Below are 57671 nucleotides of genomic sequence, written 5' to 3'. Positions count from 1 at the left end.
AACATTTCGTGATGATTTATATCCTGACTACAAAGGGCACCGACCTCCCATGCCTGACGATCTGGCTTTGCAAATAGAACCTATTCACAAGGCCATTAGTGCCATGGGATGGCCTGTGATTGCAAAACCCGGGGTCGAGGCAGATGACATTATTGCCACTTTAGCAGAAATTGCCACACAAAATGATGTCAATACCATTATTTCAACGGGGGATAAGGATATCGCCCAACTGGTCAATGGACATGTCAGTATCGTTAATACCATGACCAATGAAACGCTGGACGTGGAAGGGGTAAAAAGCAAGTTTGGCGTGTTGCCTGAGCAGATTATTGATTATCTGATGCTGATTGGCGATTCGGTGGATAACGTGCCTGGTGTGCCTAAAGTGGGGCCGAAAACCGCTGTCAAGTGGTTGAACGAATATGGCTCTCTTGATAACCTGGTTGAAAATGCCGATAAAATCAAAGGAGTTGTTGGCAATAACCTGCGTGAAAATATCCCCAATTTTGCGCTTACCCGTCAGCTGATTACCATCAAGCGCGACTGCGAAATTGATGATTTCTTTTCAGACATGTCTGATCTGGCGCGCAAGCCACAGGATCCGGAAACACTCAGGGAAATTTTCGATCATTTCGGTTTCCGGACCTGGTTGCGCGAGTTGACCGGTGATGCCCAGGCAGTGCCACAACAGGATGCCAGGGTGGCCCATGATATTCCCGAGACACCTGAAACCGTTGATTACGTGACGGTGGATACCCCCGAATTGCTGGAAGACTGCCTGAAGCAGATCCAGGCCGCTTCGTTGGTGGCACTGGATACCGAAACCACCTCGCTGGACCCGATGATGGCATCGCTGGTGGGAACTTCCATGTCAATTCACCCCGGGCAAGGTTGGTATATTCCTCTGGCCCATAAAGGGAATATGTTGGCCCAACAACTGGATAAAACCATGGTGCTTGAAAAGCTAAGGCCATGGCTTGAGGATGACAGTGCGGCCAAGGTGCTGCAAAATGCCAAATATGACACGCATGTATTTGCCAATGAAGGTATTAAGCTGAAAGGTATACAGGATGACACCATGCTGATGGCATACGTGCTTGAATCACACCGCAGTGTTGGCATGCAAGATCTGGCGCAGCGTTATCTGGGCAGAAAAGGGGTGGACTACACCGATTTATGTGGCAAGGGAGCCCGCCAGATCGGTTTTGATGAAGTCGACATTGAAAAAGCTTCTTTCTATGCCTGCGAAGATACCGACTTCACCTTGCAGCTGGCTGGCCTGATGCACCCGTTGGTGGTGGCCGAAGAAGGGTTGGACCGGATTTACAGGCTTGAAATGTGGGTGTCCGAAGTGCTGGCCAAGATTGAGCGCAATGGCGTTAAAATTAACGAAAAAGCCTTGCAGCAGCAAAGCCACGAAATTGGCCAGAAGCTGGTGGAGCTGGAAAACAAGGCCTATGAACTGGCAGGCCAGCCGTTTAACCTGAACTCGCCCAAACAGCTGGCCGAGATTTTGTTTGAGCGCATGCAGTTGCCGGTTATCCGCAAAACGCCCAAGGGTGCGCCTTCAACCGATGAAGAAGTATTAACCAAACTGGCCCAGGATTACCCGCTGCCAGCTACCTTGCTTGAGTACCGTGGGCTGGCCAAGCTTAAATCCACTTATACCGACAAACTGCCCAAAATGATCAACCCCAGAACGGGACGGGTGCATACCAATTATGCGCAGGCTGCCGTCATTACAGGGCGCCTGGCTTCTTCCGACCCCAACTTGCAGAATATTCCGGTGCGCACCGAAGAGGGGCGCAAGGTAAGGACCGCTTTTGTGCCCGAAAAAGGGGGCGTCATCATGTCGGCTGACTACTCACAAATTGAGTTGCGGGTGATGGCGCATGTGTCAGATGATGCCAGCCTGCAATTGGCTTTTGCCCAAGGCAAGGATATTCACCGGGCAACCGCCTCTGAGGTATTTGGTGTGCCGCTGGAAGAAGTGAGCGCCGAGCAGCGCCGTGCCGCCAAGGCCATTAACTTTGGCCTGATTTACGGAATGGGTGCATTTGGATTGGCCAGCAATCTGGGTATTACCCGTGATGCGGCGCAATCTTACATTGACCGTTATTTTGAACGCTATCCGGGTGTGGCCACTTATATGAACCTTACCCGGGCCAAGGCCAATGAACAGGGGTATGTGGAAACCGTTTTTGGCCGCCGTTTATGGTTGCCTGAAATCAAGGGCGCCAAAGGTCCGCGTAAAGCTGCTGCGGAAAGGGCGGCGATTAATGCACCCATGCAGGGCACGGCGGCAGACCTGATTAAAATGGCCATGGTGGCCGTGCAGGAATGGATTGAAAAGGAAGGCCTGAAAACCATGATTATCATGCAGGTGCATGACGAATTGGTCTTGGAGGTACCCCAGGATGAGGTTGACTTGGTTAAATCCAGGTTGCCTGAACTTATGTGCGGTGTGGCGGAATTGAAGGTGCCCCTGGTGGCTGAGGTAGGGATGGGCCCGAATTGGGAGCAGGCCCATTGAATAGACAGTAGCAAACGCTTTGGGTACGGTTGCACCCAAAGCGTGATAGGGCGGGTGATTATTGGACAACCCTGGCACGCAAGGCATTGATGCGGTGCTCGATAGGCGGATGGGTAGAGAACAGGGCAGCCACATTCACTTTGCCGCTGATGCCCGAGGCGTTCAATTGCTGGGGCAGTTCGCCGGGAGTAAGGCCTCCCAGACGGGCCAGGGCATGAATCATGGGATCGGCCGAGCCCATGAGTTGTGCGGCGCCGGCATCGGCGCGGTATTCACGCTGGCGGGAGAACCAGGCAACAATGATGGAAGCCAGTATGCCAAAGACAATCTCACAGACGATCACGGAAATGTAATAGCCAATACCCACATCACGCTCGTTTTTGAGGATGACCCGGTCAACGACATAACCCACAACACGTGACAGGAAGACCACAAAGGTGTTGACGACACCCTGAATAAGGGTAAGGGTAACCATGTCACCGTTGGCCACGTGTGCCACTTCGTGCCCCAGAACGGCGGCGACTTCTTCTTCTGTCATGCTGTTGAGCAAACCGGTGGAAACGGCTACCAGTGCATCATTCTTGAAGGCGCCGGTGGCAAAAGCATTGGGCTCGCCTTCATAAATGGCAACTTCAGGATGGCCAATGCCGGCGCGGTCGGCCAATTGGTGAACGGTATCAACCAGCCAGGCTTCGGTGCTGTTGGCGGGGGAGGCCGGGTTAATGACACGGGCACCGGTGCTCCATTTTGCCATGGGTTTGCTAATAAGTAGCGAGATGATGGAGCCGGTGAAACCGACAACCGCTGAAAATGCGAGCAATTGCGTCATATCCAGACCGTTGGCAGTGATGAAGCGGTTAATGCCCAGGATATTTAACGTGACACTTAGCACAACCATTACGGCCAGGTTGGTCATAAGAAATAAAAAAATGCGTTTCATAAGGGGTTAAGCCTTTAAATCTAACTGTTTTCGGAAATGGGCTGCATCATAATATAGTTTAAATAAAATGATTAATACAGCAATATTGATTTGTTTAATAATTATATAAGGTGAATTCCCGTTATTTAAAGTGGCCTTGGGTATAGAATGATGATTTTCTTATTTCAGAATGTTCCTTTAAGGTCAGAAAGGCTATGCAATCGTTATGGATGCTTCTGGCGGCATTTATGTTCGCCATCATGGGGGCTTGTATCAAGCTGTCTTATGAGACGGGTTCAACCCTGGCCCTTATCGTGATAGCCCGTGGTTTGCCCTCCATTGTCGCGATTGTGTTGTGGGCGTTGCTAAGTCACCAGTCCCTGAAGCCGAAAAGCGTTAAATTGCATGTTTTACGTAACTTGTTTGGCGTAACGGCCATGTGGATGGGTTTCTATGGCTATTCCGTCTTGCCGTTATCAACCAGTACCAGCCTCAACTATACGTCTCCACTGTTTATTGCCTGTTTTTTGTTTTTTACCCATAAGGGTCCGAAAGATTCCATGCGCCTGCTGGCTGTGATTCTTGGTTTTATGGGGGTGTTGCTGGTGTTGCGTCCCACCATTACCGAAGACCAGTGGTTTGCTGCTTCGCTGGGTTTGATGTCGGGTGCCTTTGCCGGCATTGCCATGTTGCAAATCAAAGAGCTCGGAGCGATTGGTGAGCCTATCTGGAGAACCGTTTTCTATTTTTCCCTGATTGTGGTGTTAACCGGCTTCCTGGGGCTGAAAGCGCACGGCTATGGTGCTCCAACCCTGACAACCTGGCTGGCGCTGTTTGGCGTGGGCGTTAGCGGATTGATTGGCCAGCTTGCCCTTACCCGGGCTTTTGGTCAGGGTTCTCCAATCCTGACAGCGGCTTTGCAATACAGCACGATTATATTTGCGGCTATACTTGGTATTGTTTTCTGGGGCGATATCCCCGATTTATTGGCCTGGATAGGCATGGGGCTGATTATTCTGGCCGGATTGCTGTCTGCCTGGAGAACCATGCAATTGGCAGAAGCCGCCAGATCTGGAAAAAACAGGGCTGGTGCCTGAATCTGATCATTTTTTGAATTATCTGGAGCAAGAAAGTGGAACCCTTAATTTCAGCACTCGAGCTGCAAGACTTACTAAGCGATGATGATGCCCTGATCCTGCTGGATGCAAGGCATGATCTGGGTAATCATCAACTGGGCAGGGAACAATATCTCGAGGGGCATATTCCGGGCGCTATTTTTCTTGATCATGAGATTGATCTATGCGGCCCCAAAACAGGAAAGAATGGGCGGCACCCCTTGCCCGATCGTGAGGATTTTATCCGGCTATTAGGCAACCTGGGGATTGGCCCCCAGGCAAATATTGTGGTCTATGATGCCAGGGACAGTATGTTTGCCGCTCATTTATGGTGGATGTTACGGTGGGCGGGTTGCACCAAGGTAAGAGTGCTTAATGGAGGCTGGAGTGCCTGGGGCCAGATTAGCGGTGATATTGAACGTGAAAAACCGGCGCCGCGTTCGCCCGTCGTGTGGGGGGCGGGAAGCACTTCCATGGCTGTGGTCGATGCCAATGCCGTGTTGGCTAATATCAGGCAGCCTGTTTTTACAGTCATTGATGCGCGTGCTGAAAATCGTTTTCGAGGGGAAAATGAAACCATTGATCCTGTTGCCGGACATATTCCCGGGGCAATCAATTGGCCATTTTCCCGCAATCTGGATAGCGATGGTTTCTTTCGTCCTGTTCAGGAGCTTGAATCCGATTTTGCAGAACTGCTTGGCAAGCAAACGCCTGAAAAGATCATTCATCAATGCGGTTCGGGTATTAGCGCCTGCCATAACCTGCTGGCCATGGAGGTGGCGGGCCTGACGGGTTCTGCGCTTTACCCTGGATCTTGGAGCGAGTGGTGTAGTGACAGTTCCCGGCCTGTTGCGGTTGGCTAGCCATTAAATGCGCCAATATTAAACACGCCCTTGAAAGCGTTTTCCTTTCAAGGGCGTGTTTATTGTAGGTTTGACGTAATAGGGCTGCGGCCGGCAAATTAATTATTCATGATGCGGTTGTACCATTCATGAAAATGCCGCATGCCATCTTCCATCGGAGACTGGTAAGGGCCTGTTTCACTGGTGTTACGTTTGTGCAGGGCCAGTCTGCCCGCATCCATGCGTTCGGCAATTTCATCATCTTCAATGGCAGTTTCCATATAGGCAGCCCTCTGGGCTTCAATAAAATCACGCTCAAACATGGCAATTTCTTCAGGATAGTAAAATTCGACGATATTGACGGTTTTTTGTGGACTGACCGGGTATAGCGTGGATAAAACCAGTACATGGGGGTAAAGTTCTATCATATGTGTGGGATAGTAAGTGACCCAGATGGCACCAAAGTCTGGTTTCTGGCCCTGGCGGAACTTGAGCAGTTCATCGTGCCACTTTTTATAGACCCCGGAGCCGGGATTGGCCAGCGCCTGATGGATGCCTACATGCTGTGCGCTGAACCAGTCTCCAAACTCCCAGTCGAGATCATCACAGGTAACGAATTTGCCCAGTCCGGGATGGAAAGGCGCAACATGGTAATCTTCAAGGTAGACTTCAATGAAGGTTTTCCAGTTATAGTTGCATTCATGCACTTCCACATGGTCAAGGACGTAATCAGAGAAATCGAATTCGGGCTTGGCAAAAAGCCTGGCAAGGTCTGTCGCGGGGTCGCGCGGGCCTTCAAAAAGCAAGCCATGACAGTTTGAAAGTGGAAATTTTTGCAGATTCTTGCAGGGTTTTTGGTTAAATTGCGGGGCGCCCAGCAAAGTTCCCTGGTTGTCATAAGTCCAGCGGTGCAGGGGGCAGACAATATTGCCACCGTTTGCTTGCAAGTTGCCATGATTTTTGACGGCGCCGGTTACATTGCCGGCTTCGCCACCCAGCATAATGGCCTGGCGGTGGCGGCAAACGTTGGATAACAGTTCAGGGCCATTTTTGTTGCGAACCAGAATTCGCCCGGCCTGTTCCTGAGCCAGGGTTCTCCAGTCTCCTGAATCGGGTACCATTTTTTCGTTACCAACGTAACAGGCAGATTGTTTGAAGATTTGCTCTTGTTCCCTGGCAAAGACATTCTCGTCAAAATAGACATGTACCGGTAATTGGGTTTGTGCCGGTTCAACATGCTGCATGGATGCAATGGCTGACATTTTGTGGATCCCCCGCATAAAAAAAATAAAGCCGCCTCACCAAGGGTCATGAGCCGGCAAATTGTTGAAATAAAATGTATTATTAAATTGTACCGAAAATTCAATGCCTTAATATTAAAAAGGTGATGGCGATTATTATTTTTTACGGTTTGTAAAAGCGGTGCGGATTGAAAAATACGTAAAACTATTAAAATATGGCCCTTGCCAGGCGATGATTTCGTACAATACCGGATTATTTGAATTTTTCTGGAGTGCCCCTTGTCAGAATCAACCGAAAAACTGGATGTCCTTGATTTGCCAAAGGATTTTGAGTCTGCCCTGAAAGAGCTTGAAGAAATTGTGCAGTCAATGGAAAGCGATGTGCTTTCCCTGGAGGCATCTTTACAGGCCTACGAAAGAGGGGTGGCACTGGCGCGGGTCTGCCAGGAACGTCTGGATGCCGCTGAACAACAGGTTCAGGTGCTTCAGAATAATTTGTTGCGTCCTGTACAAATCGAGGTTGAATAAGCAATGAGTACAGGTTCAATGCATTTTCAGGATTGGCTTGCAGCCTGTGTCAACAATGTGGAGGCGGCACTTGAAAAGGCGCTTCCTGGCGCTAACGAGGTGCCTGTTGAATTGCACGAGGCCATGCGCTATGCCACGCTGGGTGGTGGCAAAAGAATTCGTGCCACACTGGTATATGCTGCAGGCAGGGCTGCCCTGCAACAGGGCGTTGCGATAGATTCTTACAGCCATGCGCTTGACAAGGCTGCCGCGGCAGTAGAGCTGATTCATGCTTACTCACTGATTCATGATGATTTGCCTTGCATGGATGATGATGTCTTGCGCAGGGGGCAGCCTACCGTGCATGTGCGGTTTGGTGAGGCTACCGCGATGCTGGCAGGTGATGCCCTGCAACCGCTGGCTTTTTCCGAGCTTGCGCAAATGCCGGTGGCACCCGCTTTGGTGGTGCAGGCCGTACAGGTGCTTGGGCGAGTGGCCGGGAGTCTGGGTATGGTGGGTGGCCAGGCGATAGATCTGGCCAGTGTCAACCAGACGCTGACCCTTGAGCAGCTGCAGTTCATGCATCGCCTGAAAACGGGCGCGCTTATCGAAGGCAGTGTTTTGCTGGGTGCTATTGTTACCGGTGCCACCTCTGAAACCAGACGTGCACTGGAAACCTACGGTTCTGCCATTGGTTTGGCCTTTCAGATTGTTGATGATATTCTTGATGTCACGGTTGATACCGAAGGCCTGGGTAAAACGGCGGGCAAGGATGCTGATGAAAACAAGCCCACCTATGTCTCAATCATGGGTCTTGAAGAGTCCCGGGATTTTGCCCGGAAATTGTATGAAGTGGCCATCGAGGCCATTAAACCATTAGGTGATTCTGCTATTCGACTCAAAGAGTTGGCCGATTTCATTATTCACCGCAGTTATTGATGTGAAGCGTATTAATGTCAAATTTTCTAGAAAAGCTCAACGTTCCCGATGATGTCAGAAAACTAAGCCGCCCGGAGCTTGAGCAGGCGGCCGGCGAGCTTCGGTCTTTTATTATTCGTTCGGTATCAAAAACCGGTGGTCACCTGTCGTCCAATCTTGGAACGGTAGAGCTTACGCTTGCACTTCATTATGTGTTTAATACGCCGCATGACCGGATCATCTGGGATGTCGGGCATCAATCTTACCCGCATAAAATCCTTACCGGTCGACGTGAGGGTATGGCGCATTTACGCCAGGAAGGCGGTATTTCCGGTTTTCCCAAGCGTAGCGAATCAGAATACGACGCTTTTGGCACCGCTCATTCTTCCACGTCCATTTCGGCTGCCTTGGGTATGGCCGTGGCTTCGCGTAATCTGCAAATAGAGCGCCAGCATATTGCCGTTATCGGTGATGGTTCCATGACGGCAGGCATGGCCTATGAAGCGTTGAACAATGCCGGTGTCACCCCCGGGATTAATTTGCTGGTTATCCTCAACGATAACGATATGTCCATTTCCCCTCCGGTTGGGGCGCTTAACAAGTATCTGGCCAGATTATTGTCGGGTACGCTTTATCAGGAAGCCCGCAGTGTGGGCAAGGCGGTGTTGGGGCAGTTTCCCGCTCCTGTCATGGAAATGGCCCGTAAAGTGAAAGGGCATGCCAAAGGCATATTGGGTTCGGCCACCTGGTTTGAAGAGTTCGGCTTTAATTATGTGGGCCCCATAGATGGTCATGATCTGGATGCCCTGGTGCCGACCTTGCAAAACCTGCGTCAAATGGGCGGTCTGCAATTCCTGCATGTGGTAACCAAAAAAGGGCAGGGTTATAAACTGGCCGAAGCCGATCCCATCCTGTATCACGGGCCTGGTAAATTTGACCCTGAAGTGGGTATCCAGAAACCGTCCAAGCCCGGCAAGCAAACATTTACCCAGGTTTTTGGGCATTGGTTGTGCGATATGGCCTCGCAAGATGAAAAGCTGGTTGGTATCACGCCTGCCATGCGGGAAGGCAGCGGTATGGTCGAGTTTGAAAAACGGTTTCCGGCCCGTTACTTCGATGTGGGCATTGCCGAACAGCATTCGGTCACTTTTGCGGCCGGTATTGCCTGTGAAGGCCTTAAACCGGTCCTGGCTATTTATTCCACTTTTCTGCAAAGGGGGTATGATCAGCTTATTCACGATGTTGCCCTGCAAAATCTTGATGTTACTTTTGCACTTGACCGTGCGGGACTGGTGGGAGCCGACGGTGCCACCCATGCCGGTAACTATGATATTGCATTTTTGCGTTGTATTCCCAATATGGTGGTGGCGGTCCCCTCGGATGAAAATGAGGCGCGTTTGTTGCTGAACACCTGTTACCACTATAAAGGGCCGGCGTCCGTACGTTATCCCAGGGGAGCGGGCGTGGGGGCAAGTGTCAGTGATACCCTGGATCCGGTAACATTAGGCAAGGGGCTGGTGCGCCGTGAGGGTACACGTTTGGCTATCCTGGCTTTTGGGCCTTTGCTGCATGCGGCCTTGCCGGTTGCTGAAAAATTGAATGCAACGCTGGTTGACATGCGTTTTGTAAAGCCCATTGATGCAGAGCTGATCAAACAGTTAGCGGCATCACATGAGGTATTTGTAACACTGGAAGAAGGTAGTGTAATGGGGGGCGCAGGTAGCGCTGTTGCAGAGTTCATGAGCGCGTTTGGACTTTGCAAACCCATTTTGCAGCTTGGCTTGCCTGATCGCTTTATTGATCACGGTGATCAGGCTGCGCTCTTGAAAAGTGTGGGTCTTGATTCTGACGGAATCGAGGCGGCAATCCACGCACGTTTTAAATCCGTTTTGAATATTACTTAGGTTTTGAATATATGAATTCCATAATTGGCCCGGACGAGTTGATGCCCGACGTGCAAAGTTCCCAGGACTTGCGTCATATACCAATTGAACGCGTAGGAATCAGGCGTGTAAAACACCCCATGCTGGTGCAGGCTGCCGATGGTTCAGTGCAGCCTACCATTGCTGAATGGACGCTTACCGTATTTTTGCCAGAACATGAAAAAGGGACTCACATGTCCCGTTTCGTGGCCTTGCTTGAGCGTTACCGCTCACAAGCCATGACCATTGAGCTTTTCAAGGAAATGGCTCGCGAGATGCTGCCTTTGCTGCATGCGGAAAAAGGTGATCTGACGGTTTCTTTTCCGTACTTTATTAACAAGAGTGCACCGGTTTCAGGTGTGGAAAGCCTGATGGATTACCAGGTTACCTGGTTTGCGGTTGCCCGTGGCAATGAGGTCGAGTTCGAATTTAATGTGGTTGTGCCGGTAATGAGCCTTTGTCCGTGCTCTAAAGCCATTTCCGCTTATGGGGCTCACAACCAGCGCTCACACATTACCGTACAGCTGGTTGCAGATAGTTCGTATACGATGGAATCGGTCATCAAAACCGTTGAAAAGCAGGCATCATGTGAGTTGTGGGGCTTGTTAAAACGCCCTGATGAGAAGTATGTGACTGAACACTCTTACGATAACCCCAAGTTTGTCGAAGACCTGATTCGTGACGTGGCGGCCAATATCAGGAAAATCCCCCAGCTCAGGCGTTATAAAATCGAAGCCGAAAACTTTGAATCCATTCATAATCATTCGGCTTATGCAGTGATAGAAGGATGATACTCGTGATATGTCGCAAGTTTGCGACATATTACGAATTGCCCTCCCAAGTATCTAAAAACAAAACAAAATCTTAAGAATTTTTTGTTCGTTTTTAAAAATTATGTTATATTTGACGGTTTCTTGCTCGACTTATCTTTTATTGCAGGTTTAATTTGGTGTTTTGGAATTAAGCCTTGGTGGCAAAAGCGTAGGCGGGCTGTCAGTTGCCATTGTCATTAATGGCAAGATATCCTTAAGGAGTTATTATGCGTCACTACGAAGTAGTGTTTATCGTGCACCCGGACCAAAGTGAACAGGTCCCTGCAATGATCGAACGTTATCAAGCTTTGGTAACAGGCAACAATGGTGTTGTCCACCGTCTTGAAGACTGGGGTCGTCGTCAATTGGCATACCCAATTCAAAAACTGGTTAAAGCCCATTACGTGTGTATGAACATCGAGTGCAACCAGGAAACGCTTGACGAGCTGGAACACTCTTTCCGCTACAACGATGCTGTTTTACGCAATCTGGTTATCAAAACCAATAAAGCGCACACAGAAGCATCTATCATGATGAAATCTGTCGAGCGTGAAGAAGCGCGTAAAGCAACTGCCGAGTCATCTGCAGAGCAGGATAGCGAAGAGTAATCAGCTGGTTATTGTTTGTGAACCAGGTTCAATTGCAGGCCAGGCTACTTGAAGTCAAGCCTTTACGGCATACTCCGGCAGGCTTGCCAGCACTGGATCTTGTGCTTCAGCATCAATCGGAAATTATTGAAGCTTCACATCCGCGCATGATTGAATTGATCATTCACGCAAGGATACTAGGGGAAACCGCCATGGTAATGTCAGGTGTTGCATTGGGAAGCGAAGTGCGTGTCAAGGGCTTTCTGGCCCAGGCCCGTAAAAATTCCGGACGTGTCATTCTGCATATCCAGAGCGTTCAGTTCCCATCAAACGCTGTTGCAATGGTTCACTCTACTGTCTGAAATACTTAAAGTTCAGGGCATAAAGCTCTTTTATGAATTCGAGGCGCAGGCCTCACACACGAATAAAGGCAAAAATCATGGCTTTCATGAAAAAAGGCAAGGACAAACGCAGCAAATTCACGCAGCAAAATCCATTGTTCAAACGTCGTAAATTCTGCCGCTTTACAGCAGCAGGTGTTGAAGAAGTCGATTACAAAGATGTTGATACATTACGTGACTTCATCACGGAAACAGGCAAGATCATTCCTGCCCGTTTAACAGGTACAAAAGCAAACTACCAGCGCCAGCTTGATTCTGCCATCAAGCGTGCCCGTTTCCTGGCTTTGCTTCCATACACTGACAACCACAAATAATTAAGGATTATTAATCATGCAAGTTATTTTGCTAGAAAAAATCGGCAATTTGGGTAACCTGGGTGAGGTTGTTCGTGTTCGTGATGGTTACGCACGCAATTTCCTGATCCCTCAGAAAAAAGCCCGCCGCGCTACTGAAGCCGCCTTGAAAGAGTTTGAAGCACGTCGTGCAGAACTTGAAAAAGTCCAGGCTGAAAAACTGGCTGCAGCACAGGCTGTCAGCGAAAAGCTGAGCGGTTATGTGGTTGTTATCAACCAGAAAGCCGGTGTAGACGGCCGCCTGTTTGGTTCCGTTACCAATATGGATATTGCTGCTGCTCTGGTTGCTGCCGGCTTTGAATCAGTTGAAAAACAACAGGTTCGTTTGCCAGATGGCGCCCTGAAAGCGGTTGGAGAGTATCCTGTACAGGTTCACCTGCATGCAGACGTTAATGCCGACATCACCGTTGCAGTTCAAGGCGATATGGCTTAACAGGCAGTTTTTTAAAACTGTCAAACGTGTAAAAGCCGGCAATAGCCGGCTTTTTTACGTATATACTTACAGCTTGCATCGGATAAAACTATCCTGGTTTTATGCAACTTCTTTCTTTACGCGTAAGCTTTGCGCGCTTCATTAAACACGTCCCATATTTTAATCAGCATGAATGTAGTCGACCCACAAATTGAATCACTTCGCCTGCCCCCTCACTCCATAGAGGCCGAGCAGTCGGTCCTGGGTGGTCTGTTATTGGATAACTCGGCACTTGAGCATATTTCGGATATCCTGAGTGAAGATGATTTCTATCGTCATGATCATCGTGTCATTTGGCGTCATGTCTGTAAAATCATAAATCTGGACAGGCCGGCAGACGTCGTCACTATTTACGAATCCCTTGAAACGGAAGGCAAGGCAGAGGAAATTGGTGGTCTTGCTTATCTTAATGCCCTGGCGCAAAATACGCCTTCTGCCGCCAATATTCGACGCTACGCGGAAATTGTCCGCGAGCGGGCCATGTTGCGCAAACTGGTAAGCATTGCCGATGAAATTGCCTCCGAGGCCTTGAACCCCAAAGGCAAGGAAGCACGTCAGTTACTTGATGAAGCGGAAGCCCGGATTTTCAAGATCGCCCAGGAAGGAACCCGCAGCGAGAATGATTTCCATGAAATGAGCAAATTGCTGATTGATGTGGTGGACCGGATTGATGAACTGGCGCACCGGGACAATGTGTCGGATGTGACCGGTGTGCCAACCGGTTTTGTGGATCTTGATCGAAAAACATCGGGTATGCACCCCGGAGATCTTATCATTGTTGCGGGTCGTCCATCCATGGGTAAAACCTCGTTTTCCATGAATATTGGTGAACACGTGGCCATCGACCAGGGTTTGCCGGTTGCTGTTTTTTCCATGGAAATGGGTGCGGTTCAGCTGGCCGCCCGTATGCTGGGTTCAGTGGGGCGCCTTGACCAGCAACGGATGCGTACCGGACGTTTGCTGGACGATGACTGGCCCAAAATCACCCATGCCATGCAGCTCATGCAAAATGCGCAGATTTTCATTGATGAAACACCCGGTCTGAATCCCATTGATCTTCGTGCCCGTGCCCGACGGCTGACCCGTAAATGCGGTCAGCTGGGTGTTATTATCATCGACTACCTTCAGTTGATGTCAGGTAGCGGCAGTGGTGGTAAAAATGAAAACAGGACGGCTGAAATTTCTGAAATCAGCCGTTCCTTAAAGGGTTTGGCACGTGAATTGAATTGCCCGGTTATTGCTTTGTCCCAGCTTAACCGTAGTCTTGAGCAGCGCACCAATAAACGGCCTATCATGAGTGACCTGCGTGAATCAGGGGCGATTGAACAGGATGCCGACCTGATTCTGTTTATTTACCGTGACGAGGTTTATCATCCGGAAACCCAGGACAAGGGTACGGCTGAAATTATTATTGGCAAACAACGTAATGGCCCCATCGGTACCGTGAAAATGACTTTTGCGGGTGAAAGCACCAAGTTCCTTAATTATATGGGTTCTGGTGACAGCTTTATCGCAGATTAACCTTGCCTGCAATGCGGGCTTATGCATAAATCTGGTACTAACAAAAAACCTGCGATCGAAAGATGGCAGGTTGCAGACATCAATAATAAGAACTCCGGGGCGCCAAGCCATTCAGCCATAAGACATGAACAGATCGCCCGCGGAAAATCATGCGACCTTATTTTCTATAAAGCATCGCTGGCGTAGTCGGCCAGGCGTGAGCGTTCGCCTTTTTGCAGGGTGATATGACCCGAGTGTGACCATCCCTTGAAGCGGTCAACCACATAGGTCAGCCCCGAGCTGCCCTCGGTTAAGTAAGGGGTGTCAATTTGAGCAATATTACCCAGGCAAACAATTTTGGTGCCAGGGCCCGCCCGGGTAATAAGTGTTTTCATTTGTTTGGGTGTCAGGTTTTGTGCTTCATCAATAATGAGAAATTTGTTAAGGAAGGTGCGTCCACGCATGAAGTTAAGCGATTTAACCTTAATGTGTGACTTGATGACCTCTTTGCTGGCGCTGCGGTCCCAGTCTCCGGCCTCTGAGTGAATGCCAGAATTCAGGAACTCCAGGTTGTCTTCCAGGGCGCCCATCCAGGGTTGCATTTTTTCTTCTTCGGTGCCGGGTAAAAAGCCAATGTCCTCACCCACAGGAACGGTTACCCTTGTCATGATAATTTCGCTATATCGCTTGGTTTCCAGTACCTGTGTAAGGCCCGACGCCAGCGCAAGAAGCGTTTTGCCAGTGCCAGCCTGCCCTAAAAGAGAAACAAAGTCACAGTCGGGATTCATGAGCAGGTTGAGGGCAAAGTTCTGTTCACGGTTGCGTGCCGTGACTCCCCAGACATTATTCTTTTTGTGTGTGTAGTCGCGTAAAGTGGCTAATACTGCGGTTTTGCCACTTACTTCTTTGACTTGTGCATATAAAGGGGTGTCGCCTTCAAGATAAACAAATTCATTGATAATGAATTCGGGGCACAGGGGCCCTTTGATCTTGTAATAGGTAATGCCACCTTGCATCCAGGATTCCACATCTTTACCGTGTCGGGACCAGAAATTGGCCGGCAATTGCATAATGCCATCATAGAGCAGGTCGGAATCCTCAAGCGAGTGGTCGTTCAGGTAGTCTTCGGCTTCCATGCCAAGGGCACGGGCCTTCAGGCGCATGTTGATGTCTTTGGACACCAGAATGACCTGTCGCTTGGGCTGTTGTTTTTGCAGGGTTTGCACGACACTCAGAATCATGTTGTCGGCTTTGCCGGTGGGCAGGCTGATCCCCAGATCGCTTTCCATGTTTGAAGTCTGAAACAGCAACAGGCCGGTTGCGTCTTTATTTCCCAGCGCATTAAGCGACATGCCATGCAGGATATCGGTGGTTTCTGCAGCCAGGGCATCCAGAGAGCGGCTGACTTGCCGTGCATTGCGGGCCACTTCAGTCATGCCTTTTTTATGATGGTCCAGTTCTTCAAGTGTCATCATGGGCAGGAAAATATCGTGTTCCTGAAAGCGGAACAGCGAAGAAGGGTCGTGCAGTAATACGTTGGTATCCAGTACAAACAGTTTTTTTGTTTCTGTGGCGGCAGTGGTTGCTGTTTTGACGGCCGTTTTTTTGGGGGTTGGAGTTGTTTTTACGGCAGCGGTTTTGGTGGCTGTTGGCGAAGGCTGTTTGACGGCCACGCTTTTTGCCGCGGTTTTACTGGCTGCTTTTGTGGCGGTTGGGCGGGTGGTTTTTGCCGGTTGAGCCATGTCTGCCGCGACCGCAGTTGCTGCAGCCGGCATGTCAGCCACGTTTGCCTTGGGGCGTGCACGGGCTGCCGTGGCAGCTGTTCTGGTTTTCGGTGTGGCGATAGAGCCAATATCAATTGTATCGGCAGGTTTCGTAGGCAACTTGGGTAGTGGCATTCGTTATACTCTTGTTCCGGGTTTACCTGCATGCGCTGGCATGCAGTCAATGGGTTAGACTGTGTTTAGACAATTTCCTTGATGGCTTCAAGTACCTTGTCTGCATGGCCGGGAACTTTCAGGCCACGCCATTCCTTTACCAGGATTCCCTGACTGTTGATCAGGAAGGTGCTGCGCTCAATTCCCCTGACTTGTTTGCCATACATGTTTTTCAGTTTCATGACGCCAAACTGGTTGCATAATTGCTCTTCAGGATCGGCAATCAGGGGGAAGGGCAATCCATGTTTGTTACTGAAATTGGTGTGTGTTTTCAGGGAGTCGCGTGAAACACCGATAATCTCCGTATTCAGAGTCTTGAACTGTTCATATCGGTCGCGAAAGTCCTGTGCCTCTACGGTGCAACCAGGCGTGTTGTCTTTTGGATAAAAATACAAGACAACATTTTTACCCTTGAGTGTATCCAGGTCTATGGGCCCCAGATGGCTTTCCGCCTTGAAGGCCGGTGCTTTTTCTCCTGCTACGGGTAAATCACTCATTCAATCATTTCCTTTATCTTCGTTTAACATTAGTGCAACGGCAACATTGCGTCCTTCTGACATTAACACATTATAGGTGCGTGCAGCGGCCTGTGAATCCATACACTCAATGCCTATTCTGGCTTTTAACAAGGGGGCCAGGATTTGAGGGGAAATAAATACCTGTTTGGCGCCGGTTCCAATAAGCAGGATATCAGGGGCATTATCGTAAGATGAGGGGGCGTTATCATCCAGAAAATCCAAGGCACTGGACGGCCTGGCAGTCACACCGGCCGCCAGCTCCAGCAATTGGGTGGTGATGTCCGAGACTTTCCTGACAGGCCAGGTGGTTATCGGGCCTTCGGGCTTGAAACAGATGGCGTTTTCGTAGCGGACATCATTAACATCAATATGACTGTCACCATATCGGGTAACGGTATTCAACGCAGAGCGTTCAACTTTCTGTAATTGCACTTTTTCTCCTTATGCGTACTAATCATATTCTATCCATATTTCATGTTTGTGATGACTTGAGGGGCATCATGGCAATTGAATGCCTGTTATGTGATTATCGATCCATTCCTGCATTAAAATGGAAAAAAGATGTTTTTATACAAATTTTTACGAAACCGCATAAAACCATTTGATCATGCAGTTTATATGCGCTAGATTAATAGGTTTTATTGCGTTTTATTTATTTCTGTTTAAAAGGTGTTGGCCATGAGGCATTTTCCACGTATAGAGCGACTTCCTCCGTATATTTTCAATATTACCGGAGAGCTGAAGATGGCGGCGCGCCGGCGTGGCGAAGATATTATTGACATGTCCATGGGTAACCCGGATAGCCCTACCCCCGAACATATTGTCAAAAAAATGGTCGAGGCGGCCGAACGGCCCAATACGCATGGTTATTCCGTTTCCAAGGGTATTCCGCGTTTGCGCAAGGCCATCACCGACTGGTACCTGCATCGTTATCAAATTTCTTTTGATCCCGATAAGGAAGCGATTGTCACCATTGGCTCCAAAGAAGGCCTGGCGCATTTAATGCTGGCAACCCTTGACCGTGGCGATACTGTCCTTGTGCCCAATCCCAGTTATCCCATCCATATTTATGGTGCTGTCATTGCCGGTGCCAATATCCGTTCCGTGCCCATGACACCCGGAACCGACTTTTTCGAGGAAATCGAAAAAGCGGTGCGCGAATCCATTCCCAAGCCCAAAATGATGATTCTGGGCTTTCCCAGTAATCCAACCGCGCAATGCGTAGAGCTGCCGTTCTTTGAGCGTGTGGTAAAACTGGCCAGGGAACATGACATTATTGTTGTGCACGACCTGGCTTATGCCGATATCACTTTCGACGGTTATGTGGCGCCCTCCATTATGCAGGTGCCTGGCGCCAAAGAAGTGGCGGTAGAATTCTTCACCATGAGTAAAAGCTATAACATGGCTGGCTGGCGTATTGGGTTCATGGTGGGTAATGAGGAAATTGTCAATGCCCTGGCGCGCATGAAAAGTTATCATGATTATGGTACTTTCACGCCTATCCAGGTTGGCGCCATTGCCGCTCTTGAAGGTCCCCAGGACTGTGTCAGGGAAGTGGTTGCCCAGTACCAGAAGCGTCGTGATGTTTTATGCAAGGGTTTGCACGAAGCGGGCTGGATGGTTGAGATCCCCAAGGCATCCATGTATATATGGGCCGAGATCCCTGAGCCCTATAAACATATGGGCTCACTGGAGTTTTCCAAAAAAGTTCTTGCCGAAGCCAAAGTGGCGGTTTCGCCGGGTGTCGGTTTTGGCGAGTATGGTGATAACTACGTTCGTTTTGCCCTGATCGAAAATGAACAGCGCATTCGCCAGGCAATACGCGGTATCAAGGAAATGTTCAGGAAGGACGGGTATCTCAAATGAATTTAAAGCCAATTAAGGTGGGCCTGCTGGGCTTTGGCGTTGTGGGCGGTGGCACCTATTCGGTGTTAACCCGCAATGCTGAAGAAATTGCCCGTCGTGCCGGTCGTGACATTGAAGTCGTACGGGTGGCAACCCGTACACCGTCCAAGGCAAAAGCCGTGTTTGGCGAAGCTTTGCCGGTTGACGATGATCTGATGGGCCTGGTTAGCGATCCCAATATTGATATTGTGGTAGAGCTGATTGGCGGTGAAACCCTGGCGCGCGAACTGGTCATGCAGGCCATTGCCCATGGCAAGCACGTGGTAACAGCCAACAAGGCGTTACTGGCCATGCACGGCAACGAAATTTTTGCCGCAGCCAGCAAGAAGGGGGTCATGGTTGCCTTTGAAGCGGCCGTGGCGGGTGGGGTTCCCATCGTCAAGGCGATTCGTGAGGGCTTGACCGCCAACCGTATCCAGTGGGTGGCGGGTATTATCAATGGCACCACCAATTTCATCCTCAGTGAAATGCGCCAGCGTGGGTTGCCCTTTGAAACCGTCCTGTCCGAAGCACAACGTCTGGGTTACGCCGAAGCCGACCCTACCTTTGATGTGGAAGGGGTCGATGCCGCACACAAGCTCACGTTGCTGGCATCTTTGGCATTTGGCATCCGCATTCAGTTTGACAAGGCCTATGTAGAAGGCATTACCGCACTCAAACAGGAAGATATTACCCATGCCGAGCGCCTGGGTTATCGCATCAAGCTGTTGGGTATTGCCAAGCGTCGTCCCAATGGCATCGAGTTGCGCGTGCATCCTACCCTGGTGCCTGCCAGCAAATTGATTGCCAATGTGGAAGGTGCCATGAATGCAGTGCTGGTCAAGGGTGATGCCATTGGTGAAACCCTTTATTATGGTGCCGGTGCAGGTGCCGAGCCAACCGCATCTGCGGTTGTGGCGGATCTGGTTGATGTGACCCGCATGCATACCTCCGATCCCGAAAACCGGGTGCCACATCTGGCTTTCCAGCCCAATGCATTGGCCGATTTTGATATTCTTCCCATCTCCGAAATCAGGACCTCCTATTATTTGCGGTTTACCGTTGAAGACCGCCCTGGCGTGCTGGCTGATCTAACCCGCATCCTGGCAGACAAATCCATCTCCATCAACTCCATGGTGCAGGAGCAAAAAGGAGAGGGCAGCGCGGCTATTATTATCCTTACGCATGAAGCGCGCGAAGGCAATGTGGTTGATGCCATCCGCATGATTGAAAATCTTGGCTTTGTTCATTCTTCTGTAACTCGTATCCGTCTGGAAAATCTATCATGAGATATGTTTCTACCCGTGGTGGGATGGCAGCCCTTCCTTTTTCTGAAATTCTGCTAGAGGGTCTGGCCCGTGACGGTGGTCTGGCCATGCCCGAAAGTCTGCCCCAGGTAAGCCGTGAAATGCTGGCTTCCTGGCGTAAGCTTTCCTACGCAGACCTGGCTACCCAGGTTCTGAAACTGTTTATTACCGATATCCCTGAAGAGGATTTGTCCAGGCTTACCCATGCGGCTTATAACAGCCAGGTGTTTAGCAGCGAAGCCATTGTGCCGCTCAAGCCCCTTGGCAATGGACTTACGCTGGTGGGTCTTTCTGAAGGCCCCACGCTGGCCTTCAAGGATATGGCCATGCAGTTTCTGGGTCAGGTGTTTGAATATGTCCTGGCGCGTAAAAATACTACTATTAATATTCTGGGCGCCACTTCCGGTGACACCGGCTCTGCGGCTGAATACGCCTTGCGTGGCAAGAAAGGGATCTCGGTTTTCATGTTGTCCCCTTATGGTCGCATGAGTGATTTCCAGCGCGCGCAAATGTACTCCCTGCAAGATGAAAATATTCATAATCTGTCTGTGCATGGTGTTTTTGATGATTGTCAGGATATCGTCAAGGTGTTGGCGTCAGACCTCGAGTTCAAGGAAAAATACCATCTTGGTGCGGTGAATTCCATTAACTGGGCCCGTATTTCAGCGCAGGTGGTTTATTATTTCTGGGCCTGGCTGCGTGCCACCAGCCATGACGACCAGCAGGTTTCCTTTGCGGTGCCTTCCGGTAACTTCGGTAATATCCTTTCGGGGCATATCGCACGTTGCATGGGCTTGCCCGTGCGTCGCCTGGTTCTGGCCACCAACGAAAACAATGTCCTGGAAGAGTTTTTCCGTACCGGTGTGTACAAACCCCGTTCTGCCGAGCAAACCTTTGCCACTTCCAGTCCATCCATGGATATTTCCAAAGCCTCCAATTTTGAGCGCTTTGTCTATGATCTTGTTGGCCGGGATGCCGGAAAGGTCAAGGGCTTGTGGGAGTCCCTTGAACGGAATGGCTCATTTGACTTAAGCGATCTAAAGCCATTGTTTGAAGAAAAATTCGGTTTTGTGGGAGGTCAGAGTTCTCATGCAGATCGCCTGCACACCATTAAAGCGGTTTATGAACAGGAAGGTGTGCTTATTGATCCGCATACGGCTGATGCCGTAAAAGTGGCCCGCCAGTACCAGGAAGCGGGCATCCCCATGCTGGTGCTTGAAACCGCGCTGCCTGCCAAGTTTAATGAAACCATTCAGGAAGCGATTGGTCAGCCTGCCCCGGTTCCCGAGCACCTGAAAGGATTGGCCGACTTGCCGCAGAAAGTAACGGTCATGGACTGCAATGTTGAACAGGTTCGTTCATACATACAGGAACACGTAATATTGTAGGTCATGTTCAGGGGCACTTCGGTGCCCTTGTTCATGATAGGGATTACACGTCACGCTTGCCAGTATATGGCGCCTTCACTATGACCATTCATCAATAAGCCAGGCCTCTCATGACCCTGTTTACTCCCGGTAATTTTCTTGCAGTGGCTACCGGTGCTGCCTTTGGCGCTATTTTACGCTGGTTGCTGGGCCTGGCCCTAAACCAGGAATCCTGGCCATGGGGCACCTTGCTGGCCAATTGTCTGGGTGGTTTGTTTATTGGCATGCTGATTGGTTTTTTTTCTCTCAACGAGCACATACCCTTATGGGTACGACTGCTTCTGGTTACCGGGTTCCTTGGCGGATTAACCACTTTTTCCACTTTCTCGGCAGAAACCCTGCAATTTTTGCTTAAAGGCCAATTTCTATGGGCAGGTGCCTACATGGGTATCAGCCTGGCAAGCACCTTGTTATTGACGGCGGTGGGAATGTGGCTGGTTCGGTTATTCAAATAAGTATTTATTGTTTATCCCTATCGCAGGCATAGCTTTTATCTCATAAGATATATATAATGTGTATCTTATAAAGTAATGATAAAGCCAAACAGGGTTAATACATGAGTACGCTTATTTCCATCTCCCCGCCCAGCAAAACCAAACAACCTGAAACCCGGATGACAGCATTCCTGTCGTTGGGATTTCGGCCCTTATATATTGCCGGTGCAGCCTGGGCGCTAATTTCTATTTTGCTGTGGGTGTATACGCCACAATTCTTGCAGGGCACCTTGAATGGAATGTGGTGGCATGCCCATGAAATGCTGTGGGCCTTTGTGGGTACCATTGCGGTTGCCTTTTTGCTGACAGCCAGCGCAACCTGGACGGGTTCTAATCCGATTAAAGGTGTTCCGCTGGCCATTCTTGCCCTTACCTGGCTAATTGCCCGCATTGCTTTCCTGATTCCGGGCGACAGCATGTTTTTCACTGGCATGTTGTATGAGTTTTCTTTTTACCTGGTGTCAGCCATTTGCCTGTTCAGGGTGATCCTGAAAGCCAAAAGCAAACGCAATTATGCTTTGCCATGGGCGGTGCTGGGTCTTGGTATTATGGACCTGGCGTTCCTGGTTACCTATTATCAGGGCAAGTTGGATGTACTGATGTCCTTTTTTGAAGTCGGCATTCTGTTTATGGTGCTGATTGCCCTGTTAATTGCCCGTCGTGTGGTGCCATTTTTTGCCACCCGTAAAATTCAGGGCTTGCAGATTCCCATGCATACCCGTTCCGGTTTGTACCAGTTAATTGCCTGTGGGATTGCGATTTTCTTTGGGCTTGTTGCCTTGCCCAAAGTAATGGCGCTGTTTATCGGCATTGCCGGTATCATTGCCATTGTTCAGGTTATTCAATGGAAGCCTTCCAAAGTCCTGGGTGAACCCCTGCTTTGGGTGTTGTATCTGGCTTATTTCTTCCTGGGTCTGGGATTGGTAATGGGCGCCTTGTATTTTGCCGGTATCCGTCCTTCCATCATGGTTCGTCCTGCCGCGTACATTCACGTCATTGGCATGGGCGGGTTTTCTATCATGATTATTGGCATGCTAACCCGTACCGCTTTGGGGCATACCGGACACCCGTTAAAGGCAAGCCGCTTAATGGTCAGCAGTTATGTGTTGGTGCTGGTGGCGACCATCAGCCGTTTGGCGGCTCTGTACCCATCTGTTTATACCCAGCCCCTGCTGCATGTTGCAGGGCTTGCCTGGATACTGGCCTTTGGTTTCTATCTTTGGCAGTTTGTACCTATTCTTACCCGTCCCCGTGCCGACCAGGCTTTTGATAAAGGCGGTCTGATCAAACCTATGGAGAAAAAATGAGGTTGACGGTCAGAACAGATTACGCTTTCAGGATGCTCTTGTATTTGGCCGTGCATCCTGACAGGCTTTGCACCATTAAGGAAATCGCCAAGGCCTACCATATTTCAGAGCCGCATCTCATGAAAATCACTCACCAGCTTAGCCAGTTGGCATGGATTGAAACAATAAGAGGCAAAGGCGGTGGTATGAAACTGGCCAAAAAACCGGAAGAAATCTGTTTGGCTGAAGTGATTAAAACAGTTGAGCCGGATTTTCATTTGGTGGAGTGCTTTAGCAGTGACAATACCTGCAATATTGGAGCCTATTGTGGTTTGACTGGCATTATGCAAGAAGCGCTGGATGCATTTATTGCCTGTTTTGCCCAATATTCCCTGGCTGATATCCTCAAGTCAGGAACCCCGCCTTCTGACGAATCCCTTGAGAAAATCGTCAATTTCATGAAGTAAGGTTTTGTGCCAAAAGCCGGGCTGCAAGTTGTCCGCTTTTGACGGCGCCTTCCAGCACGCCGGGAAAGCCTGTGTCAGTCCAGTCGCCGGCCAGGTATAAACCAGGCCAGGCAGTGGCGTTTGGCAAGCGATGCAGGCCCGGTTCGGCGCTAAAGGTAGCCCTTTTTTCGGTAATGATGTCCCAGGCGGTTACGGCAGGCAAGGGCAGGTTTTCAGGGGCCTGTCTGGCAAGCTGTCCAATCACCAGCCGGATAATTTCCGGCTTGTCTTTTTCCAGCCATTCACTGGCCTGACTGATGACAATGGCAATTTCGGGACGGACGCTTTTGCCAGTATCAGCCATGAAGCGGGAGCGTATGAACAGCCACTGCCCCGGGTCTTGTTGCGGGTGTTCTGTTTTAAGCAGATAAAGCGGCAAGGGCAATTGCCAGTTTTTTTCCAGCTCAAGGGTAATTGTCATGATTGGATTAAAGCTGAATTGCCGCAGCGCTTGCATGAAGCCGGCCTGGTTTTCGCTATTGGGCAGGGTGGCCAGGATTTTGGCGCACTGTTCGGCAGGCGTTGCCAGGATGACAGCATCAAAATCAAGACTATCTATTTGGTAACCCTTGGGTGTGATTGAAAGGGACTGGATGCTTTTTCCATAAGTAAACCTGATTGCCTTGCTGAGTTTTTCTGCCCATAAGGCACTCAGGTTAACCCGGGGTATCAGGAAGTTGGAGGCCTGTTTACCTGCATCGGTACTGTGTTGCAACACACGGGCAAACAGTTGCATGCAGGCTTTGTTGACATGGGTGTTCAGGGTGGCAATGCAAAGTGGTTCCCAGAATGCCTGATAAAGAAAGGGTGTCTGCTTTTCCTGTTTTAGCCAGTTGCCAACGGTTTGTGCTTGGGGTACCCGCCATTTTTGCCTTTTCAGGGTTAACAGTGCACGTATCAGCTTGAATTTGTCAGTAAATGCCAAACCTTTGGCCCATAGCAGGGCTTGCAGAAAATCAAAGGGCGCAGGCAGGGTTGACTTGAGGTGCAGCCTGAAATCCTGATTCAAGGTTGAAATATCAAGGGGTTGCCTTAAGAAATTTTCCTGTTCATCCAGGCCCAGTTCTTGCATAAGCCGCAGGGTATCTGAATAAGCTCCAATCAGCAGGTGTTGGCCGTTATCAATCGTCCTGCCCAGTTTACGGGAATGCACTTTACGGGCACGTCCACCCAAAGTGTGCGATTGCTCGAAGACATGGACCCTGAGGTTTTTTTGCTGCAGGGTGTGGGCGGCAGCCAGGCCCGCCCAACCTGCACCGATAACGGCAACGCTTTTTTGATCAGGGGTATCAAGAGGTGGCATTACGCATGTCACGGGTGAATGTCCTGCCACCGTTAATCCATATTTTCCAGGCAATAAAAAATTTCCGGATAGGCGTCAGACTGATACGCTGGTCCAGAATGTTCCATTGCTCATGCTCAATTTCTTTTAACAGGGCATGGTAAATGGCGGCCATCATAATGCCAGGGCGTTGAGCGCGGCGGTCTTCTTCCGGCAACAGGGTGAAGGCTTCTTTATAAAGCTGGCAGGCACGATTGGCTTCAAAGGCCATCAGTTTTTTGAAGTTGTCGTTGTAATTGCTGTTCAGGATGTCGGCTGCCTTGACGTTAAAAGCCTGCAAGTCTTCAATCGGAAGATAAATACGTCCACGACGTGCATCATCACCTATATCACGGATAATATTGGTCATTTGCAAGGCCAGCCCCAGCTTTTCCGCATATTGCAGGGTTTGGGGGTTATGAAAGCCAAAAACCCGTGCCGATAACAGTCCCACGGCGCTGGCTGCGTGCCAGCAATATTTTTTCAGGCCCGCCCAGTCCAGGTAGCGGCTTTGGTCAAGGTCCATTTCCATGCCATCAATAATGGCCAGGAAGTGTTCCTGGGCCAGCTTGAAAGGCTCAATATGCGGTGCCAGGGCCTTGGTAACGGGATGCTCGGGTTTTTGTTTGTAAAGATTGCCGATTTCATTGCGCCACCAGCCCAGCTTGACACGGGCCAAGGACGGGTCTGAACACTCATCAACCACATCATCAACTTCCCGGCAGAAGGCATAGATGGCCGTAATGGCACGTCTGGGTTCAGGTTGCAGATACAGAAAAGAATAATAAAAACTGGATCCGCTTTTGTTGGTTTTATCCTGGCAGTATTCGTCTGGTGTCATGATGTTATGAATGAGTTAAAGCACGCCATGAAATAATGGCCCAATCAGGTTTGTTCAATACCGGGCGCTGGTTGAAAACATCATAGTTGACGTTTTCAATTTTTTCCAGAATGCGCAATCCACCCTGAATAATCATGCGCATTTCCCATGCCAGGCGTCCACGCAGGTTCTTGGTCAGGGGCGCGCCGGCAAGCATCATTGTACGGGTAAATTCGATTTGTTCCTGCATTAATCCGATCCACTCAGGGGTTATCTTTTCAGATGCCAGGTTTTGTACCGTGATATTGTGCCGATGCAGGCTGTCCTGGGGCAAATAAACCCGGTTTTTATTCAGGTCAATGGCAATATCCTGCCAGAAATTGACCAGTTGCAGGGCAGTGCAGATTTGATCGGAAAAGACAATATTTTCTTCGCTGACAGCCTGGTAAATATGCAGCATTAACAGCCCTACGGGATTGGCAGAAAACCGGCAGTACTCAAGTAACGCTTCCTGATTGGCAAATGGCGTGAAACGGACATCCGATTCGAAGGCAGTGAGTAAGTCCTTGAAGGCGGACATGGGTAAATGATATTGACGGATAATGGTTGCGAGGGGAATAAACACGCTATTTAACTCGGGTGAGCCAAAATCATCAGGGCCGGCGGGTTGTTGTTGTATTTTTCGTAACGCGGTCCTGTAGGCTTGAAGTTTTTCCAGTCGCGCCGCCAGATTCAAATCACCCTCATCGGCAATATCATCGGCACTGCGGGCAAAAGCATAAACCGCATGAATGGCGGGTCTTAACGCTGCCGGGATAAGGACAGAGGCAACCGGAAAGTTTTCATAATGTTCAACAGACATGCAGGGACTCGTAAAATAATTGCATCGTGGGGATTATAAGCGCCAGGAGTGATTATAATTTAGGGCTGGGTGCTGTATTTTTAAACTGGAGTAACGCAAATGCCTCGTCCAATCCGCGCAACAATATCTTTGCCGGCACTGTCACATAATTTGCAGGTGGTTCGCAATCATCTGCAATTGGCCCGTCAGGACTGTCAGGAAACAACCGGGAAGTCGTTCGGGTCGCCTTTCATTTGGGCTGTTATCAAGGCAAATGCATATGGGCACGGGCTTGAAAATGGCATTAAGGGGTTTGGGCAGGCCGACGGGCTGGCGCTTATTGATTTGAACGATGCCATTCGTTGCCGCGAAAAGGGTTGGGACAAAAAAATATTAATGCTTGAAGGTTTTTTTGAACAGGCTGATTTGCCGTATTTGCAGGAAAACCATATCACGACCAGTATTCATCATATCGCGCAAATAAAAATGCTTGAGAAAATGCCGGCCGGCAAGCCATTTGATGTTTTTCTCAAGCTCAATACGGGCATGAACCGCTTGGGATTCCGTCCTGCTGATTGTGCTGCCCGCTTCCAGGATTTGCTGGTCTTGCAAAAGCAGGGCAGGGTTGGCAAGATTGGTTTTATGTCGCATTTTTCAAGTGCCGATGGCCAGCCGGGGGCCATCGATGAACCCGCACGCCTCATGATGCAGGCCATTGAAGGTTTGCCCGGCGCGCTTAGCATGTGCAATTCAGCCGCTACGTTGCGGTATCCCTCTCTTGCCTTCAATGAACGGGAAAACTGGGTCAGACCAGGTATTTGCCTTTATGGTGCGTCTCCTTTTGATACACCCACAGAAACCGCAACGGCATTCGGCTTGCGCCCGGCCATGTCTTTAAAGGCAAAACTGCTTTCGGTGCAACACGTGGAAAAGGGTGAGTCGGTTGGCTATGGCGCTACCTTTACGGCCACTCAAAATACCCGTGTGGGTGTGGTGGCGTGTGGCTATGCCGATGGCTATCCAAGGCATGCTCCAACGGGTACACCAGTAGTGGTCAATGGGGTCCGGACAAGAATTATCGGCCGTGTATCCATGGATATGCTAACGGTAGACCTTGATCCCGTTCCCGATGCGCGGGAAGGTGACTGGGTAAATTTATGGGGACACAATGGCCCGCACATTGATGAGGTGGCCAGCCATGCAGGCACCATTTCCTATGAGCTCATGTGTGCACTGGCAAAACGGGTACCGGTTGATCTTGAAGAATAGAATGCACCCGAATCTATGTAAAATAGACCGGAATGTAAATATATAAGGAAAACCGGATGAAGAATAAATGTGTCCTGGTAACTGGGGCAACCAAAGGTATTGGCTGGGCCATTTCAAGACGCCTGAGTGATGCGGGTGCCCATGTCATTGGTTTGGCCCGTCATGTGGATGAAATAGATTTTCCGGGTTTTTTGTATCAATGTGATTTGAATGACGCCGGCCAGACCGAAGACGTCTTGCGCATGATCCGTGAAAAATACCCTGTTGATGCCATTGTCAATAATGTGGGTGTTGTGTTGCCTGAAATCCTGGGGGAGATCTCATTGGCTTCGTTTTACCAGGTTTATGATCTTAATGTCCGTTCGGCGATTCAGGTGGTTCAGGCTTTTTCTGATGTGATGAAGCAACGGCAGGAAGGACGGATTATCAATATTGCCAGTATTGCCAGTCATGGCTCAGCGGGAAAAACCAGTTATTCGGCGGCCAAATCGGCCCTGGTGGCCTGTACCAAAACCTGGGCGCTGGAATTGGCCGATTATGGTATTACGGTCAATGCCATTTCACCCGGTCCGGTAGAAACGCAGCTTTTACGTGAAAGTTATCCGGTGGGTAGCGAAAAAGAAAAGCAGTTGCTGGCCGATATTCCGCTTAAACGATTGGCTCGCCCTGAAGAAATTGCGGCGGCAGTGCAGTTTTTGCTGTCTCATGATGCCGCTTTTATTACTGGACAGGTGCTGCAAATTGATGGAGGAAAAAGCCTGTAACGGCAAAGACTGGCCGTTGCAAAGGCTTGCCTGTTTCAAACAAGCGGTAATGTAAATCATAAAAGGAAAAGGCCAAGCTCATGGCAAAAGCAAAAACAGTGTATGTCTGCCAGGAATGCGGTGGAATCAGCAATAAATGGCAGGGCAAGTGTACGCACTGTGGTGCCTGGAATACCTTGCAGGAAACCATGGAACAGCCCGTGCCTGCAGCGGGAGCCAACCGGTTTTCACACCTGGCTTCATCGGCGCCGGTACGGATGCTGTCTGACATTGAGGTGCGGGAAACTCCCCGGCAACCTACTGGTCTGGCAGAGTTTGACAGGGTTCTGGGTGGTGGCCTGGTGCCGGGGTCGGTGGTCCTTATTGGCGGAGATCCCGGGATTGGCAAATCCACGCTCTTGTTGCAGGCGCTGGCCATGTTGTCTCAGGCCGTTCCCGTGCTGTATGTAACCGGTGAAGAGTCTGCAGAACAGGTCGCTTTAAGGGCGCAACGGCTGGATCTTGATGCCAGCAATGTCAAGTTGCTGGCGGAAATCCAGCTTGAAACCATTCAACGGGCCCTGCAGGAAGAAAAGCCCCAGGTGGCCGTGATTGACTCCATTCAAACCTTGTTTTCAGGGGCGTTAAGCGCTGCGCCCGGTTCGGTATCGCAGGTGCGTGAATGTGCCGCACAGCTTACCCGTCTGGCCAAGCAAACCGGCGTCTCCATTGTCATGATCGGACACGTGACCAAAGATGGTACGCTGGCAGGTCCCCGGGTCTTGGAACACATCGTTGATACGGTTTTGTATTTTGAGGGTGAACATCATTCTTCTTATCGGCTGATTAGGGCTTTCAAGAACCGGTTTGGTGCCGTTAACGAACTGGGTGTATTCGCCATGACCGATAAAGGGCTCAAAGGCGTCAATAATCCTTCGGCCCTTTTCCTTTCCCAGCATGCTGCCAATGTGCCCGGCACGTGCGTGATGGCCACCCAGGAAGGCAGCCGGCCCTTGCTGGTGGAAATACAGGCGCTGGTGGATACCGCCCATGTTCCCAATCCGCGTCGTTTGTCGTTGGGGCTGGATGGTGGCAGGCTGGCCATGTTGTTGGCCGTGCTTAACCGGCATGCCCAGGTGGCCACGTTTGACCAGGACGTTTTTGTCAATGCGGTGGGTGGGGTAAGAATTACCGAAACGGCATCTGACCTGGCCGTATTGCTGGCGATTATTTCCTCACTCAGGAACAAGCCTTTGCCACAAGGCTTGCTGGTTTTTGGTGAAGTGGGGCTGGCTGGTGAGATTCGCCCTGCCACCCGCGGGCAGGAACGCCTCAAGGAGGCCGCCAAGTTGGGCTTCAGTATTGCGCTGATACCCAAACATAATGCACCCAGGCAGGCAATCGAAGGGCTGGAAATCTGGCCTGTTTCCCGTCTTGATGAAGTGTTGCAGTTTATAAAATAAAATCAGAAAAAGGAGTCATGGGTGGATTGGTTGTCGGGTATTCCCTTGTATTTGCTGTTGGGGGCCAGCATTGGTTTTGTAGGGGCCATGGTGGGTATCGGGGGAGGGCTGATTGCCATTCCCATGCTGGTGCTCCTGTTTGATATGCCCCAGCAACTGGCCCAGGGAACCGCGTTGGTCATGATTGTGAGTAATGTGCTGTTATCGGTCAGAAGTTATAACCAGAGCAACAGAATTGATTTTAAAAGCGTGGGTACTGCCGTGGTGGTGAATATGGTCGCGACCAATTTGGCAGCAATCATGGCCCAGGATATTGATCCTGTCCTGTTGCGTCGTTTATTTGCCATTTTTCTGGCCCTGATTGCCTTGCTGTATTTGTGGCAGACCCTTCCCGGGAAAATTAAAAAACAGTCTGCCTCCCAGGCAGGGGCAGCCACAAAACTGAAACTTTCCACCTCTGTCTGGCTGGGGCTGGGTTCGGGTCTGATTGGTGGTATTTTTGGTGTGGGAGGCTCTTTGATTATTGTGCCTGTCATGACCATGTATTATGGTTTCAGGCAAACGACTGCACAGGGTATGGCGTTGGCCATGATTGTGCCAGGCAGTTGTGTGGCACTGGGTACCTATGCCTGGGGTGGCAATACCAACTGGATAATAGGGTTAAGCATGGCCATCGGTGGCATGTTCGTGGTGAGGTACGGGGTAAAGCTGGCGTATCGCCTTCCCGAAGTGCACCTGAAAAGAATTTTTTCACTGGTGCTTTTTTTAACCGTGGCATTGTTAATGACAAAATAAACGATTGGGAAAATTGGCAATGAAAAGTATGTTGAACGGGCGACTTGCCTGGGTGTCCTTCAAGCGGGACTGGAAATCCGGTGAGCTCAAGCTGCTGTTTCTTGCGCTGATTATTGCCATTGTTGCCGTCAGCAGCGTGGGTTTTTTGTCAGACAGGGTGTCACGGGCCCTTGAGCGTGACACCGGGCAAATGCTGGCTGCAGACCTGTTGCTGGAGTCCGATGAGCCGGTTCAGCAAGCGTTGCTTGCGCGTGCCCAAAAAGACGGCTTGTCAGTGGCACAAACCTGGCAATTCCCCTCTATGGTGGCTGCGGCTGATAAAACCCGGTTGGCTTCTGTCAAGGCCGTGAGTGATGGCTATCCTTTGCGGGGTACCCTGAAACTGAAGGGGGGACATGAATCGCCCGTTGAAAGTGCACGCCAGGCACCTGAATCCGGAACCGTGTGGGCCGATGCACAATTACTGCTGCAACTCGACGTGTTACCCGGACAGACGGTGCAGCTGGGCAATAAAACGTTCAGGGTTGAAAAAATCATCGAGAGCGAACCTGACAAGGGCTTGCAGTTTGTGAACATTGCCCCAAGGCTTATGTTGAATGCCGCTGATTTGGCGTCAACCGGCCTGATTGCGCCAGGCAGCCGGATTAAATATGCGTTGCTGTTGGCGGGGGATGGCAATGCCGTGGCCAATTACCGCCAATGGCTGGAAACAGCGATTGCCAAGGGGCAGCAGATACGCGGAACAGAGTCCGTGCGGCCCGAGGTGCGGCAGTCCCTGGACAGGGCCCAGCAGTTTTTTGCCCTGGTAGCCCTGTTAACGGTCCTGATTGCCTGCGTAGCTATTGCCCTGGGTTCGCGGCGCTTTACCAAGCGGCATCAGGACGGGGTGGCCGTCATGAGAACGATTGGAGCAACAGGCAGTCAGGTAAGACAAATTCTGCTGCTTGAGTTTTTACTGGTAGCCGTATTTGCTTCCCTGACAGGCAGTGCCATTGGTTATTTGTTTCATTACTTCCTGCTTTACTTCCTGATGCCTCTGCTGCAAACCGAGTTGCCGGCAGCCTCCCTGTTGCCCGCCTTCCAGGCGGCTATTGTAGGGGTTTTCTTGCTAATCGGCTTTTCTGTGCCTCCGTTATTGCAGTTAAGCAGGGTGCCTCCGCTTAAAGTCATCCGCCAGGATTTGCAATTGCTGTCTGCGGGCAAAACAAGCGCTTACCTGCTGGGTGGCGTGGTGTTTCTGGCCCTGCTTTGGTGGTTTGCCAAAAGTTTCGTGCTGGCCCTGATCGTCGGGGCGGGTTTCTTGCTGGCTTTGGGGGCCTTTGCCTTGTTTTCATGGTGTCTGGTGTGGCTGGTGGCTGTGCTGCGCAAGCGCCTGATGCACAAGCCTGTCTTGCGTTTTGCGCTGGCCGGTATGGTTAGCCGCAAGCAAATGACGATTGTGCAGATATGTTCGCTGGCACTGGGGCTGATGATTATTCTGTTGCTTGGCCTGATCCGAACCGATTTGCTGGATGGCTGGCGCAACACTTTGCCCGATAATGCACCCAATCGTTTTTTGATTAATATTCAGGCTGACCAGCGCCAGCCTGTCCAGGCGTTTTTTGAACGCCAAGGATTACCAAGGCCTGAACTGGAGCCCATGGTGCGTGGACGACTGGTGCAAATCAATGGCAAGGAAATCTCACCGGCTGATTATTCAGAAGAAAGAACCCGCCGACTGGTGCAGCGCGAGTTCAACCTGTCTTATCTTGACGAGCTTCCACCCAGCAATACGATCAGCCAGGGAAAATGGCTGAACCCGGCAATGCCCGAGGTGTCTTTTGAGCTGGAGCTGGCCGAAACCCTGGGACTCAAACTGAATGACCGTCTGGCCTTTGATGTGGCCGGGCAGCTGGTCGAGGCCAAAATTACCAGCCTCAGAACGGTCAAGTGGGATTCAATGCAGGTCAATTTCTTTGCCATCATGTCTGCCCCATTGCTTGAGAACAAGCCCGCAACCTGGATTACCTCCTTTTATCTGCCCGATAACCTTCCCCTGTTTACCCAGGAACTGGTCAGCCAATTTCCCAATATTACGGTGTTTGATGTTTCCGGTATATTGGCCCAGCTCGAATCAGTGCTTTCACAAGTGAGTCTGGCGGTGCAACTGTTGTTTGTATTCACGTTTCTGGCTGGTGTGGTGGTTCTGGTCGCCGCCTTTTTATCTACGTACGATGAGCGAATTTATGAAGCGGCGGTATTGCGTTCGCTGGGGGCGACATCGGGGCAGCTGGATCAGGCGCAGCGCCTGGAGTTGTTGATCATTGGTTTATTTGCCGGCTTGTTGGCGGCCACGGCAGCTGTTTTGATTGCCGGCCTGCTGGCCTATCATGTTTTTGACTTTAGCATCAGCCTGAACTATTGGCCATGGCTGGTTGGGGTGCTCGTTGGGGTTGCGGCTTCATCATTAGGCGGTAAAATGGCCCTTAAAGGTGTTAAAACAACACCTCCTTTACAGGTTTTACGGAGTATGGATTAAATGATACGTGTGCAACCCATGGTTGAGCCACTGGATCGTACGGTCAGTTTTTATGATCAGATTGGTGGTGAGCAGGGTCTTAAAGAGCTGGTTGAGCGGTTTTATGACTTGATGGATCTTGAGTCCGATTTCAAAGAGCTGCGGGAAACGCATGGTGAGTCTCTGGACAATGCCCGGGAAAAACTGTTTTTGTTTCTGAGCGGTTATCTGGGCGGGCCTGACCGTTATATTTCACAGTTTGGTCATCCACGTCTTAAAGCCAGGCATATGCCTTTTTCCATTGGTTCGGTTGAGCGTGACCAGTGGGTGGTTTGTATGGGCAGGGCCATGATGGATCAAAATATTCCTGAACCCATCATGGATCGTATGTTGCAATCCTTTTTTGGCGTGGCAGACTGGATGAAAAACCGGGATGACTGATACGTTTGGGCAAGTCGTGCGGGTTAACGCTGGCAAAAGCGGGATGCTTTATGATTCCGCATTTGCCATTGAACCCGACATGCGCGTGTTTGACCCTGTTTTTTATGCAGACCGTGCCCGGCCGGTCAGTGCAGGGGGGCGCAATGCTGCCTGGTTTGTTCACGATCGTTGGGGAAGCGGGGTTTTACGCAAGTACCGCCGTGGCGGGCTGGTGGCCCGTATTAACAAGTCCCATTATGTCTGGAACGGGGCTGAAAATACCCGTTCATTTGCCGAGTTCAGGCTTTTGCAATCCATGCATGTACAGGGTTTGCCAGTACCAAAGGTGGTTGCCGCCAGCTATACACGTTCCTGGTGTTTTTACCAGGCGGCATTAATTACCGAAACGCTGCCCGGTACCCGGCCCCTGGCCAGTGTATTGAAAGACATGCCGGCTACCGCTGACCCAGGTGCATTGGCGAAGGCCTGCGCGAACAGCATTTATCTTATGCACAAGGCCAATGTATGGCATGCCGATTTAAACGCGTTCAATATTCTTGTGGATGGCAATAACAAAGCATGGCTGATTGACTTTGACAAGGGACGGCAACTTGTCATGACAGATTCATTATGTGAAGCTAACCTGAATCGTTTGAAACGTTCCCTTGAAAAAGTGTTGCAGCAACAAGGTTTGGCATTTTGGGAACACTTGCACCGGTTTTATATAAAAAACCAATAAAAAAAATCATTTTCTTTTCAAATGATTTATGATTCTCTTTTTTTTAAACTGTTTAGGAGTCGAGTGCGATATGAAAGTGCAATTCGTTCGTAAATTGGCCGTTGCTGCATTGTCCTTGTCTGTTTCGGGTGTTGCCCTGGCAGAAGAGGAAAAAGTGCTGAACGTTTACAACTGGGCCGAATATACGGCTCCTGACACGATCCCTGGTTTTGAAAAACAAACGGGAATCAAGGTTCGTTATGATACTTATGATACTAACGATATCCTGCAGGCAAAACTGTTAACCGGCAATTCGGGTTATGATGTGGTGGTGCCTTCAACCCACTATGCAGCACGTCAAATTCAAGGTGGCCTGTTCCAGAAACTGGATAAATCCAAAATACCGAATTGGAAAAACCTTGATCCGACCATTATGGATCTGGTAGCCCAGGTTGACCCGGGTAATGAATATCTGGTTCCATGGGGTTACGGCACCAATGGCCTGGGCTATAACGTGACCAAGGCCAAGGAAATTTTAGGTGAAAATGCCGATCTGGCCAATTGGGACAATCTGTTCAATCCCGAGATTGCACAAAAATTCCAGTCTTGCGGTATTTCCATCCTTGATGAAGCGGCCCAGGTGTTTCCGGCTGTTTTGCATTACATGGGCAAAGATCCTAATAGCGACAAACCCGAAGATTATCGTGCCGCCCTTGAGGTCCTGAAAAAAATCCGTCCTTATGTCCGTCAATTCAGCTCATCCGGATTTATCGATGAACTGGCTTCCGGTGACTTGTGCATGGTGTATGGTTTCTCGGGAGATGTCATGATTGCGGCCAGTCGTGCCAAAGAAGCCGGCAAGTCATTCAATATTGATTACTTCATACCGCAGGGTGGGGCGCCAGCATGGTTTGACACCATGGCCATTCCCAAAGATGCACCCCATCCTGAAAATGCCATGGCGTTTATCAATTACATAGAGACCCCCGAAGTACATGCCGCAATTACCAATGTCATGTTTTACCCCAATGCCAATAAAGAGGCCCGCAATTTCGTGAACCCGGATATTGCTTCAAACCCCATGATTTATCCTGGGGAAGAAGTGGCCAAAACCCTTTTTGTCATCAAGGCCCAACCCATGAATATTGCCCGTTTGCAAACGCGCTTGTGGGCTGAACTCAAATCAGGTAAATAATCATGTCAGAAGTGCGCCATCCTGCGCCGTTAGACAACATCGACGAGTTCGTCAAACTGGTTGATGTTGTCAAGATTTTTGGTGATACCGTTGCCGTCAAGTCGGTTAACCTGTCTGTGCGTCGTAATGAAATTTTTGCCTTGCTGGGCAGTTCCGGTTGTGGCAAATCTACCCTGTTAAGAATGCTTGCCGGGTTTGAACAGCCCACTTCAGGGCAAATCCTGCTTGATGGGGTGGATATTGCCGGTATTGCGCCATATAAGCGTCCTGTCAACATGATGTTTCAGTCCTATGCACTGTTTCCTCACATGACGGTTGAAGATAATGTGGCGTTTGGCCTGAAGCAGGAAGGCATTGCGCGCAATGAAATTCATGATCGGGTTTTTGCCGCGCTTGATCTGGTGCAAATGGCGGCTTATTCAAGACGCAAGCCCGGCCAGCTTTCAGGCGGGCAGCAGCAAAGGGTTGCTTTGGCCCGCAGTCTGGTCAAGCGGCCCAAACTCTTGTTGCTTGATGAACCCATGTCGGCACTGGACAAGCAAATCCGCCAGAAAACCCAGATCGAACTGGTTAAAATCCTTGATCAGGTAGGCGTAACCTGTATCATGGTTACCCATGATCAGGAAGAGGCCATGACGATGGCCAATCGTCTGGCCGTCATGACCGATGGGCAAATTGTACAATGTGGTACGCCACATGATGTGTACACCTTCCCCAACTCGCAATTTGTGGCCAGTTTTATTGGTTCAACCAATATCTTTACCGGTGAAATCGTGGTGGATGAACCCGATCATGTCCTGATTGAAAGCGACGAGCTGATGCGTCCCATGTACGTGAATCACGGTGTTAGCGAACCCTTGGGCATGGAGGTTTATGTTTCCATTCGCCCCGAACAGATTCGGGTGTTGCGTGATCAGCCCGAAGATGAAACCAATGTGGGGCATGGCATGGTGACTCACCTGGCCTGGATGGGCAGTTACGCCCTGTATCAGATTCGTCTGGATTCAGGAAAGGTTATTGAGGCCAGTGTGCCCAGTATCAAGCTTACCCAGGAAGATGCGCCAGGGGTTGATGACGAGGTTTATATCACCTGGGGACCCGACAGCGGCACGGTATTGCCATCATGAAGATCGCATCACTTAAAAGATTTTTTCCGTCACAAAATGTGCTTGCCATCTTGCCGCCTTACCTGTGGCTGGTGATTTGCCTGCTGGTGCCTTTTTTCATTGTCCTGAAGATCAGTTTTGCTGAATCCACATTTGGCATTCCACCGTATTCTTCATTAATAGAAATAAAGGAAGGGGTCATCAGGCTGGCTTTTCATCTGGAAGGCTATATTCTGTTGCTCACTGACAGTATTTTTGTGGGGGCTTATCTGAACTCCCTGCAAATGGCTGCCGTAACAACGATATGCTGTATTTTGATTGGCTACCCAATGGCTTATCATATTGCACGCTCATCTCCTAAAACGCGCAATTTGTTGATGCTGGCGGTTATCTTGCCATTCTGGACATCCCTGCTGTTGCGGGTTTATGCCTGGGTAGGTATTTTGCGCAATGAAGGTTTGCTCAACAATTTCCTGCTCTGGACAGGCGTGATTGATAAGCCGCTGGAAATTTATCGAACCGATATGGCCGTTTATATTGGTCTGGTCTATTCTTACCTGCCGTTTTTTATTCTGCCGCTGTATACCAACCTGATCAAACTCGACCAGCGATTGCTGGATGCCGCCTATGATTTGGGCGCCAAACCATGGCAGGCATTTCTGAAAATCACCTTGCCCCTATCCAAGCCCGGAGTCATTGCCGGTGCGATGCTGGTCTTCATTCCCTCGGTGGGAGAGTATGTGATTCCCGAACTGTTGGGGGGAACCAATACCTATATGATCGGGCGTGTCATGTGGGATCAGTATTTTACCGATGCAAACTGGCCGGTTGCCGCCGCAGTGGCTATTGCCATGATTTTGCTGTTGCTGGTGCCGCTGGCTGTTTTCCAGTACAACCAGTCCAAAGAAACCGAAGCCCAATGAGGAAGTCATGACTAAACAAAGTGTTTTCTTCAAATGGTTTTTTCTGGGCATCGGCTTCCTGTTTCTATACATTCCGATTCTTAGCCTGATTGTTTTTTCTTTCAATGATTCTGCGCTGGCCTCTTCCTGGTCGGGATTTTCCCTGCGATGGTATAAGAGTCTCTTCGAAGACCAGGCCTTGTTAAGCGCTGCCTGGCTGTCCCTGAAAATTGCTGTCCTGACGGCTACCGCTGCCGTGTTCATCGGCACCTGGGCTGGTTATGTGCTGGTGCGCAAAGGGCATTTCAAAGGGATAGGGCTTTATATTGGCATGCTCAATGCCCCCTTGGTGATTCCCGATGTGATTTTGGGAATTTCCCTGTTGCTCATGATTGTTGAAATAAGGAATATCACCGGGTTTCCGGCCAGTAACGGGATTTTCACGATTTGGCTGGGACATGTGACGCTTTGTGTTGCCTATGTGTCGGTGGTTATTGCTTCCCGGGTACGTGAACTTGACCGCTCTCTTGAAGAGGCGGCACTGGATTTGGGTGCCACACCCCTGAAGGTGTTTTTTTCCATCACCCTGCCACTCATTGCCCCGGCCCTGGTGGCCGCCTGGCTGCTGGCGTTTACACTGTCACTGGATGACGTGGTGATTGCCTCGTTCCTCAATGGGCCTGGTTTTACAACCTTGCCTATCGAAGTGTTTTCGCGTGTCAGACTGGGGATCAAGCCAGAGGTCAATGCCCTGGCCACTTTATTTATCGTACTGGTAGGCGTGTTCGTCATTATTGCCAATCGCCTTCAAACAGGAACCACTAAAAATGAAAACAGTATCGATTTACGGTCTTAAGAATTGCAGCACCTGCACGAAGGCCATCAAATGGTTGCAGGCCAATGATTATGATGTTGAGTTCATCGATTACCGCGCCAACCCCATTAATGCAGTCACGTTGCAACAATGGGCACCCTTGGTGGGTGGTTGGGAGAAGCTCATTAATCGTGCTTCCATGACCTGGCGTAATTTGCCTGCTGAAAGAAAAAACCCTGACTCGGATGAACAATGGCTGGGTATCGCCACCGAGTTTCCTTCAGCCATCAAGCGACCGATTGCCGTGACCCGGGATGGCCAGGTGTTTCTGGGTTTTTCCGAAAAAAATTATGCGCTGCAGTTTAAGTAAAGTAAAGGGTGAAGAAGATGTTAAGTCAGAATGAATTGAAACAGCAGGTAGCCAAGGCGGCGGTTGAATATATCCGTCCTTTCCTGGGTTCTGGTGTCGTGGTGGGTGTGGGTACCGGCTCAACAGCCGATTTGTTTATTGATCACCTGGCAGGTTTCAAGGATCACTTTATGGCCGCAGCAGCCAGTTCCGAGCGAAGTGCGCAGCGCCTGGCTGGCTTGGGCATTCGCGTGCTGGATCTCAATGAGGTGCAGGGCATGCCGGTTTATGTTGATGGTGCCGATGAAATCAATGCGCGCTTGCAAATGATCAAGGGTGGGGGCGGTGCCTTGACCCGGGAGAAAATTGTGGCTTCGGTGGCCGAACGGTTTGTTTGTATTGCCGATGAGTCCAAGGTAGTGGACAGGCTGGGTAAATTTGCCATTCCCCTTGAAGTCATTCCCATGGCGGTCAATGCCGTTGCCCGGAAAATGCGGACATTGGGGGGCAATCCTGTCTTGCGAGAGGGGTTTATTACCGATAATGGTAACCCTATTCTGGATGTAGCCGGTTTCAGTCTGGATGATGCCGCTGAAATGGAGGCAGTTATGAATAATGTACCGGGTGTTGTAACATGTGGTTTATTTGCCATTTCTCCTGCCAGCGTCGCATTGATTGCCACTCAGCAGGGAATCAGGACAATGAAGGTGTAGTGTCATATTCATGTCATTAAACCTTCTTAAAATCATTTAATTATTTTTAAACAGGTGCAGGTATGGTTGAACATACAAATAAACGTTTTGAGGCAGACCTCGAAGACATTCGTTCACGCTTTTTAAGAATGGGCGGATTGGTAGAGTCCATGATTGCCGATGGCATCGATGTTTTGACGACCGGCAATACCGTGGTAATGGAACGCATTTTTGAACGTGAAAGGGAAGTCAACCAGCTTGAGGTTGAGATTGACCATTCCATTACCCAGGTGATGGCACTTAACCAGCCAACCGCAGTCGACCTGCGCTTGCTGATGTCAGTCTCCAAGATGCTGACAGATATGGAGCGTTCCGGTGATGAGGCCGAGAAAATGGCCAAAATGGCGCGACGTCTTCATGAAAACAATCAACGTTATGAACCCGTGATTGAGTTGCGTCACATGGCCGCTAGCGTTATTTCCATGTTGAATCGCTCACTTGATGCCTTCGCCCGCAGAGATCCCATTCTGGCCGCCGAAGTGGTGCGCAGTGACAAACTGGTCGATAAAGAGTGGAAAGGTGTGTTGCGTGAATTGATCAGTTATATGATTGAGGATCCTCGTACCATTTCAGGCAGTATTGATCTGCTGTTTATTGCCCGTGCGCTTGAGCGTATTGGCGATCATGCGAAAAACATGGCAGAGCGCGTGATTTATCTGGTTCAGGGTGAAGATGTGCGCCACACAGGTGTCAAGAACGTTGAATTGCAGGCGCGTGGCGGTAAAGAAGCGGTAGAGGCTCTCAAGGAAGCCAAACTGGCAGAGGCAAGTGAGACGTCCGATGCCAGCAAGCAGTAAATCCTGCCTTTCCTGTACATAAAAAACAGCCTCATCAGAGGCTGTTTTTTATGCTGAAGCTTGTTGCCATTGATCAGTTTGATGGAGGAACGTAACCCTGGGCTTCAATGTTGGCATCTTCGAACAGATAGCTTTCCATTTGCTGTTGCAGATATTTGCGGGCACGTGCATCGGCCAGGTTAAGCCGGTTTTCATTCACAATACGGGTTTGGATTTCGGTCCATGCAATCCAGGCTTCCTTGGAAATGGATTGCCAGATTTTAACGCCCAGATCGCCTGGGTACGGTGGGTAGTCCAGGCCTTCAGCTTCTTTTTTAAGTTTTACACATTGAACAAGACGTGCCATTTTGCTACCTCATTAAAGTTTCTTGATAAAAATTAGACTGTTTCTGGATCGATTGTAATTCATTTGCTTTTCAGCGGGCAAATCATTGATGGTTCCTTGAACAAACCCGCGTTTGACAAACCAGTGAGAGGTTCGGGTGGTTAGCACGAACAGACGTTTGACACCTAGCGCACGCGCCTTGTTTTCTGCGTGTCTCAGCAGTATTTCACCTTCTCCACTACCTTGCCAGTCAGGGTTGACAATCAGGCAGGCCATTTCGGCCATTTTTGATTCAGGGTAAGGAATTAAGGAAACACAGCCATAAATAATGCCGTCGTGCTCAAGAACCGTGAATTTTTCCACGTCACGCTCAATCACGTTACGGCCTCGCGGCACCAGTGTGCCATCGGCTTCCAGGGGCTCAATCAGACTGACAATCGCACCAATATCGTCCACCGTGGCAGGACGCAGGTCATCCAGCGTGTCTTCCACTACCATGGTACCCACGCCATCGTGCGTGAAGTATTCAAGCAATATACTGCCATCCAGTTCGAAAGGAATCAAGTGTGCCCGCTTGACGCCACGCTTGACGGCATTGGAGGCATGTTGCAGGAAACAAGCCGTATCCTCATCAAGGTGCCCCTGTCGGATCAGGTTGTCGGCATCTTCACGGGCAATTTCCGTAATGACATTGTCCTGCAGATCTTTCAGAATGCTGTTTTGGGTCATGAAAATCAGCTTGTCTGCACTAAGCGCTATGGCAGTACTGGTAGCCAGCTCTTCCATGGCCAGATTAAAGGCTTCCCCGGTTGGGGAAAACCCAATGGGTGACATGAGCAACACAGCGCCATGAGAGATGATTTTTTTCATGGCATCCAGGTCAAACTTGCGAACCTTGCCCGAATGCTTGTAATCGATTCCGTCGATCACGCCAACCGGCTGGGCTGTCACAAAGTTGCCGGAAATGATATGGATATGTGCGTTGGACATGGGCGTATTGGGTAAGCCCTGGCTGAAGGCGGCTTCAATGTCCAGGCGGATTTCTCCGGCTGCTTCCTTGGCGCACTCCAGCGCTTCCGGGCTGGTGGGTTCAATGCCTCTTCCAAATTGGTAGCTAAAACCCTTAAGGCGCAATTGTTCATTGACCTGGGGGCGTGATCCATGCACTAATACAAGATGAACGCCCAGGGCTGTCAGCAACGACAAATCCTGAATCAATGCATTCAGGGCACCTGCCTGTACCAGATCACCGCCAAAACCCACCACAAATGTTTTTCCACGCAAGGTATGTACATATGGAGCCACTTCCCGAAACCATCGGACAAATTGTGCCGGGGCATATTCAGGTGCATCTAGGGCGGAATAGGTTTCGGGTTCGTTGGTGCTCATAGTGTTAAGTTACAATCCTGTGTGGCTAAAAATGAAAAAATGGCCCGACTTTGAGAATAAAAAGTCAAGGCAAAATTATAATGTCGGATAGACTTAAAGATAGATTATTTATGCATAAAAATGTTGTTTCGAATCACAGTGGCACAAAACAAATGTCAAATGAACCGGTGCCCATGCGATTGCCACCTCCTGTTTCTTATCCTGAAGACTTGCCTGTCAGTGCGAAAAGGGCGGAAATTGCCAAAGCGCTTCAGGCCCATCAGGTAATTATTGTATGCGGTGAAACCGGTTCGGGCAAAACAACCCAGTTACCAAAAATTTGTCTTGAGCTGGGGCGAGGCCTTAAAGGTATGATTGGCCATACCCAGCCACGCAGGCTGGCGGCCACTTCTGTGGCCAAACGCATTGCCCAGGAATTGAATACGCCGATTGGCGAGTGGGTGGGGTACCAGATTCGTTTTAGTGACAAAACAGGTCCCGGTGCCGCCATCAAGCTGATGACCGATGGCATTTTGCTGGCTGAGTCACAGCGTGACCCCCTGCTAAGGCGATACGATACGATTATTATCGATGAAGCGCATGAGCGCAGCCTGAATATTGACTTTCTGCTTGGGTTTTTAAAGCAGTTGTTGCCCCGTCGCAAAGACCTGAAGCTGATTATTACCTCTGCCACGATTGATGCGGATCGTTTTGCCACGCATTTTGCCGGCAAAAACGGGCAGAAAGCACCAGTGATTGAAGTCTCGGGGCGTTTGTATCCTGTCGAAGTGCGTTATCGTCCCATCCGCTTTTTTGATGATGAGGAAACCCCCGGCACGCAGTCTGAATCCAGTCGTCTGGCCCGGGATGAAGAAAAAGACCTGATTGATGGCATTGTGGATGCGGTGGACGAGTGTGCGCAACATGGTCCGGGTGATATATTGGTTTTTTTGCCAGGTGAAAGGGAAATCCGCGAGGCGGCCGAGTCCCTGCGCAAGCATCATCCGGCTGGCACGGTCGTGCTGCCTTTGTTTGCCCGCATGTCACAGGCTGACCAGGAACGTATTTTTCACCCGAGCACCAACCAGCGCAGGGTGATTTTGGCCACCAACGTGGCTGAAACCTCCTTAACGGTACCGGGTATCCGTTTTGTGATTGACAGTGGTCTGGCCCGGGTCAAGCGCTACTCCTGGCGCAACAAGGTCGAACAGTTGCAGATTGAGCCCGTCAGCCAGGCATCGGCCAACCAGCGGGCAGGGCGTTGTGGCCGTATCGGGCCAGGCGTTTGTATCCGCCTTTACACAGAGGATGATTTCAAGCTGCGAACGCCTTTTACCGATCCGGAAATCCTGCGATCATCCCTGGCTTCGGTGATTTTGCGCATGAAAGCCCTGCGGCTTGACGGGATTGAGCAATTCCCCTTTGTGGATAAACCAACAGGCAAAGCGATTGCCGATGGTTATCACCTTTTGCAGGAACTGGGAGCGATTGATGAGGCCAATACACTGACACCTGTTGGTCGCAGCCTGGCCAGTCTTCCGGTTGATCCGCGGCTTGCCCGCATGATTCTGGCTGCAAGGGAACATCAGTGTCTGGCAGAAATGCTGGTGATTGCCTCGGCACTGTCCATTCAGGATCCCAGAGAGCGTCCTTTCAACGCGAAAGAAGCCAGTGACCAGGCCCATGCCAAATTCAAGGATGACAAATCCGAGTTCATGTCTTACCTGAAGCTTTGGAACTGGTATAACGAAGCGGTAACGCATAAGGTTTCCCAAAGAAAGCTGGTTGAAAAGCTCAGGACCTCTTTCCTGTCCCCCTTGCGTTTGCGAGAATGGCACGATGTGCATACCCAGTTGCACAGCCTGGTTCGGGAGCAGGGGTGGCGGCTTAACCAAACCGATGCCACTTATGAGCAAGTTCACAAGGCATTACTAACCGGTCTGCTGGGCAACCTCGGCTTTAAAAGCGATGAAGCCCCGCATTTTCAGGGAGCCCGTGAAATTCGCTTTTTTATTCATCCGGGTTCGGCGCTGGTTAAAAAAGCGGGCAAGTGGATCATGGCCGCGGAATTGGTTGAAACCTCGCGGTTGTTTGCTCGATGCATTGCCAATATTGACCCTCGCTGGATAGAATCCATTGGCAGCCATTTACTGAAAAAACAATGGTCTGACCCGGCATGGAATGTAAAGCTGGGGCAAGTGCAAGCCAATGAAAGGGCCAGTTTGTACGGCTTGCAAATTTATCATGGGCGCAAGGTGCATTATGGTCGGATCGCCCCGGCAGAGTCACGTGAGATCTTTATTCGTGATGCCCTGGTGGCCGGTGAGATTGATTCAAAATTACCGTTTATTGTGCGCAACAACCGTTTGATACGTGAAATCGAAAAACTGGAGCACAAGTCGCGCAGGCCCGATATTCTGGTCGATGAAGGGCTGATTTTTGCTTTTTACAACAAGCTTATTCCCGAACATATATACCAGACAGCCACACTTGAAAGCTGGTATAAAGACTTGCCTGAAGCCAGCCAGCAAGCGCTGGTTTTGAACCGGGATGATTTGATGCGCCATGAGGCGACCGGCGTGACCACCGATGTATTCCCCAAAAAGCTGGTATGGGATGGCATTGATCTGGCCCTTGATTATCATTTTGAGCCGGGTTCACCGCGCGACGGGGTCACCATGACAATTCCCGTTTATGCCCTTAACCAGATTGACGGGACACGTTGCCAGTGGCTGGTGCCCGGCATGCTCAAGGAAAAGGTGCTTTTGTTGCTGAAGTCGTTGCCCCAAAAGCTGCGGCGTCACTGTGTGCCTTTACCCGATTATGCGGCGGGTTTTCATCAGCGCTGGTTTGAGCGTCTGGCCAACCCGGGCATGTCCTTGACAAGCGCTATTGCGCAAGATATTTGGGCAGAGTGCAAGGTTCGGGTAAAAGAGGAAGACTTCAAGCTTGAGTCCCTGCCGGTGCATTTGTTCATGAACTTTAAAGTCATTGATGAACATGGACGCATGTTGTCAGCCGGTCGCAACCTGAACCAGCTCAAGGCAGAGCATGGCATGCAGGCGCAAGAAACTTTCCAGCGCCTGGCCAGCAAAGACCGTGATGTTGCCCAGGTGCTGGCCAGTGAAAACATTACCGAATGGAGTTTTGGGCAATTGCCTGAATTGCTGGAAATCAAAAAGAAAAACCAGTCTTTCATCGGTTATCCGGCTTTGGTGGATAACGGCGAGTCCTGTGATTTGGATGTGTTTGATGATCTTGAAACGGCGCGTCAGAAACATCAGGCCGGATTGTTGCGGCTTTTTCGCATTGCACTGAAAGACCAGCTTAAATTCTTAAGCAAGAACATTACCGATTTGACCCGGATGAGCATGATTTACATGCCGTTAGGTTCACAGGAAGAGTTGCGTGACCAGATTGTGGACTGTGCCCTGATGCAGGCTTGTCTGGCCAGCCCTTTGCCTGAAGATGCCCGTGCTTTTGAACAAAGGAAACAGGATGCCAAAGGGCGTCTGGGCCTGTTAATCCAGGAAATTGCCCGTCTTGCAGGTACGATTCTGGCCGAATGGGCCAGCGTGCAGAAAAAGCTTCCGCCCATCAAATCGCACAAGCAGGCCTATGAGGATATGGTTGCCAATCTGGGTGTGTTGATGAGCAAGGACTTCCTGAAGAAAAATCCTTATGCGCAATTGGTGCATTACCCGCGCTATCTCAAGGCCAGTTCGGCAAGAATTGACAAATTGCGCAGTGATCCTGCGCGGGATGCCCGGATGATGGCTGAGATGGCACCATTGCTGGTTAATTATCAGCGCATGCGAAGCGCGCTCAAGGGAGCCCCTGATGAACGTCTTGACGACTTTCAGTGGTTGCTGCAAGAGCTGCGAGTCGCCCTTTTCGCCCAGGAACTCAGAACCCCCATGCCGGTATCGGTCAAGCGCTTGCAAAAGGCGTGGGAAACCATTATTCGTTGATACAATTCTGTTCATGACTTCAGAAAAAACTCCTCCACTATTTGTTCATTTGCGCGCCCACTCCGAGTTTTCGGTGGTGGACGGCATTGCCCGTCTTGATGACCTGATTGGCCAGGCCGTCAAATTCGGCCAGCCAGCCCTTGCGGTGACCGATTTATGTAATATTTTCGGTTTCGTCAAGCTTTACAAAGGTGCTCGTGGCAAGGGTATCAAGCCAATTGCCGGTAGCGATGTATGGTTGACCAACGAACAGGATCGCGAGAAACCATTTCGTTGCCTGCTGCTGGTTAAAAATCACCAGGGTTACAATAATCTGTGCGAGTTGCTTTCCAAAGCCTGGATCAGCAACCAATACAAGGGCCGGGCAGAAATCAAAAAAGAATGGCTTCGTGAAATGGGGGCGGGCCTGATCCTGCTTTCTGGCGGTCGTCAGGGGGATATTGGCCAGGCACTTGAGGTGGGCAATCAGGAGTTGGCCACTGCTTTGGCCAGGCAATGGGCGGAACTGTTTCCGGATGCTTTTTATATTGAGTTGCAGCGGGCCGGCTTCGAGGCCGATGAGGCTTATGTACAGGATGCGGTCAAGCTGGCTGCCGCGTGTCATTTGCCGGTCGTGGCCACGCATCCCATTCAGTTTCTGAAGAAAGAAGATTACCGGGTTCATGAGGCGCGTGTTTGTATTTCAGATGGTGAGTTGCTGGGTAATCCGAAGCGGGTCCGGCGTTTTACCGAAGCGCAATACATGCCCAGCTCTGAAGAGATGGTGCACAAGTTTCAGGATATACCAACGGCAATTGAAAACGCGGTTGAAATTGCCAAGCGGTGCAACCTGACCCTTGTGTTGGGCCAACCGCAATTGCCTGTCTTTCCAACGCCTGATGGCGTCACCCTGGATGATTATCTGATTCAGCTGGCCGAAGAAGGCCTGGCCAAGCGGATGGCGCTGTTATACCCTGATGAAGCGGAAAGGGAAAAACAGTATCCCACCTATCTTGAACGGCTTCAGTGGGAATGCAAAACAATTATCCAGATGGGCTTCCCGGGCTACTTCCTGATTGTTCAGGACTTTATCAACTGGGGTAAAAACAATGGTGTTCCCGTAGGGCCAGGCCGTGGTTCGGGCGCCGGATCCCTGGTGGCTTACTCATTGGGCATTACCGATCTTGACCCCATACGCTATGACTTGCTGTTCGAACGGTTTCTTAACCCCGAACGGGTGTCCATGCCCGACTTCGATATCGACTTCTGTCAGGATAACCGTGAAAAAGTCATCGAATACGTAAAAGATAAATATGGGCGCGATGCGGTTAGCCAGATTGCCACCTTTGGTACCCTGGGCGCCAAGGCGGTGGTGCGTGATGTGGGGCGCGTGCTTGAATTGCCGTATTCCCTGTGTGACGGCCTGTCCAAGCTCATTCCCTTCAACCCGGCCAATCCCTGGTCACTCGAGAAAACCTTGGCTGAGGAGCCCGAGTTCAGGCGTCGTTATGAAACCGATGAAGAAGTGAAGACGCTGGTCGATCTGGCCAAACCCCTTGAGGGCCTGACACGAAATATTGGCATGCACGCGGGCGGGGTGTTGATTGCACCGGGTAAACTAACCGATTTTTGCCCGCTTTATTGCCAGCCTGGTCATGACACCAGTGTGGTTTCGCAGTATGACAAGGGGGATGTTGAAGATGTCGGTCTGGTCAAGTTTGACTTTCTGGGCCTTCGCAACCTGACTATCCTGGATTGGGCTGTGCGTTATGTACGCCGTTTTAACGAAAACAAGCGCGATTTTGACGTAATGGCATTGCCGCTGGATGACCCTGAGGCTTACCGGATTCTTTGCGAGGGCAATACCACGGCGGTGTTCCAGCTCGAATCCCGTGGCATGAAAGAACTCCTGAAGAAACTGCTGCCCAATACGTTTGAGGATATTATTGCGATGCTGGCCCTGTATCGTCCGGGGCCGCTTGAATCAGGCATGGTGGATGACTTTGTCAACCGCAAGCATGGTCGGGCAACGGTGGATTACTTCCATCCCGATCTTGAATCCACCTTAAGCAGCACCTACGGCGTGATCGTGTACCAGGAACAGGTCATGCTAATCTCCCAGATTATTGGCGGTTACAGTCTGGGCGGTGCCGACTTGCTACGCCGTGCGATGGGCAAGAAAAAGCCTGAAGAAATGGCCAAGCACCGGGAACTGTTTGAAAAAGGTGCGATTGAAAAGGGCTATGACGGTGAACTGGCGGTAACGTTGTTTGACCTGATGGAAAAGTTTGCCGGCTATGGATTCAACAAAAGTCACTCGGCCGCCTATGCCCTGATTGCCTATCAGACCGCCTGGCTGAAGGCCTATCATCCGGCTGAATTCATTTCGGCCACGATTTCCTCGGATATGGATGATACCGACAAGGTGCAGATTTTCTGGCGTGATGCGGTTGATAACGGCCTGACCGTTTTGCCGCCTGACGTCAACCAGTCGGTTTTCCGCTTTGAACCGGTTGTTGATGAATATGCAAGAAGGGGAGAGCCCCCCAGAACCATTCGCTATGGCTTGGGTGCTGTTAAAGGTACTGGCCAGGGGGCGGTTGAAGAAATCCTGCGTGCCCGTGATGAAGGCGGCCCTTTTATTGATTTATATGACTTTTGCAAGCGGGTGGACCGGCATACCGTTAACCGGCGCACCATGGAGGCACTGATTCGTGCCGGTGCATTCGATACGATTGATGCCAGCCGCTCGGCGCTGCTGGCGGCACTGTCCCATGCGATTGATGCGGCAGACCAGGCCGAGAAAAGCGCCAACCAGGTATCGCTTTTCGGGGATGACTCCAGTTCGATTGTCCAGCTTGAAATGGGCAAAGTCAAGCCATGGTCCTTGCATACCCGGTTAATTGAAGAAAAAAATGCTCTGGGTTTTTTCTTTAGCCATCACCTGTTTGAGGTCTGGCGCGATGAAGTGCGTCGCTTTATTCCAGGGACCCTGGCCAAATTGCAAGAGTCGCGTGATTTGCAGTGGATTGCGGGCGTGCTGATTGGTATCCGCAGTTTTACCCTCAAGCAAGAAACCAAATCCGGAGAAAACCGGCTTTACTTTCTGCTGATAGATGACGGTACTGCCCAGATTGAAGTCCTGTGTCCATCTTCTGTTTATGAGATTCACCGGCACCGTCTCAAGACAGACCAGTTGCTGATTGCACAGGTCAAGATCAAGACCAATAAATTCACCGGTGTATTGCGCATATCGGTGGAGTCTCTCTACGACCTGCAACTGGCACGTGAAGAAAAAGCCAGGAGCCTGCAAATCAGCCTGAATAAGGAAGTCAGCGTAAAGTCGCTCAAAGCCTTGCTGAATCCTTACCGGGCCGAGCCTGAAAACGGTGTGCCTGGTGTGCGGGTTCAATTAAATCTGCAGTCCCCCAGGGGTTTTCGCTGTGAAGTGATCCTGGGCGAAGAATGGCGGGTACGCATGGCTGATACGCTTTTTGAAAAAATTGAAGCCACCAAACAATATGCTGAATATGAGGTCATTTACGAATGAGTCATCAACAATCACTGACGGATCAGCCGTTAAGAATCCTTCATTCCGAGGCGGCAGTCTCTTTTGGTGGGCAGGAACACCGCATTCTCAAGGAAATGCTGGCCATGCGTGAACGGGGTCACCATCTTGAATTGGCTTGCCGCCCCGAGGCTCAGTTGGTGGAACGCATGCGGGCCTTGGGCTTTACCGTGCATACCGTGCCAATGGGGGGGCTGGGCAATTTTGTCAGGGGTGTGCTTAAGTTCAGGAAAATCCTGAAGCAGGGCAAGTTTGACGTGCTCAATACCCATAGCCGGAAAGATACCCTGATTGCGGCATTGGGCGCCAGGCTGGCCGGAACACCACTGATTGTACGAACCCGGCACCTGGCGGCACCTATCGGTTCGTTGCTGTCATACAGTTGGTTGCCGCACCGTATTTCCACGGTTAGCAATCATGTGAGAAACATGGTTTTGGAAAAAGGGGTGCCCGAGCATAAGGTAAGAACAATTTATTCGCCTGTCGCTACCCCCGAGCCTGTCGAACAATCTACCTTGCGTCAGGAGTTAAGTCTGTCAAATAGTGCGGTTGTCGTGATTTGTGTTGCCGTCATGCGCCAGAAAAAAGGCCATGTTTTTCTGATTGACACCATGCTGCCTTTGTTTGAAAAATATCCCGATTTGCATCTGGTGCTGGTGGGGGCGGGATCGCCCACGTATGAACAGGTGGTGGCTTTTATCAAGGAGAAAAAAGTGGCAAGCCGGGTTCATTTGATGGGGTATCGAAAGGATGTGCCCAATTTATTGGCTGGCAGTGATATTTTTGCCTTGGCCACAGAGCAAGAGGCCTCAGGTACGGTTTATGTTGAAGCCCAAATGAGTGGTTTGCCGGTTATAGGGACCGATGTCGGCGGTGTTGCCGAAATGTTCAAGGATGGTGAAACCGGCATTCTGGTCCCCGGCAAAGACCGTGAGGCCCTTGGAAATGCCCTGGAGCGCCTGATTGCCGATCCGGTGTTAAGACAGAAAATGAGCGCGGCAGCCCATCAGTGGCTTTATGATGAAGGCGGGTTCTCTACTGAAAAGCTGGCCCTTGATACGGAAACGGCTTATCGTATTTGGCTGGCCGAACGAAGTGGCAAGACAGGCAGTTATACCCAGCCACGCAGCCAGTAAACAATTAACCCCAGATATTCCTTGATAATTGATCGGCTGGCATGAAGCGCTCTGGCATTGGGCAGCAAAAGAATGAAATCGGGATCATCGGGAATGGTGATTTGGGGAGGATTGGGGGCCGGGGTCACTGCCAGATTGTATCTGTCAAAGACGGCCATTGATCTGGGGGTATGAAGGGCGGAAGTGACCAGAATAATTGATTTGATCTTGTTACGAATTAATTCATTGGCTGTAAATTCGGCATTTTCATAAGTGGTTTTGCTGTTGTTTTCAAGCATGATGGCGGATTTTGGCACGCCTTTTCCTGCCAGCTTCGCCGCCATGCCTTTGGCTTCGCTAACCTCTCCGGCAAGCGCGCCGCCAGATACAATAATTTTAGGTGCTTTGTTGGCGTGATACAGTTCACTGGCCGTATCAACCCGTGAATGGGTTGATGGATTGTCACTAAGTTCCTGGAACCAGTTTTCCCGGTTGTTGGCTGTGTTACCGCCCAGGACAACAATTGCCTGCGCAGGGGGAATCGAGTCAATACTTCGATGCGGGTAACGGTTTTCCAGTATTCCCCCTAAAATCAGTGAGGTAATGGGCAAAGACCAGAGCAAGAGCCAGGACAGTCCGCCAAAGCACAGGAAGACACCCGTTTTCCTTCGTTTCAGTAAAATCAGCACCGCACCGGAAATAACCAGGAAAACGCATAAATTCAGCGGAATAATAAGTGAAATGAGATAGCTTTTCATGCTTTGTTCAAGAGGGGGTAAGGATGGACGTGCTCAGCTTGATGACAGCGTCAAGTTCAGGCCAGTGACCCATGCTGCCACATATATGCGCGGTTGTAGACCAGGGTCCGGTGCGTTTCGGGTCGGTAACGCCAATCAGGGTGATTTGAGGTGTTCTGGTTAATGAGGCAAGATGAGAAACACCCGAGTCGTTGCAGACAACCAGGGCGGCCTTGCTGATGAGGGCAACAAACACCCCCAGGCCAACGGCAGGCAGGCACAGGGCATCAGGGGCATTCCTGAAAGCGGCTTCCCGTTCATTGGGGGGCGGACACATGACAACCGTATATCCCAGTGCCTGCAAATTTCGGGTATATGCCGAAAATTTTGGCCAAACCTTGTCTTTGCCTTTGTGTTTGCCTGTTGCGGTAGGGGCAATCAGAATGAATTTCCTGTCATTCAGTCGATGTTCTTGTAGCAGGATATCTGCTTTTTTCGTATCACCGTCATCCAGCGGCAAAACAAGCGTTGTTTCAGGGTTGGCGGCAGACTTGAAATGCCATTTATGCAAGGCGCAATGAGTCAGGTGGTACCATGACTCAACCGCATGCAGGCTTTTGGGCGGTTTGTCAAAAGGCCACTTTAATAGAAGAGAGCGGCCATCGTCTTTGTAACCGGCCGAAGAAAGTCCTGCCAGCCTGAACGTCAAGGCGCTGGTTAGCGAATCGGGTAATAAAAGTCCCACCGATTTACCTTTTACCGGATTGTTTTTTTTATGTGACTTGATAATTTCCCTGTCTTTATTCCAGTGTCCGCTCAGGCTCAGGAACTGTATGCCCACAATGCCCTTAAGCAGGCTTTCAGCCCATGGTTTTGCACAGACAATCACTTCACAGCCGGTATTCAGGACGGCATACAGACTTGGCAGGCTCATGCAGACATCGCCAATCCAGTTTGGCAGCCGCAAATAAATTCTAGATATATTTTTCATTTGATGGATTTTATCCTGATTGCCATAAAACATAAACTTTTCTGCATGTTTATGTTGAAACCGTTAAAATCCCAAACTTGACAGGTTAACAAGAGAGTATTCCTTGAGTTTATTCGAGCAAAAGCATCGGGAAGGTACCCATGCGGTAAATCCGGAACTATGGAGAAAAATTTACAAGCGGGTGGGCGTGTACTGGAAAGCACTTGCTGTTGCCATGGTGTTCGTGGCCTTTGGGGCGGCTACACAGCCAGCGATGGCTTATATTATGAAACCTTTGCTGGATGAGGGTTTTACGGGAGCTAAATCGTATTTTATATGGTTAATGCCGCTTGCCATTGTGAGCCTTTTTCTGGTGCGTGGAATTTGCAACTTTCTTAGCAGTTACCTGCTGGCCTGGATCGCCAACAATGTATTGCTTGGGATGCGATCCGATATGTACAAGCGCTTGCTGACTTTGCCAGATCGCGAATTCCAGAAGGGTGACACCGGGCGATTGATGAACCGTTTTACGATTGATGCCGGTGATGTAACTGATTATGCAACAGAAGTTTTTACCATTATTGTGCGAGAGGCCTTTGTGGTGCTTGCCCTGCTGGGGATGCTGCTGTACTTGTCCTGGCAGCTTAGTCTGATCATTTTTCTGATTCTCCCTTTGTCCATTATGGTGGCTCGCTACTTCACCAAGCGCCTGCGCCGTATTAATCGGCAAACAATTAATATGAATGCCCAGTTGACCCACGTGGTGAAAGAGGGTATTGAAGGCCAGCGGGTGGTCAAGCTCTTTGATGGTTATGAATACGAGCAGTCCCGTTTTTCAGTGGTGAATGCGGCCCTAAGGAAGTTTGCCATGAGAAAGGCTTCAGCCGATGCCGCCATGACGCCCCTGACGCAGTTATGCATTTCGTTTGCGGTTGCCGCCGTTATTGCAACCGCTTTATATCAGGGTAATGCGGGCACCTTGACGGTTGGCGCTTTTGTGGCATTTGTTACTGCCTTGGCACAAATTTTTGATCCAATCAAACGATTGACCAATGTGGCTTCCAAAGCGCAAAAAATGCTCATTGCCGCCGAAAGTGTCTTCTCGCTGATTGACGGTTCCCAGGAAAAAGATCAGGGCAAGCATGAGTTGAAAATCAATAATGATGCCGTGATTGAATTCAAGGATGTTTGTTTTCGTTTTCCGGAAGCTGAACGTGATACGCTGTCCAATATTTCATTAACGGTTAAATCGGGTGAAACGATTGCTTTTGTGGGGCGCTCTGGAAGCGGTAAAACCACGCTGGCCAATATGATTCCCCGGTTTATCGAGCCCAGTGCGGGTTGCATCACTATAAACGGTTACGATATTGCTGAAGTCACCCTGAAAAGCTTACGGAACAATTTATCGCTGGTCAGCCAGAATGTGGTGCTTTTTGATGGTTCAATTGCGCAAAACGTGGCGTACGGTTCGTATCGTAATGCCACCGAGTCACAAATAACAGAGGCTCTCAAGGCAGCCAATCTGCTGGAGTTCGTCAAGTCTTTGCCTAATGGTTTGCAAACCGATATTGGTGAAAATGGTGCATGGCTTTCGGGCGGACAGCGACAACGCCTGGCCATTGCCAGGGCATTAATCAAAAATGCCCCTATTCTTATCCTTGATGAAGCCACTTCTGCCCTGGATAACGAGTCTGAGCGTCAGGTGCAGGCTTCGCTTGACCTGCTCATGGAGGGGCGGACAACTTTTGTCATTGCACACCGTTTATCAACGGTACAAAATGCCAATTGCATTGTTGTGCTTGACCATGGGCGGATTGTCGAGTCGGGCACTCATGATGAGCTCTTGAGAAAAGGCGGTTTGTACGCCACGTTATATCAGATGCAGTTTCGTGAAGATTAATTGAAAATCATTGTTTTATACTTTCACGCGTTACACGCAACTAATTTATATTTTATTTACGGTAGATAAATGACAGAAAAAGCACAGCATGAAATTTCTTCATGGGGTTACGAACACCCCTCGGTAAAGGGCCCTAACGCCTTAATGTTTTTTACCTGGGACTTGTCCAAAACCATCGAAAATGCTTTCAAGAATGCAACAGAAGATACGCTGGACTATTACCTTGCGCAAGCGCAAAAGTCCATAGACGACCTTTTGCAAAAATATATTGATATAGAGGCGGATCCTGAAACCTTTGAGGGCCAGAGCATTATTTTGCGCCTGGAACAAAATGAAGACTCAAAAACGCCGTTGATTGCGTTGCAAACTTCCCCGCACCTTGAAGACAGGATCATCAAGATGCAATCCCGGGTCAGGCCCGGGCATGGTTAAGCAGCCTACATTAATACAATGTCATACATTTCCTGCGTGTAGGTATTGTCAACCTCAAGGGTAATGGGTTTGCCAATAAAATCACCCAGCGTGGCCAAATAATGACTTTCTTCTTCAAGAAACAGGTCAATAATGCTTTGTGAGGCAATTAAACGAAACTCTTTGGGGTTGAATTGTTTGGCCTCGCGCAGGATTTCCCGCAAAATGTTATAGCAAACGGTTCTTGCCGTTTGCACCGAACCCTTGGCCTGGCAGGTTGGGCAGGGTTCACATAGCTGGTGTGCCAACGAGTCCCGGGTGCGTTTTCGGGTCATTTCAACCAGCCCCAGCTGGGAAAAACCGTTAAGCGTTGTTTTGGTGCGGTCTTTATCAAGCGCTTTCTGCAGCTCGGCCAAAATGGCATCCTGGTGTTCTTTATTGTCCATATCGATGAAGTCGATAATGATTATGCCACCCAGGTTACGCAGGCGAAGCTGGCGGGCAATGGCTACCGCAGCTTCAAGGTTGGTTTTGAAAATGGTGTCGTTAAAATTTCGCCCACCAATAAACCCACCGGTGTTCACGTCTATGCTGGTCAGTGCTTCGGTCTGGTCTATGATCAGGTAGCCGCCAGACTTCAGGTTAACGCGTCGTGAAAGGGCATTGTTGATTTCCTCGTCGACATAGGCGGTTTCAAATAATGGACGTTCACCGGCATAATGTTTTATTTTCCCTATGATTGACGGTGTGTAAATTGATGCCCACTCAAGCAGGGCCTGGGTAGTGCTGCGCGAATCAATCTCGATGGATCTGGTCTCGGGAGTCACCATATCACGCAATACCCGCTGGGCCAGCGTCAAGTCCTCATAAAGAAGGGCGGGTGCCGATTGCTTCTGGACGGCCTCTTTAATCATGGACCAACGCAGGTTCAGGTATTCCTGGTCTTTCTTTATTTCATCATCGGTGGCACCTTCGGCCTGGGTGCGTACAATAAAACCGCCTTTTTCATTGGGGTTCATCAAAGAGATAACCCGTTCTTTCAGGCTGTTTCGTTCCTCTTCCGATTCAATTTTCTGGGAAATGCCAATATGCTGTTCATGGGGCAGGTATACCAGCATGCGTCCGGCAATGCTGATCTGGTTGGACAGGCGTGCGCCTTTGGTGCCCAAAGGGTCTTTAATAACCTGCACCAATAAAGATTGACCTTCAAACAGTAATTTTTCTATTTGCGTGTAGGCGATACCGGTATTTCGTAAAGAGCGGTTTTCGCGCAGGTCGGCAATATGAATAAATGCGGCTTTATCCAGCCCAATATCAATAAAGGCACTTTGCATTCCTGGTAATACGCGTACAACCTTGCCCAAATAAATATTACCAACTTTACCTCTTTGGCTGGTGCGTTCTATATGTATTTCCTGGGCAGCTCCCAGTTCGATTAATGCGACGCGTGTTTCAAAGGGCGTGACGTTGATTAATATTTGTTCGCTCATGTTTGTTTTCTCTTGGTCTGGCGTATTATTTGGAGGACGTATATTCTATATGAGCTTATCATGAGAACATGCCAAAGTTGAAGTATGTTAAAAACTAACATTCAGAATACGGTGTAACCCATAAAGAAAGGATTTTGCGGTGAGTGACTCACAAGATTCAAGTTATATTTCCAATCATATTCGCAAACGTATCGAACTGGCTGGTGCACGCTATCATGCCAATGACAATATTTCGGCCTATATTAATCCCGGTGAGCTGGATCTGTTGCAGCAGGAAGTCCAGGAAAAATTAAAAGAGGTGCTTAAAAGCCTGGTCATAGATACAGAAAGAGACCACAACACCAATGAAACGGCGAAGCGGGTTGCTAAAATGTTTATCAAGGAAGTGTTTGCAGGCCGTTATCAGACCATGCCCGACACCACTGAATTTCCCAACGTGGAAAAATTAAGTGAGTTGATTATTGTTGGGCCTATTCAGGTTCGTAGTGCTTGTTCTCATCACCTGTGTCCTATTATGGGAAAAGTGTGGGTGGGTATCATGCCTAATGAAAAATCAAATTTAATTGGCTTATCCAAATATGCCCGCCTTATTTCCTGGGTAATGGAGCGCCCGCAGATCCAGGAGGAAGCCATTACACAAATTGCCGATTTACTGGTCAAGAAAATGAATCCTGATGGCCTGGCAGTTGTCATGGAAGCTGATCATTTCTGCATGCAATGGCGTGGCGTCAAAGATATGGGATCAAAAATGATTAATAGTGTCATGCGTGGTTCATTTTTAAAAGACTCAGACCTGAGAAAAGAGTTTTTGTCATTGATGAACGGTAACCGTAGAAATTAATCACATCAAGTTCATTTGTGAATGGGCTTATTAAGGAAAAGAAAGAAAAGGGCAGCAGTTGTTTTAACTGTTTGTCCTTTTTTATTGCTCAATGGTGTTTTNCGGCGGTGAGAAAACGTAAACCTGGTTGTGGTGTAAAAAAACGACAAACAGTTATTTTTGATATTTTCATTTAAATCAATGGGGTAGGCTTTTGTGTGGTTTTTCGGTGGATGAAAAATGGCGAAAAGCTTGCGGAAATTGAAAACGTCATGCTATAGTTCATTCTTTCGCAGCAACAGCACTAGGGTTTACCCCAAAACGCCAGGCGGTGAAAAACGAAACGAAGTTCAGGTGTTAACGATTTGGTCTAATCTGGGCGGCGTGAAGAAGGTTGTCTGGCGGATTGGTTTTAACGATTCGCCGGGTGGTTTAAAAAGAACGGTTTTAAAAATTCTTTAAAAAAGTTCTTGACAAACAAAACCACATGCTTCATAATCTCGTTTCTCTGCTGCTGACACAGCAACGCAGTCAAGTCAGTCTGATGTAATAAACCTTCGGGTTTGGGTCGGGTTGAGCTGAATGCGACAAGACCTAGTGTAAAGCAGGTTTATGTCAGCCTCATGACCGTTGGGTCATGTTGTATGCTCTTTAACAATATAACAGCCGATAAGTGTGGGCGCTTGGAATGTAAGAGGCCACACCAGCAATGCTGGTGATGCTAAATTTATACT

Annotated in this window: 52 protein-coding genes (1 of these 52 running past the window's edge); 39 read left to right on the top strand and 13 right to left on the bottom strand. The window is 49.9% G+C overall.

Annotation, left to right across the window (positions count from 1 at the left end):
* Positions 1-2533 carry the 3' portion of a DNA polymerase I gene (gene polA / locus IE074_RS03410; RefSeq protein ID WP_189384053.1) on the top strand. It extends 188 nt beyond the left edge of the window, so only the last 2533 of its 2721 coding nucleotides appear in the window; its start codon lies off the left edge, out of view; its stop codon occupies positions 2531-2533.
* A 58-nt stretch (positions 2534-2591) separates the two neighbouring features.
* Here polA and htpX read toward each other — a convergent pair whose 3' ends face one another.
* Positions 2592-3473, bottom strand: a complete 882-nt coding sequence (gene htpX / locus IE074_RS03405; protein ID WP_189384052.1) for a protease HtpX — start codon at positions 3471-3473, stop codon at positions 2592-2594.
* Positions 3474-3667: 194 nt separating this feature from the next.
* On the opposite strand from htpX, the gene IE074_RS03400 reads away from it, so the two are divergent.
* Positions 3668-4549, top strand: coding sequence for a DMT family transporter (locus IE074_RS03400; RefSeq protein ID WP_189384051.1), 882 nt, complete (start codon positions 3668-3670; stop codon positions 4547-4549).
* 35 nt (positions 4550-4584) lie between these two features.
* Positions 4585-5430, top strand: coding sequence for a sulfurtransferase (locus IE074_RS03395; RefSeq protein WP_189384050.1), 846 nt, complete (start codon positions 4585-4587; stop codon positions 5428-5430).
* A 98-nt stretch (positions 5431-5528) separates the two neighbouring features.
* Here the strand turns inward: IE074_RS03395 and IE074_RS03390 are convergent, their stop codons facing one another.
* Complete coding sequence (locus IE074_RS03390; protein ID WP_189384049.1) at positions 5529-6671, bottom strand: aromatic ring-hydroxylating oxygenase subunit alpha; 1143 nt, start codon at positions 6669-6671, stop codon at positions 5529-5531.
* Between the two features lie 258 nt (positions 6672-6929).
* On the opposite strand from IE074_RS03390, the gene IE074_RS03385 reads away from it, so the two are divergent.
* The 9 genes from IE074_RS03385 (at position 6930) to IE074_RS03345 (ending at position 14143) form a co-directional block, all read left to right on the top strand.
* Positions 6930-7178 carry an exodeoxyribonuclease VII small subunit gene (locus tag IE074_RS03385; RefSeq protein WP_189384048.1) on the top strand — a complete coding sequence of 83 codons (249 nt, stop codon included), beginning with the start codon at positions 6930-6932 and terminating at the stop codon, positions 7176-7178.
* Positions 7179-7181: 3 nt separating this feature from the next.
* A complete protein-coding gene (locus tag IE074_RS03380) occupies positions 7182-8096 on the top strand; it encodes a polyprenyl synthetase family protein (protein ID WP_189384047.1) in 915 nt (304 codons plus the stop codon).
* A gap of 14 nt (positions 8097-8110) precedes the next feature.
* Complete coding sequence (gene dxs / locus IE074_RS03375) at positions 8111-9979, top strand: 1-deoxy-D-xylulose-5-phosphate synthase (protein ID WP_189384046.1); 1869 nt, start codon at positions 8111-8113, stop codon at positions 9977-9979.
* 11 nt (positions 9980-9990) lie between these two features.
* Positions 9991-10788 carry a GTP cyclohydrolase FolE2 gene (folE2, locus tag IE074_RS03370; RefSeq protein WP_189384045.1) on the top strand — a complete coding sequence of 266 codons (798 nt, stop codon included), beginning with the start codon at positions 9991-9993 and terminating at the stop codon, positions 10786-10788.
* 248 nt (positions 10789-11036) lie between these two features.
* On the top strand, positions 11037-11417 hold the full coding sequence (rpsF, locus tag IE074_RS03365; protein WP_189384044.1) for a 30S ribosomal protein S6: 381 nt from the start codon (positions 11037-11039) through the stop codon (positions 11415-11417).
* A 17-nt stretch (positions 11418-11434) separates the two neighbouring features.
* A complete protein-coding gene (priB, locus tag IE074_RS03360; protein ID WP_189384043.1) occupies positions 11435-11758 on the top strand; it encodes a primosomal replication protein N in 324 nt (107 codons plus the stop codon).
* Between the two features lie 77 nt (positions 11759-11835).
* The gene (gene rpsR / locus IE074_RS03355) at positions 11836-12111 is read left to right on the top strand and encodes a 30S ribosomal protein S18 (protein ID WP_189384042.1); all 276 of its coding nucleotides are present in this window, start codon (positions 11836-11838) and stop codon (positions 12109-12111) included.
* A 16-nt stretch (positions 12112-12127) separates the two neighbouring features.
* Complete coding sequence (rplI, locus tag IE074_RS03350) at positions 12128-12583, top strand: 50S ribosomal protein L9 (protein ID WP_189384041.1); 456 nt, start codon at positions 12128-12130, stop codon at positions 12581-12583.
* A 168-nt stretch (positions 12584-12751) separates the two neighbouring features.
* Positions 12752-14143 carry a replicative DNA helicase gene (locus tag IE074_RS03345; protein WP_189384040.1) on the top strand — a complete coding sequence of 464 codons (1392 nt, stop codon included), beginning with the start codon at positions 12752-12754 and terminating at the stop codon, positions 14141-14143.
* Positions 14144-14307: 164 nt separating this feature from the next.
* On the opposite strand, the gene IE074_RS03340 is transcribed toward IE074_RS03345, so the two are convergent.
* The 3 genes from IE074_RS03340 to IE074_RS03330 all read right to left on the bottom strand — a co-directional run bounded on the left by IE074_RS03340 (position 14308) and on the right by IE074_RS03330 (position 17009).
* Positions 14308-16020 (bottom strand): PhoH family protein, encoded by a 1713-nt coding sequence (locus tag IE074_RS03340; RefSeq protein WP_189384039.1) that lies wholly within the window; start codon positions 16018-16020, stop codon positions 14308-14310.
* A 65-nt stretch (positions 16021-16085) separates the two neighbouring features.
* Positions 16086-16556 carry a peroxiredoxin gene (locus IE074_RS03335; RefSeq protein WP_189384038.1) on the bottom strand — a complete coding sequence of 157 codons (471 nt, stop codon included), beginning with the start codon at positions 16554-16556 and terminating at the stop codon, positions 16086-16088.
* Positions 16557-17009 (bottom strand): Mth938-like domain-containing protein, encoded by a 453-nt coding sequence (locus IE074_RS03330; protein ID WP_189384037.1) that lies wholly within the window; start codon positions 17007-17009, stop codon positions 16557-16559.
* A 246-nt stretch (positions 17010-17255) separates the two neighbouring features.
* Here IE074_RS03330 and alaC point away from each other — a divergent pair, with 246 nt between their 5' ends.
* The 6 genes from alaC to IE074_RS03300 all read left to right on the top strand — a co-directional run bounded on the left by alaC (position 17256) and on the right by IE074_RS03300 (position 23442).
* A complete protein-coding gene (gene alaC, locus IE074_RS03325; protein ID WP_189384036.1) occupies positions 17256-18443 on the top strand; it encodes an alanine transaminase in 1188 nt (395 codons plus the stop codon).
* A complete protein-coding gene (locus IE074_RS03320; protein ID WP_189384035.1) occupies positions 18440-19750 on the top strand; it encodes a homoserine dehydrogenase in 1311 nt (436 codons plus the stop codon). Before alaC ends, IE074_RS03320 begins: the two co-directional genes overlap by 4 nt.
* On the top strand, positions 19747-21156 hold the full coding sequence (thrC, locus tag IE074_RS03315; RefSeq protein WP_189384034.1) for a threonine synthase: 1410 nt from the start codon (positions 19747-19749) through the stop codon (positions 21154-21156). Before IE074_RS03320 ends, thrC begins: the two co-directional genes overlap by 4 nt.
* Positions 21157-21266: 110 nt before the next feature.
* The gene (crcB, locus tag IE074_RS03310) at positions 21267-21650 is read left to right on the top strand and encodes a fluoride efflux transporter CrcB (protein ID WP_189384033.1); all 384 of its coding nucleotides are present in this window, start codon (positions 21267-21269) and stop codon (positions 21648-21650) included.
* 101 nt (positions 21651-21751) lie between these two features.
* Positions 21752-22996: an NnrS family protein gene (locus tag IE074_RS03305; RefSeq protein WP_189384032.1), complete on the top strand. Its 1245-nt coding sequence runs from the start codon at positions 21752-21754 to the stop codon at positions 22994-22996.
* On the top strand, positions 22993-23442 hold the full coding sequence (locus tag IE074_RS03300; RefSeq protein ID WP_189384031.1) for an RrF2 family transcriptional regulator: 450 nt from the start codon (positions 22993-22995) through the stop codon (positions 23440-23442). The genes IE074_RS03305 and IE074_RS03300 overlap by 4 nt, the downstream gene beginning before the upstream one ends.
* Here the strand turns inward: IE074_RS03300 and hpnE are convergent.
* Genes hpnE through hpnC form a run of 3 tightly spaced genes read right to left on the bottom strand, consistent with a single transcriptional unit; the run spans position 23432 to position 26484 of the window.
* On the bottom strand, positions 23432-24784 hold the full coding sequence (hpnE, locus tag IE074_RS03295) for a hydroxysqualene dehydroxylase HpnE (RefSeq protein ID WP_189384030.1): 1353 nt from the start codon (positions 24782-24784) through the stop codon (positions 23432-23434). The two genes, IE074_RS03300 and hpnE, sit on opposite strands and share 11 nt — an antisense overlap.
* A complete protein-coding gene (gene hpnD, locus IE074_RS03290; RefSeq protein ID WP_189384029.1) occupies positions 24771-25643 on the bottom strand; it encodes a presqualene diphosphate synthase HpnD in 873 nt (290 codons plus the stop codon). Before hpnD ends, hpnE begins: the two co-directional genes overlap by 14 nt.
* Positions 25644-25647: 4 nt before the next feature.
* Complete coding sequence (gene hpnC / locus IE074_RS03285) at positions 25648-26484, bottom strand: squalene synthase HpnC (RefSeq protein ID WP_189384028.1); 837 nt, start codon at positions 26482-26484, stop codon at positions 25648-25650.
* Between the two features lie 99 nt (positions 26485-26583).
* Here hpnC and alr point away from each other — a divergent pair, with 99 nt between their 5' ends.
* The 14 genes from alr (at position 26584) to phoU (ending at position 40283) form a co-directional block, all read left to right on the top strand.
* Positions 26584-27732 carry an alanine racemase gene (gene alr / locus IE074_RS03280; RefSeq protein ID WP_189384027.1) on the top strand — a complete coding sequence of 383 codons (1149 nt, stop codon included), beginning with the start codon at positions 26584-26586 and terminating at the stop codon, positions 27730-27732.
* A gap of 56 nt (positions 27733-27788) precedes the next feature.
* Positions 27789-28496: an SDR family oxidoreductase gene (locus tag IE074_RS03275; RefSeq protein ID WP_189384026.1), complete on the top strand. Its 708-nt coding sequence runs from the start codon at positions 27789-27791 to the stop codon at positions 28494-28496.
* Positions 28497-28576: 80 nt separating this feature from the next.
* Positions 28577-29938: a DNA repair protein RadA gene (gene radA / locus IE074_RS03270; protein WP_189384025.1), complete on the top strand. Its 1362-nt coding sequence runs from the start codon at positions 28577-28579 to the stop codon at positions 29936-29938.
* A 21-nt stretch (positions 29939-29959) separates the two neighbouring features.
* On the top strand, positions 29960-30733 hold the full coding sequence (locus IE074_RS03265) for a sulfite exporter TauE/SafE family protein (protein ID WP_189384024.1): 774 nt from the start codon (positions 29960-29962) through the stop codon (positions 30731-30733).
* A 19-nt stretch (positions 30734-30752) separates the two neighbouring features.
* A complete protein-coding gene (locus tag IE074_RS03260; RefSeq protein WP_189384023.1) occupies positions 30753-33251 on the top strand; it encodes an ABC transporter permease in 2499 nt (832 codons plus the stop codon).
* Positions 33252-33671 (top strand): group II truncated hemoglobin, encoded by a 420-nt coding sequence (locus tag IE074_RS03255; RefSeq protein ID WP_189384022.1) that lies wholly within the window; start codon positions 33252-33254, stop codon positions 33669-33671.
* Complete coding sequence (locus tag IE074_RS03250; protein WP_189384021.1) at positions 33664-34389, top strand: 3-deoxy-D-manno-octulosonic acid kinase; 726 nt, start codon at positions 33664-33666, stop codon at positions 34387-34389. Before IE074_RS03255 ends, IE074_RS03250 begins: the two co-directional genes overlap by 8 nt.
* Positions 34390-34459: 70 nt before the next feature.
* Complete coding sequence (locus tag IE074_RS03245; RefSeq protein ID WP_189384020.1) at positions 34460-35563, top strand: polyamine ABC transporter substrate-binding protein; 1104 nt, start codon at positions 34460-34462, stop codon at positions 35561-35563.
* Positions 35564-35565: 2 nt separating this feature from the next.
* Positions 35566-36690 (top strand): ABC transporter ATP-binding protein, encoded by a 1125-nt coding sequence (locus IE074_RS03240; RefSeq protein ID WP_189384019.1) that lies wholly within the window; start codon positions 35566-35568, stop codon positions 36688-36690.
* Entirely contained in the window at positions 36687-37592 is a 906-nt protein-coding gene (locus tag IE074_RS03235; RefSeq protein ID WP_189384018.1) for an ABC transporter permease subunit, read from the top strand. The genes IE074_RS03240 and IE074_RS03235 overlap by 4 nt, the downstream gene beginning before the upstream one ends.
* A 7-nt stretch (positions 37593-37599) precedes the next feature.
* Positions 37600-38427: an ABC transporter permease subunit gene (locus tag IE074_RS03230; protein WP_189384017.1), complete on the top strand. Its 828-nt coding sequence runs from the start codon at positions 37600-37602 to the stop codon at positions 38425-38427.
* Positions 38399-38755 carry a Spx/MgsR family RNA polymerase-binding regulatory protein gene (locus tag IE074_RS03225; RefSeq protein WP_189384016.1) on the top strand — a complete coding sequence of 119 codons (357 nt, stop codon included), beginning with the start codon at positions 38399-38401 and terminating at the stop codon, positions 38753-38755. Before IE074_RS03230 ends, IE074_RS03225 begins: the two co-directional genes overlap by 29 nt.
* 17 nt (positions 38756-38772) lie before the next feature.
* Positions 38773-39447 carry a ribose-5-phosphate isomerase RpiA gene (rpiA, locus tag IE074_RS03220; RefSeq protein WP_189384015.1) on the top strand — a complete coding sequence of 225 codons (675 nt, stop codon included), beginning with the start codon at positions 38773-38775 and terminating at the stop codon, positions 39445-39447.
* Positions 39448-39509: 62 nt separating this feature from the next.
* Entirely contained in the window at positions 39510-40283 is a 774-nt protein-coding gene (gene phoU, locus IE074_RS03215) for a phosphate signaling complex protein PhoU (protein ID WP_189384014.1), read from the top strand.
* A 73-nt stretch (positions 40284-40356) separates the two neighbouring features.
* Here the strand turns inward: phoU and IE074_RS03210 are convergent, their stop codons facing one another.
* Positions 40357-40629: an oxidative damage protection protein gene (locus tag IE074_RS03210; RefSeq protein ID WP_169295026.1), complete on the bottom strand. Its 273-nt coding sequence runs from the start codon at positions 40627-40629 to the stop codon at positions 40357-40359.
* Between the two features lie 12 nt (positions 40630-40641).
* Positions 40642-41997, bottom strand: a complete 1356-nt coding sequence (gene argA, locus IE074_RS03205) for an amino-acid N-acetyltransferase (RefSeq protein WP_189384013.1) — start codon at positions 41995-41997, stop codon at positions 40642-40644.
* Between the two features lie 152 nt (positions 41998-42149).
* Between argA and hrpA the strand changes: the two genes are divergently transcribed.
* Genes hrpA through IE074_RS03190 form a run of 3 tightly spaced genes read left to right on the top strand, consistent with a single transcriptional unit; the run spans position 42150 to position 50630 of the window.
* A complete protein-coding gene (gene hrpA, locus IE074_RS03200) occupies positions 42150-45947 on the top strand; it encodes an ATP-dependent RNA helicase HrpA (RefSeq protein WP_189384012.1) in 3798 nt (1265 codons plus the stop codon).
* 13 nt (positions 45948-45960) lie between these two features.
* Entirely contained in the window at positions 45961-49476 is a 3516-nt protein-coding gene (gene dnaE, locus IE074_RS03195) for a DNA polymerase III subunit alpha (RefSeq protein ID WP_189384011.1), read from the top strand.
* The gene (locus IE074_RS03190) at positions 49473-50630 is read left to right on the top strand and encodes a glycosyltransferase family 4 protein (RefSeq protein WP_189384010.1); all 1158 of its coding nucleotides are present in this window, start codon (positions 49473-49475) and stop codon (positions 50628-50630) included. Before dnaE ends, IE074_RS03190 begins: the two co-directional genes overlap by 4 nt.
* Here IE074_RS03190 and IE074_RS03185 read toward each other — a convergent pair.
* Positions 50606-51367, bottom strand: a complete 762-nt coding sequence (locus IE074_RS03185; RefSeq protein ID WP_189384009.1) for a YdcF family protein — start codon at positions 51365-51367, stop codon at positions 50606-50608. The genes IE074_RS03190 and IE074_RS03185 overlap by 25 nt on opposite strands.
* 7 nt (positions 51368-51374) lie before the next feature.
* On the bottom strand, positions 51375-52337 hold the full coding sequence (locus IE074_RS03180) for a glycosyltransferase family 9 protein (RefSeq protein ID WP_189384008.1): 963 nt from the start codon (positions 52335-52337) through the stop codon (positions 51375-51377).
* A gap of 103 nt (positions 52338-52440) precedes the next feature.
* On the opposite strand from IE074_RS03180, the gene msbA reads away from it, so the two are divergent.
* Together msbA and IE074_RS03170 are read left to right on the top strand one after the other, a co-directional pair.
* Complete coding sequence (gene msbA, locus IE074_RS03175) at positions 52441-54216, top strand: lipid A export permease/ATP-binding protein MsbA (protein WP_189384007.1); 1776 nt, start codon at positions 52441-52443, stop codon at positions 54214-54216.
* 69 nt (positions 54217-54285) lie between these two features.
* A complete protein-coding gene (locus IE074_RS03170; protein WP_189384006.1) occupies positions 54286-54648 on the top strand; it encodes a hypothetical protein in 363 nt (120 codons plus the stop codon).
* Positions 54649-54653: 5 nt separating this feature from the next.
* Here IE074_RS03170 and rng read toward each other — a convergent pair whose 3' ends face one another.
* Positions 54654-56117 (bottom strand): ribonuclease G, encoded by a 1464-nt coding sequence (gene rng / locus IE074_RS03165; protein WP_189384005.1) that lies wholly within the window; start codon positions 56115-56117, stop codon positions 54654-54656.
* 139 nt (positions 56118-56256) lie between these two features.
* Between rng and folE the strand changes: the two genes are divergently transcribed.
* Both folE and IE074_RS03155 read left to right on the top strand, forming a co-directional pair.
* Positions 56257-56958, top strand: coding sequence for a GTP cyclohydrolase I (gene folE / locus IE074_RS03160; RefSeq protein WP_189384004.1), 702 nt, complete (start codon positions 56257-56259; stop codon positions 56956-56958).
* 219 nt (positions 56959-57177) lie between these two features.
* Positions 57178-57399, top strand: a complete 222-nt coding sequence (locus IE074_RS03155; protein ID WP_189384003.1) for a hypothetical protein — start codon at positions 57178-57180, stop codon at positions 57397-57399.
* Positions 57400-57671: the final 272 nt, after the last annotated feature.

The sequence above is a fragment of the Advenella faeciporci genome (assembly GCF_014652395.1).
Taxonomy (GTDB): Bacteria; Pseudomonadota; Gammaproteobacteria; order Burkholderiales; family Burkholderiaceae_B; genus Advenella; species Advenella faeciporci.
The sequence above is the reverse complement of the archived record's forward strand: the minus strand, read 5'-3'. Positions and strand labels throughout refer to the sequence as shown.

What these genes read in the sequence shown, in the direction of transcription:
- IE074_RS03180 (WP_189384008.1), bottom strand. Translation starts at nt 52,337, where the DNA reads ATGAAAAATATATCTAGAATTTATTTGCGGCTGCCAAACTGGATTGGC.
- dxs (WP_189384046.1), top strand. Translation starts at nt 8,111, where the DNA reads ATGTCAAATTTTCTAGAAAAGCTCAACGTTCCCGATGATGTCAGAAAA.
- rplI (WP_189384041.1), top strand. Translation starts at nt 12,128, where the DNA reads ATGCAAGTTATTTTGCTAGAAAAAATCGGCAATTTGGGTAACCTGGGT.
- rng (WP_189384005.1), bottom strand. Translation starts at nt 56,117, where the DNA reads ATGAGCGAACAAATATTAATCAACGTCACGCCCTTTGAAACACGCGTC.
- hpnD (WP_189384029.1), bottom strand. Translation starts at nt 25,643, where the DNA reads ATGACACCAGACGAATACTGCCAGGATAAAACCAACAAAAGCGGATCC.
- IE074_RS03340 (WP_189384039.1), bottom strand. Translation starts at nt 16,020, where the DNA reads ATGCCACTACCCAAGTTGCCTACGAAACCTGCCGATACAATTGATATT.
- IE074_RS03210 (WP_169295026.1), bottom strand. Translation starts at nt 40,629, where the DNA reads ATGGCACGTCTTGTTCAATGTGTAAAACTTAAAAAAGAAGCTGAAGGC.
- dnaE (WP_189384011.1), top strand. Translation starts at nt 45,961, where the DNA reads ATGACTTCAGAAAAAACTCCTCCACTATTTGTTCATTTGCGCGCCCAC.
- rpsF (WP_189384044.1), top strand. Translation starts at nt 11,037, where the DNA reads ATGCGTCACTACGAAGTAGTGTTTATCGTGCACCCGGACCAAAGTGAA.
- radA (WP_189384025.1), top strand. Translation starts at nt 28,577, where the DNA reads ATGGCAAAAGCAAAAACAGTGTATGTCTGCCAGGAATGCGGTGGAATC.
- IE074_RS03225 (WP_189384016.1), top strand. Translation starts at nt 38,399, where the DNA reads ATGAAAACAGTATCGATTTACGGTCTTAAGAATTGCAGCACCTGCACG.
- IE074_RS03255 (WP_189384022.1), top strand. Translation starts at nt 33,252, where the DNA reads ATGATACGTGTGCAACCCATGGTTGAGCCACTGGATCGTACGGTCAGT.
- phoU (WP_189384014.1), top strand. Translation starts at nt 39,510, where the DNA reads ATGGTTGAACATACAAATAAACGTTTTGAGGCAGACCTCGAAGACATT.
- IE074_RS03400 (WP_189384051.1), top strand. Translation starts at nt 3,668, where the DNA reads ATGCAATCGTTATGGATGCTTCTGGCGGCATTTATGTTCGCCATCATG.
- IE074_RS03305 (WP_189384032.1), top strand. Translation starts at nt 21,752, where the DNA reads ATGAGTACGCTTATTTCCATCTCCCCGCCCAGCAAAACCAAACAACCT.
- alaC (WP_189384036.1), top strand. Translation starts at nt 17,256, where the DNA reads ATGAGGCATTTTCCACGTATAGAGCGACTTCCTCCGTATATTTTCAAT.
- IE074_RS03300 (WP_189384031.1), top strand. Translation starts at nt 22,993, where the DNA reads ATGAGGTTGACGGTCAGAACAGATTACGCTTTCAGGATGCTCTTGTAT.
- IE074_RS03185 (WP_189384009.1), bottom strand. Translation starts at nt 51,367, where the DNA reads ATGAAAAGCTATCTCATTTCACTTATTATTCCGCTGAATTTATGCGTT.
- IE074_RS03260 (WP_189384023.1), top strand. Translation starts at nt 30,753, where the DNA reads ATGAAAAGTATGTTGAACGGGCGACTTGCCTGGGTGTCCTTCAAGCGG.
- folE2 (WP_189384045.1), top strand. Translation starts at nt 9,991, where the DNA reads ATGAATTCCATAATTGGCCCGGACGAGTTGATGCCCGACGTGCAAAGT.
- crcB (WP_189384033.1), top strand. Translation starts at nt 21,267, where the DNA reads ATGACCCTGTTTACTCCCGGTAATTTTCTTGCAGTGGCTACCGGTGCT.
- IE074_RS03235 (WP_189384018.1), top strand. Translation starts at nt 36,687, where the DNA reads ATGAAGATCGCATCACTTAAAAGATTTTTTCCGTCACAAAATGTGCTT.
- IE074_RS03320 (WP_189384035.1), top strand. Translation starts at nt 18,440, where the DNA reads ATGAATTTAAAGCCAATTAAGGTGGGCCTGCTGGGCTTTGGCGTTGTG.
- IE074_RS03240 (WP_189384019.1), top strand. Translation starts at nt 35,566, where the DNA reads ATGTCAGAAGTGCGCCATCCTGCGCCGTTAGACAACATCGACGAGTTC.
- IE074_RS03380 (WP_189384047.1), top strand. Translation starts at nt 7,182, where the DNA reads ATGAGTACAGGTTCAATGCATTTTCAGGATTGGCTTGCAGCCTGTGTC.
- rpsR (WP_189384042.1), top strand. Translation starts at nt 11,836, where the DNA reads ATGGCTTTCATGAAAAAAGGCAAGGACAAACGCAGCAAATTCACGCAG.
- thrC (WP_189384034.1), top strand. Translation starts at nt 19,747, where the DNA reads ATGAGATATGTTTCTACCCGTGGTGGGATGGCAGCCCTTCCTTTTTCT.
- hrpA (WP_189384012.1), top strand. Translation starts at nt 42,150, where the DNA reads ATGTCAAATGAACCGGTGCCCATGCGATTGCCACCTCCTGTTTCTTAT.
- IE074_RS03345 (WP_189384040.1), top strand. Translation starts at nt 12,752, where the DNA reads ATGAATGTAGTCGACCCACAAATTGAATCACTTCGCCTGCCCCCTCAC.
- htpX (WP_189384052.1), bottom strand. Translation starts at nt 3,473, where the DNA reads ATGAAACGCATTTTTTTATTTCTTATGACCAACCTGGCCGTAATGGTT.
- rpiA (WP_189384015.1), top strand. Translation starts at nt 38,773, where the DNA reads ATGTTAAGTCAGAATGAATTGAAACAGCAGGTAGCCAAGGCGGCGGTT.
- IE074_RS03170 (WP_189384006.1), top strand. Translation starts at nt 54,286, where the DNA reads ATGACAGAAAAAGCACAGCATGAAATTTCTTCATGGGGTTACGAACAC.
- alr (WP_189384027.1), top strand. Translation starts at nt 26,584, where the DNA reads ATGCCTCGTCCAATCCGCGCAACAATATCTTTGCCGGCACTGTCACAT.
- IE074_RS03275 (WP_189384026.1), top strand. Translation starts at nt 27,789, where the DNA reads ATGAAGAATAAATGTGTCCTGGTAACTGGGGCAACCAAAGGTATTGGC.
- hpnC (WP_189384028.1), bottom strand. Translation starts at nt 26,484, where the DNA reads ATGTCTGTTGAACATTATGAAAACTTTCCGGTTGCCTCTGTCCTTATC.
- hpnE (WP_189384030.1), bottom strand. Translation starts at nt 24,784, where the DNA reads ATGCCACCTCTTGATACCCCTGATCAAAAAAGCGTTGCCGTTATCGGT.
- argA (WP_189384013.1), bottom strand. Translation starts at nt 41,997, where the DNA reads ATGAGCACCAACGAACCCGAAACCTATTCCGCCCTAGATGCACCTGAA.
- IE074_RS03390 (WP_189384049.1), bottom strand. Translation starts at nt 6,671, where the DNA reads ATGTCAGCCATTGCATCCATGCAGCATGTTGAACCGGCACAAACCCAA.
- IE074_RS03190 (WP_189384010.1), top strand. Translation starts at nt 49,473, where the DNA reads ATGAGTCATCAACAATCACTGACGGATCAGCCGTTAAGAATCCTTCAT.
- IE074_RS03245 (WP_189384020.1), top strand. Translation starts at nt 34,460, where the DNA reads ATGAAAGTGCAATTCGTTCGTAAATTGGCCGTTGCTGCATTGTCCTTG.
- IE074_RS03335 (WP_189384038.1), bottom strand. Translation starts at nt 16,556, where the DNA reads ATGAGTGATTTACCCGTAGCAGGAGAAAAAGCACCGGCCTTCAAGGCG.
- IE074_RS03230 (WP_189384017.1), top strand. Translation starts at nt 37,600, where the DNA reads ATGACTAAACAAAGTGTTTTCTTCAAATGGTTTTTTCTGGGCATCGGC.
- IE074_RS03155 (WP_189384003.1), top strand. Translation starts at nt 57,178, where the DNA reads ATGGCGAAAAGCTTGCGGAAATTGAAAACGTCATGCTATAGTTCATTC.
- IE074_RS03250 (WP_189384021.1), top strand. Translation starts at nt 33,664, where the DNA reads ATGACTGATACGTTTGGGCAAGTCGTGCGGGTTAACGCTGGCAAAAGC.